General features: G+C 75.4%; 36 protein-coding genes. 24 read left to right on the top strand and 12 right to left on the bottom strand.

What is annotated here, in order from left to right:
- Positions 1-221 precede the first annotated feature (221 nt).
- Positions 222-2,039 carry an AMP-dependent synthetase/ligase gene (locus GYH36_RS12325; RefSeq protein ID WP_162289985.1) on the bottom strand — a complete coding sequence of 606 codons (1,818 nt, stop codon included), beginning with the start codon at positions 2,037-2,039 and terminating at the stop codon, positions 222-224.
- A 106-nt stretch (positions 2,040-2,145) separates the two neighbouring features.
- Between GYH36_RS12325 and GYH36_RS12320 the strand changes: the two genes are divergently transcribed.
- Together GYH36_RS12320 and GYH36_RS12315 are read left to right on the top strand one after the other, a co-directional pair.
- Positions 2,146-2,490, top strand: coding sequence for a chorismate mutase (locus tag GYH36_RS12320; protein WP_024840476.1), 345 nt, complete (start codon positions 2,146-2,148; stop codon positions 2,488-2,490).
- A gap of 187 nt (positions 2,491-2,677) precedes the next feature.
- Positions 2,678-3,877: a baeRF2 domain-containing protein gene (locus GYH36_RS12315; protein ID WP_155100251.1), complete on the top strand. Its 1,200-nt coding sequence runs from the start codon at positions 2,678-2,680 to the stop codon at positions 3,875-3,877.
- Positions 3,878-3,943: 66 nt separating this feature from the next.
- On the opposite strand, the gene valS is transcribed toward GYH36_RS12315, so the two are convergent.
- Positions 3,944-6,751, bottom strand: a complete 2,808-nt coding sequence (gene valS, locus GYH36_RS12310; RefSeq protein ID WP_162289984.1) for a valine--tRNA ligase — start codon at positions 6,749-6,751, stop codon at positions 3,944-3,946.
- 106 nt (positions 6,752-6,857) lie between these two features.
- Positions 6,858-9,959 carry a M66 family metalloprotease gene (locus GYH36_RS12305; RefSeq protein ID WP_162289983.1) on the bottom strand — a complete coding sequence of 1,034 codons (3,102 nt, stop codon included), beginning with the start codon at positions 9,957-9,959 and terminating at the stop codon, positions 6,858-6,860.
- A 171-nt stretch (positions 9,960-10,130) separates the two neighbouring features.
- Here GYH36_RS12305 and GYH36_RS12300 point away from each other — a divergent pair, with 171 nt between their 5' ends.
- The 3 genes from GYH36_RS12300 (at position 10,131) to GYH36_RS12290 (ending at position 12,640) form a co-directional block, all read left to right on the top strand.
- Positions 10,131-11,135 carry a TIGR03557 family F420-dependent LLM class oxidoreductase gene (locus GYH36_RS12300; RefSeq protein WP_024840480.1) on the top strand — a complete coding sequence of 335 codons (1,005 nt, stop codon included), beginning with the start codon at positions 10,131-10,133 and terminating at the stop codon, positions 11,133-11,135.
- Positions 11,132-12,058: a coenzyme F420-0:L-glutamate ligase gene (gene cofE, locus GYH36_RS12295; RefSeq protein WP_162289982.1), complete on the top strand. Its 927-nt coding sequence runs from the start codon at positions 11,132-11,134 to the stop codon at positions 12,056-12,058. Before GYH36_RS12300 ends, cofE begins: the two co-directional genes overlap by 4 nt.
- 72 nt (positions 12,059-12,130) lie before the next feature.
- On the top strand, positions 12,131-12,640 hold the full coding sequence (locus tag GYH36_RS12290) for a hypothetical protein (protein ID WP_312028621.1): 510 nt from the start codon (positions 12,131-12,133) through the stop codon (positions 12,638-12,640).
- On the opposite strand, the gene GYH36_RS12285 is transcribed toward GYH36_RS12290, so the two are convergent.
- From GYH36_RS12285 to GYH36_RS12270, 4 genes are all read right to left on the bottom strand, one after another.
- Positions 12,613-12,978 (bottom strand): VOC family protein, encoded by a 366-nt coding sequence (locus GYH36_RS12285; RefSeq protein WP_162289981.1) that lies wholly within the window; start codon positions 12,976-12,978, stop codon positions 12,613-12,615. The genes GYH36_RS12290 and GYH36_RS12285 overlap by 28 nt on opposite strands.
- Before the next feature lie 95 nt (positions 12,979-13,073).
- Positions 13,074-14,330, bottom strand: a complete 1,257-nt coding sequence (locus GYH36_RS12280) for an AI-2E family transporter (protein WP_115942342.1) — start codon at positions 14,328-14,330, stop codon at positions 13,074-13,076.
- 42 nt (positions 14,331-14,372) lie between these two features.
- On the bottom strand, positions 14,373-14,969 hold the full coding sequence (locus GYH36_RS12275) for an HhH-GPD-type base excision DNA repair protein (protein WP_024840485.1): 597 nt from the start codon (positions 14,967-14,969) through the stop codon (positions 14,373-14,375).
- Positions 14,970-14,985: 16 nt separating this feature from the next.
- Positions 14,986-15,399: a PNPOx family protein gene (locus GYH36_RS12270; protein WP_162289980.1), complete on the bottom strand. Its 414-nt coding sequence runs from the start codon at positions 15,397-15,399 to the stop codon at positions 14,986-14,988.
- A gap of 50 nt (positions 15,400-15,449) precedes the next feature.
- Here GYH36_RS12270 and GYH36_RS12265 point away from each other — a divergent pair, with 50 nt between their 5' ends.
- Positions 15,450-15,953, top strand: coding sequence for a metallophosphoesterase family protein (locus GYH36_RS12265; protein WP_115942343.1), 504 nt, complete (start codon positions 15,450-15,452; stop codon positions 15,951-15,953).
- Positions 15,954-15,959: 6 nt separating this feature from the next.
- Here GYH36_RS12265 and GYH36_RS12260 read toward each other — a convergent pair whose 3' ends face one another.
- Positions 15,960-16,907 (bottom strand): AraC family transcriptional regulator, encoded by a 948-nt coding sequence (locus GYH36_RS12260; RefSeq protein ID WP_115943604.1) that lies wholly within the window; start codon positions 16,905-16,907, stop codon positions 15,960-15,962.
- 138 nt (positions 16,908-17,045) lie between these two features.
- Between GYH36_RS12260 and GYH36_RS12255 the strand changes: the two genes are divergently transcribed.
- The 4 genes from GYH36_RS12255 to GYH36_RS12240 all read left to right on the top strand — a co-directional run bounded on the left by GYH36_RS12255 (position 17,046) and on the right by GYH36_RS12240 (position 20,261).
- On the top strand, positions 17,046-17,936 hold the full coding sequence (locus tag GYH36_RS12255; protein WP_203231804.1) for a Rossmann-fold NAD(P)-binding domain-containing protein: 891 nt from the start codon (positions 17,046-17,048) through the stop codon (positions 17,934-17,936).
- Complete coding sequence (locus tag GYH36_RS12250) at positions 17,933-18,403, top strand: anthrone oxygenase family protein (RefSeq protein ID WP_162289979.1); 471 nt, start codon at positions 17,933-17,935, stop codon at positions 18,401-18,403. The genes GYH36_RS12255 and GYH36_RS12250 overlap by 4 nt, the downstream gene beginning before the upstream one ends.
- 61 nt (positions 18,404-18,464) lie before the next feature.
- The gene (locus GYH36_RS12245) at positions 18,465-18,908 is read left to right on the top strand and encodes a CoA-binding protein (protein ID WP_162289978.1); all 444 of its coding nucleotides are present in this window, start codon (positions 18,465-18,467) and stop codon (positions 18,906-18,908) included.
- 54 nt (positions 18,909-18,962) lie between these two features.
- A complete protein-coding gene (locus GYH36_RS12240; RefSeq protein WP_162289977.1) occupies positions 18,963-20,261 on the top strand; it encodes a hypothetical protein in 1,299 nt (432 codons plus the stop codon).
- On the opposite strand, the gene GYH36_RS12235 is transcribed toward GYH36_RS12240, so the two are convergent.
- The 3 genes from GYH36_RS12235 to GYH36_RS12225 are packed head-to-tail and all read right to left on the bottom strand — an operon-like array spanning position 20,253 to position 23,259.
- The gene (locus GYH36_RS12235) at positions 20,253-21,071 is read right to left on the bottom strand and encodes a putative F420-0 ABC transporter ATP-binding protein (protein WP_162289988.1); all 819 of its coding nucleotides are present in this window, start codon (positions 21,069-21,071) and stop codon (positions 20,253-20,255) included. The two genes, GYH36_RS12240 and GYH36_RS12235, sit on opposite strands and share 9 nt — an antisense overlap.
- Before the next feature lie 56 nt (positions 21,072-21,127).
- The gene (locus GYH36_RS12230) at positions 21,128-22,213 is read right to left on the bottom strand and encodes a putative F420-0 ABC transporter permease subunit (RefSeq protein ID WP_312028620.1); all 1,086 of its coding nucleotides are present in this window, start codon (positions 22,211-22,213) and stop codon (positions 21,128-21,130) included.
- The gene (locus GYH36_RS12225; RefSeq protein ID WP_115942348.1) at positions 22,210-23,259 is read right to left on the bottom strand and encodes a putative F420-0 ABC transporter substrate-binding protein; all 1,050 of its coding nucleotides are present in this window, start codon (positions 23,257-23,259) and stop codon (positions 22,210-22,212) included. Before GYH36_RS12225 ends, GYH36_RS12230 begins: the two co-directional genes overlap by 4 nt.
- A gap of 295 nt (positions 23,260-23,554) precedes the next feature.
- Between GYH36_RS12225 and GYH36_RS12220 the strand changes: the two genes are divergently transcribed.
- Complete coding sequence (locus GYH36_RS12220) at positions 23,555-24,424, top strand: SDR family oxidoreductase (protein ID WP_081772323.1); 870 nt, start codon at positions 23,555-23,557, stop codon at positions 24,422-24,424.
- Positions 24,425-24,433: 9 nt separating this feature from the next.
- On the opposite strand, the gene GYH36_RS12215 is transcribed toward GYH36_RS12220, so the two are convergent.
- Positions 24,434-25,249: a class I SAM-dependent methyltransferase gene (locus GYH36_RS12215; protein ID WP_162289976.1), complete on the bottom strand. Its 816-nt coding sequence runs from the start codon at positions 25,247-25,249 to the stop codon at positions 24,434-24,436.
- A 145-nt stretch (positions 25,250-25,394) separates the two neighbouring features.
- Between GYH36_RS12215 and GYH36_RS12210 the strand changes: the two genes are divergently transcribed.
- From GYH36_RS12210 to GYH36_RS12150, 13 genes are all read left to right on the top strand, one after another.
- Positions 25,395-26,072 carry a winged helix-turn-helix transcriptional regulator gene (locus GYH36_RS12210; RefSeq protein WP_162289975.1) on the top strand — a complete coding sequence of 226 codons (678 nt, stop codon included), beginning with the start codon at positions 25,395-25,397 and terminating at the stop codon, positions 26,070-26,072.
- A gap of 33 nt (positions 26,073-26,105) precedes the next feature.
- Positions 26,106-27,662 carry a molybdopterin-dependent oxidoreductase gene (locus tag GYH36_RS12205; RefSeq protein ID WP_162289974.1) on the top strand — a complete coding sequence of 519 codons (1,557 nt, stop codon included), beginning with the start codon at positions 26,106-26,108 and terminating at the stop codon, positions 27,660-27,662.
- Between the two features lie 337 nt (positions 27,663-27,999).
- Entirely contained in the window at positions 28,000-28,269 is a 270-nt protein-coding gene (locus tag GYH36_RS12200; RefSeq protein ID WP_162289973.1) for a hypothetical protein, read from the top strand.
- A 244-nt stretch (positions 28,270-28,513) separates the two neighbouring features.
- On the top strand, positions 28,514-31,966 hold the full coding sequence (gene ileS / locus GYH36_RS12195) for an isoleucine--tRNA ligase (protein ID WP_162289972.1): 3,453 nt from the start codon (positions 28,514-28,516) through the stop codon (positions 31,964-31,966).
- Complete coding sequence (locus tag GYH36_RS12190; RefSeq protein WP_162289971.1) at positions 31,963-33,384, top strand: bifunctional folylpolyglutamate synthase/dihydrofolate synthase; 1,422 nt, start codon at positions 31,963-31,965, stop codon at positions 33,382-33,384. Before ileS ends, GYH36_RS12190 begins: the two co-directional genes overlap by 4 nt.
- A 126-nt stretch (positions 33,385-33,510) precedes the next feature.
- Positions 33,511-34,506, top strand: coding sequence for a dihydroxyacetone kinase subunit DhaK (gene dhaK / locus GYH36_RS12185; protein ID WP_162289970.1), 996 nt, complete (start codon positions 33,511-33,513; stop codon positions 34,504-34,506).
- Between the two features lie 69 nt (positions 34,507-34,575).
- Positions 34,576-35,220 carry a dihydroxyacetone kinase subunit DhaL gene (gene dhaL / locus GYH36_RS12180; RefSeq protein ID WP_162289969.1) on the top strand — a complete coding sequence of 215 codons (645 nt, stop codon included), beginning with the start codon at positions 34,576-34,578 and terminating at the stop codon, positions 35,218-35,220.
- On the top strand, positions 35,217-35,954 hold the full coding sequence (dhaM, locus tag GYH36_RS12175) for a dihydroxyacetone kinase phosphoryl donor subunit DhaM (RefSeq protein WP_312028619.1): 738 nt from the start codon (positions 35,217-35,219) through the stop codon (positions 35,952-35,954). The genes dhaL and dhaM overlap by 4 nt, the downstream gene beginning before the upstream one ends.
- 67 nt (positions 35,955-36,021) lie before the next feature.
- Positions 36,022-36,699, top strand: a complete 678-nt coding sequence (locus tag GYH36_RS12170) for a TetR/AcrR family transcriptional regulator (protein ID WP_312028618.1) — start codon at positions 36,022-36,024, stop codon at positions 36,697-36,699.
- A 105-nt stretch (positions 36,700-36,804) separates the two neighbouring features.
- Positions 36,805-38,529 carry an MDR family MFS transporter gene (locus tag GYH36_RS12165; protein ID WP_162289967.1) on the top strand — a complete coding sequence of 575 codons (1,725 nt, stop codon included), beginning with the start codon at positions 36,805-36,807 and terminating at the stop codon, positions 38,527-38,529.
- A gap of 4 nt (positions 38,530-38,533) precedes the next feature.
- Positions 38,534-39,028, top strand: coding sequence for a DUF4233 domain-containing protein (locus GYH36_RS12160; RefSeq protein ID WP_312028617.1), 495 nt, complete (start codon positions 38,534-38,536; stop codon positions 39,026-39,028).
- A 73-nt stretch (positions 39,029-39,101) separates the two neighbouring features.
- Positions 39,102-39,554 (top strand): nucleoside-diphosphate kinase, encoded by a 453-nt coding sequence (ndk, locus tag GYH36_RS12155; RefSeq protein WP_024840509.1) that lies wholly within the window; start codon positions 39,102-39,104, stop codon positions 39,552-39,554.
- 418 nt (positions 39,555-39,972) lie between these two features.
- Positions 39,973-42,465: a chromosome segregation SMC family protein gene (locus GYH36_RS12150; RefSeq protein ID WP_312028616.1), complete on the top strand. Its 2,493-nt coding sequence runs from the start codon at positions 39,973-39,975 to the stop codon at positions 42,463-42,465.
- Positions 42,466-42,485: the final 20 nt, after the last annotated feature.

Genomic DNA, 42,485 nt, shown 5'->3' with positions numbered 1-42,485 from the left:
GTGGAGCGGGTCGTGATCACGCGCGAGGTCGTGCTGGACAACGTCAACCCCACGATCGTGCCCCGCACCGGCACCCGTACCGCCCGCACCCGCACCCCCCGCGAGAAGTCCGCCTGACCCGCCCGCCCCGAGCGGGCCGGTGCGCCGAGCAGGCGGTCCTGGCTCGTCACGCGACGCGGACGGACCAGGAGCACCTGCTCGGCAGGGGACGCGACCCCGCGTCAGGCGTCGGCGCGGACCGTCGAGCCGTAGAGGGCGTCGATCGTGCCCGCGAAGTCCTGGATCACGAGCCCGCGCTTCACCTTGAGCGACGGCGTGAGGTAGCCGTTCTGCTCGGTGAAGTCCGTCGTGAGCACCGTGATCTTGCGGATCGACTCGGCGCGCGACACCGCCTCGTTGGCGTGCGCGACCGCGCGGTCGAGCGCGGCGAGCACCTGGCCGTCCTGCGCGGCGGCCTCGACGTCCATCTCCGGCAGCCCGTGCGTCGAGAGCCAGCCGGGCAGCATCTCCGCGTCGAGCGTGACGAGCGCGCCGATGAACGGGCGCTGGTCGCCCACCACGACGACCTGGCTCACGAGCGGGTGCGCGCGCAGCCGGTCCTCGAGCACGGCCGGCGCGACGTTCTTGCCGCCCGCGGTGACGATGATCTCCTTCTTGCGCCCGGTGATCCGCAGGTAGCCGTCGTCGTCGAACGCGCCGAGGTCGCCCGTGCGGAACCAGCCGTCCTGCAGTGCCTCGGCGGTGAGGTCGGGCCGGTTGCGGTAGCCGCGGAACACGTGGTCGCCCTTGACGAGCAGCTCGCCGTCGTCGTCGACGCGCAGCGCCGTGCCGGGGAACGCCGGGCCGACCGTGCCGATCTTGGTGAGGCCGGGCAGGTTCACGGCCGTCGGCGCGGTCGTCTCGGTGAGGCCGTAGCCCTCGAGGATGCGCAGGCCGACGCCGCGGTAGAAGTGGCCGAGCCGCTCGCCGAGCGGCGCGCCGCCGGAGATCGAGTACGTGAGCCGCCCGCCCATCGCGGCGCGCAGCGTCGAGTACACGAGCCGGTCCGCGACGGCGTGCTGGGCGCGCAGGCCCGCCGAGGGGCCGCGCTCGGTGTCGAGCGCGCGCGACCACGTGATCGCCACCTTGGCCGCCCAGTGGAAGATCCGGCGCTTGAGCCCGGAGCCCGTCTTCTGCTCGGCCGTGTTGTAGACCTTCTCGAACACGCGCGGCACGGCGAGCAGGAACGTCGGACGGAACGTGCCGAGGTCCGCGACGAGGTTCTTCGTGTCCCAGCTGTGCGCGAGGACGGCGTTCGACGCGACGACGACGACCTGGATGAACCGCGCGAAGACGTGCGCGAGCGGGAGGAACAGCAGCGTGCGCGCGCCGTCGGCGTCGAGGATCTCCGCGAGACCGGCGCGGCCGTTGAGCGCGAGGTGGACGAAGTTGCGGTGCGTGAGCTCGACGCCCTTGGGGCGGCCCGTCGACCCGGACGTGTAGATGATCGTCGCGAGGTCGTCCACCCGCTGCGCCGCACGGCGCCGGTCGATCTCCTCGGCGGGGACGCTGGCTCCGGCGGCGCGCAGCGCGTCGACGGCGCCGTCCTCGATGACGAGCACGTCGCCGAGCTCGGGCAGACGGTCGCGCACGGACGCGACGGCGTCGGCGTGGGCGGCCGTCTCGACGACGGCGAGGCGGACGGACGCGTCCGAGCAGATCCACTCGACCTGGTCCGGCGACGACGTCTCGTAGACGGGGACGGGCACGGCGCCCACGGCCCACGCGGCGAAGTCGAGGAGCGTCCACTCGTAGCGCGTGCGCGACATGATCGCGACGTGGTCCCCGGCCTCGACACCGCGTGCGACGAGGCCGCGCGCGACCGCGACCACGTCGTCCTCGAACTGCCGCGCGGTGAGCGGCACCCACGACCCGCCCGTGGCGTCCCGCCGCTCGACGAGCGTCGCGCCGGGGTCGCGCGCGACGCGGTCGGTGAGCAGGGTGCTGATGGTCGCCGTGGGGGAGACCTCGACGAGGCTCGGCGACACGTGTTCCGTCATGGGACTCTCCGCTGAGTGGACGGCAGGTAGGGACGGCGTGACACTTTACTCCGTACTCCGAGTATCGCGTTCCTCGCCGACCGTCCCCCGCGCCTAGGATCGGTGGGTGACGAACCAGCCGCCCGCCGTCCCCGCCGAGATCCTCACGCTGCGCGACAGCATCGACAACATCGACGCGGCGCTCATGCACCTGCTCGCCGAGCGCTTCAAGTTCACGCGCCGCGTCGGCGAGCTCAAGGCGCAGGGCGGCCTGCCGCCGGCCGACCCGGAGCGCGACCGCCAGCAGATCGCCCGCCTCACGGGCATCGCCGAGGCCGCCGGCCTCGACCCCGAGTTCGCCGAGCAGTTCCGCGCGTTCATCGTCCGCGAGGTCATCCGCCACCACGAGCGCATCGCCGCGGAGCACGCCGCCACGGGCGAGGGCGCGCCCGTGCTCGACACCTACTCCTGACGCCCCCAGCCTCGCCCGCGGGGTCGACCCGTGCCCCTGGCCCCGCGCCCGCCGCGGGTGCCCGACGCGCGGTGGCGACGGGCGTCGATGTGACGGACCCTGGAGAGGACCCAGGGCGGGCCCGGCGCCGGTGCGACCGGCGCGCCGTGCGGCCCGCTCACGCCGACGGACGTCATGAGGTGTTCGCATGAAGATCGATTGGCTCAAGCCCCTCCTCGGCCACCCGGGCCCCTTCGCGACGGTGTACATCGACGCGACGCGCGCCAACGAGGCCGGGGACCGCGAGGTCGAGAACCGCTGGAAGGGCGTGCGGCGCCAGCTGCGCCAGGACGGCGCGCCCGACGCCGTCCTCGACGACCTCGAGGAGGTGGTGCTGCGGCCGACGCGGGTCGGGGGCACCCACGGGCGCGTGCTGATCGCCGACGAGACGGGCGTGCTCGTCGACCGGGTCGTCAAGGACCCTCCGGCGCTCACCAAGGGCTCCTGGGGCCCGGTGCCCGCGCTGCTGCAGGCCGCGCGGGCCGCGGACGAGTCGGTCGACTACGTGCGGGTCGTCGTGGACCGTCAGGGCGCGGACATCACGTGGTCCGTCGCGGGCGGCCACGTGCCGTACGGCGAGCCGGAGACGGTCGAGGGCGGCCACGACGTGATCAACAAGGTCCGGACGGGCGGGCTCTCGCACAAGCGGATCGAGTCCCGCGCGGAGGACTCGTGGGAGCGCAACGCCGAGGCCGTCGCCGCGGAGATCGAGCGCCAGGCCGCGGAGTACCGGCCCGAGCTCGTCATCCTCACGGGCGACGTGCGCGCGGTCCCGCTCGTGCGCGGCGCGCTCGGCCGGTCGGTCGCGGAGCTCGTGGTCGAGGTCCCGGGCGGGGGCCGCGGACCCGGCATCAACGAGGCGGCGTTCGAGGCGAACGTCGCCGACGCGCTCGACAGCTACCGCGAGCGGCGGCGCGAGAAGGTGCTCGCCGAGTTCCGCCAGGAGCAGGGCCGGGAGTCCGGCGCCGTGACGTCGGTCGAGGACACCGTCGCCGTGCTCGCACGCGGCCAGGTCAAGGAGCTCGTCCTCGCGGACGAGTACGGGCAGGGCGCGACGCTCGACGGGCGCGAGCTGTGGATCGGGCCGAGCCCCATGCACATCGCCGCCTCGAAGGAGGAGATCGAGGCGCTCGGCGTCACCGAAGGCCTCGAGAAGCTCCCCGCGACGGTCGCGCTCGTGCGCGCCGCCATCGGTCAGGACGCGGGCCTGACGTTCGCGCCCGAGGGGAGCGTCGAGCTCATCGAGGGCGTCGGCGCGACCCTGCGCTGGGCCGACGAGGGCACGCCGCGCGAGGTCGCGGCGACGATGTCCGGCGACGACTCGCGCCTGCGCGGCGAGATCATCTGACGGACCCCGCACGCGACGACGCCCTCCCGCGGCCGCAGCCGGGAGGGCGTCGTCGCACGCGCGGGCTCAGCCCTTCTTGCGGGCCTCGGGCTCGCCGAGCTCGGACGAGACGACGACGATCCCGCCCTGGACCGCGGGGTCGCCCTGACCCTCGGCGGCCGCGACGAGGTCGAGCGTGCCCGTCACGCGCCCGCCGTTGCGGACGTCGACGACCGACGCCTCGACGCCCGCGAGCGACGCGGCGGGGACGGCGACCTGTGCCGCGAGGATCGGCGTGCGCATCGACACCTTCGCCTCGGACTTGATCTTGCGCAGCGCGGCGAGCGCGTGCCCGGCGGCGGTGAGCACGGCCGGGTCGGCGTCGCGGGCGGCCGAGCGCGCGGTGTCGGGCGTGGGCCACGGCGCGCGGTGGATCGAGCCCTCCGACGCGCGCCACCACGACCACACCTCCTCCGTCGCGAACGGCACGAACGGCGCGAAGAGGCGCAGCAGCGTGTCGAGCGCGATCGCGAGCGCGACGCGCGCCGACCGGGTCTCGGGCGACACGTCGGAGGCCGAGGCGCCCGCACCGTAGGCACGGTCCTTGACGAGCTCGAGGTAGTCGTCGCAGAACGTCCAGAAGAACGTCTCCGTGACCTCGAGCGCGCGCGTGTGGTCGTACGCCTCGAACGCCTCGGTCGCCTTCTCGACGACCGACGCGAGGCCCGCGAGCATCGCGCGGTCGAGCGTCTCGGTGACGAGCGCCGGGTCGAGGACGATCTCGCCCGTCCCGGTCTCGGGGTCGACGCCGAACGACAGCGCGAACTTCGACGCGTTGAGGATCTTGATCGCGAGACGACGGCCGATCTTCATCTGGCCGACCTCGAACGCCGCGTCGGTGCCGAGGCGCGCGGACGCCGCCCAGTACCGGACCGCGTCCGAGCCGTGCTCCTCGAGCAGGCCCATCGGCGTCACGACGTTGCCCTTCGACTTCGACATCTTCTTGCGGTCGGGGTCGAGGATCCAGCCCGAGATCGCGGCGTTCGTCCACGGCAGCGAGCCGAACTCGAGGTGCGAGCGCACGACGGTCGAGAACAGCCACGTGCGGATGATGTCCTGGCCCTGCGGGCGCAGGTCCATGGGGAACACGCGCTCGAACAGGTCGGGGTCGACCTCCCATCCGCCCGCGATCTGCGGCGTGAGCGACGACGTCGCCCACGTGTCCATGATGTCGTTCTCGCCGACGAAGCCGCCCGGGACGCCGCGCTGGTCCTCCGTGTACCCGGCGGGCACGTCGGTCGACGGGTCGACCGGCAGGACGTCCTCGGACGGGACGATCGGGTGGTCGTGGTCGACCTCGCCCGACTCCAGGACCGGGTACCACAGGGGGATCGCGACGCCGAAGAACCGCTGGCGCGAGATGAGCCAGTCGCCGTTGAGGCCGCCGACCCAGTTCTCGTAGCGCACGCGCATGAAGTCGGGGTGGAACGCGAGCTCGGTGCCGCGCGCGAGCAGCTCGCCGCGCAGGTCGCGCGCGGTGCCGTCCTCGGTGGTCCAGTCGCGGCCGCCGTTGCGGATGTACCACTGGCGCGACGTGACGATCTCGAGCGGCTTGTCGCCCTTCTCGAAGAAGTTCGCCTTGCGCTGGGTCGGCACGGGCTCACCGTCGAGATCGCCCGCGTCGCGCAGCGCGTCGACGACGGCCTGGCGGGCCGAGAACGTCGTCTTGCCCGCGATCTCCGCGAACACGCCCTGGCCCGCGTGCGACGTGATCCAGTCCGGCGTCTCGCGCGTGATGCGGCCGTCGCGCGTGATGATCGAGCGCGTCGGGAGCCGGAGCTCGCGCCACCACTGCACGTCGGTCAGGTCGCCGAACGTGCAGCACATCGCGATGCCGGCGCCCTTGTCGCGCTCCGCCGCGGGGTGCGCGAGCACGGGCAGCTCGACGTCGAACAGGGGGGAGCGGACCGTGGTGCCGAACAGGTGCTGGTAGCGCTCGTCGTCCGGGTGCGCGACGAGCGCGACGCACGCCGCGAGCAGCTCGGGGCGCGTGGTCTCGATGTGGACCGGGGCGCCGTCGTCGGGCGTGCCCGGCGCGACGCGGTGGAACGCGACCTTGTGGAAGTGGCCCGGGTAGTCGCGCGCCTCGAGCTCGGCCTGCGCGACCGCCGTCTGGAACGTCACGTCCCACAGCCCCGGCGCCTCCGCCTGGTACGCCTCGCCGCGCGCGAGGTTGCGCAGGAACGCGCGCTGCGCGGCCGTGCGGGAGCGGGCGTCGATCGTCTGGTAGTGCTGCGCCCAGTCGACCGAGAGCCCGAGCCGGCGCCACAGCGCCTCGAACTGCTTCTCGTCCTCGGCCGTGAGGCGCTCGCAGAGCTCGATGAAGTTGCGGCGGCTCACGGGCACCTGGTCCGCGGCCTTGACGGACTTGCCCTCGCCGCCCTCGTGCGGGGGCTCGAAGCCCTCGACGTAGGGCAGGCTCGGGTCGCACCGCACGCCGTAGTAGTTCTGCACGCGACGCTCGGTGGGCAGCCCGTTGTCGTCCCACCCCATGGGGTAGAAGACCTCGAGGCCACGCATGCGGCGGTAGCGCGCGACGACGTCGGTGTGCGTGTAGGAGAACACGTGCCCCACGTGCAGGGAGCCCGAGACGGTGGGCGGCGGCGTGTCGATCGAGAAGACCTGCTCGCGGGTCTTCGTGCGGTCGAACGCGTACGTGCCCTGCTCGGCCCAGCGCGCGTCGTACGTCTCCTCGAGTCCGTCGAGGCTCACGCGGTCGGGTACTCCCGCGACCACCGCGCGGACGACGTCGCCGGCTACGGGGCCGGCGGGGGAGGTCGTGGCTGCAGCGGGTTCGGCCGCGCCCTGCGGCGCGTTCGTCGGGAAGTCGCTCATGGTCCCCCATCTTCCCAGATCCGCGGGGCCCGGCGGTCCGTCGCCCACGGCCCGGACGACGGGCGCGCGGCCGGCACCTCGGGTGCCGACCGCGCGCCCGGCGCGGCTACTGCGGGGGCGTCGCGCAGCGCAGGGTGGGGGCGAGCCAGTCGGCGTGGTCCCACGCGTCCCCGTCCCCGGCGTCCGAGACGTGGAGCGTGACGACGTCGACCCCCGTCACGTCGACGTCGACGTCGACCGCCGGGTCGGCGCGGCGCAGGGTCGGGCTCGTCCACAGGGTCGCGCCGTCGCCGCGCACGGAGAGCACGACGCTGGCCGCGGCCTGCGCCTCCGCGTCCACGCCCGCCTGCGCGGTCAGGCGCGAGCACGCGCCGTCGACGCGCACCTCGACGACGCTCGTCGCGTGCACGCCGAGTCCCACCGGGCTCGTCGCGGTGCCCACGGTGAGCGGCCCGCCGTCGCCCGCGGCGAGCTCGCCGTTGCTCACGTCCCGCTCGAGCGGGCCCCAGCCGTTGTCCGCGCGCTGGAGGTCGAGCGAGGAGACGCCGTACCGGTCCTGCGCGGCGAACAGGACGTGCAGCGTGTCCGCCGAGAACAGCGCCGTGCCGGCGTTGGCGCTCGTCACGAGGCCCGACCACAGCTGGTTCGTCCCGGTGGTGCGCCCGTAGAGACCCGGCGTGCCCTGCGCGCGGTAGAGGTCGAGGTACTGGCCGGACCGGGCGACGCTCGCGAGGTGGCCGTCCGCCTCGTACCGCCACGCCTGGAAGGACGCGTCCGGGTCGCACGCGAAGAGCGTGGCCGGGGTCGCGGCCCCCAGGCACAGGTCGGGCCGCGCGCCGTTGTGGATCGCGCCGCGCGCGTCGAGGAACCACGTCTGCGTGGCGCTGCCGTCGCACCCGCCCGCGGGCGCCACGACCGCGCGCGGCGCGGTCCCCGAGAGGTCGGCGGCGAGGCAGCGCCCGCCGTCGACGGTCACCGGCGCCGGGTCGGGCAGGAGCGCGGACGCCGACTCGACGAGCCCCGTGGCGCGCAGCAGGTCCGCGAGCCCGTCCTTGGCGTCCGCGTCCCCGCCGAGCAGCTCGGCGCGGTGGGCGGCGACGTACGCGTCGACGTCGGCGGCGTCGGCACGCAGCGCGAGCGCCGCGTCCGCGACGGTCCGCGCGGCCGGGCTCAGCGCGGCGAGGTCGTCGGACCACGTCTCGAGCAGCACCTGCGTGTGCGCGTCGAGCACGGGGTGCGCCGTCCCCGCGAGCGCGGACAGCGCCGCGTCGAGCTCGGGGAGCTCCACGGCGCGCAGCGCGTCGTACCCGTCCTCCTGCCCGACGACCACGGCCGGCTCGAGCGGCGGCAGGTCGGTGGGGATCGTCGTCGTCGAGCCGAGCTGCGTCGTCGTGCCGTTCGCCCGGCACAGGAGCCGGGCCTGCGAGGGCCGCTCCGACTCGGCGAGGTTGACGTTGACCTGCTTGACGCCGTCCGACGCGTCGAGCGCGACGTTCTCCACGCGACCCCCGACGTACGTCACCTCGGCCCAGCACTGGCGTGCGGCGCCGATGCTCGTCGTGTCCGGCGCAGGGAGGGTGAAGACGTTCCCGTAGTTCGAGCGGAACGCGGGGTACAGGACGGTCTGCGCGGGGTTCGCGGGGTTGTAGCCGCCGAGCAGGGTGACCACCGGGACGCCGACCGCGCGGGGCTTCGCCGCCGAGAACGCCGCGTCGCGCGCCTTCGCGTCGACCCACGACCCCGTCGCGGGGTCCCAGTCGCGGTAGCCGCTCGGGTACGACGCGTCGGGCACGACCGTGCGCAGGGACTGCTGGATGCGCACGGCGCTGTACCCCGTGTGGTGCGTGTACCGCGAGAGGTCGCTCGTGGCGCTGCCGCCGGACATCGCGTCGCGCTGGTAGTTGTACAGGCCCGCGAAGCTCTGCTGGAACATCGTGCCCGCGACGTCGACGCCCTCGGGCGTGAACGCCCGGTCGTTCCAGAGGTTCGAGCGCATGCGGTCGCGGTAGGCGATGTAGCCCCACCCGCTCTCGCTGTGGTGCGTCGCGTTGACGACGCGCGCGTCGCCGGTCCTCGAGTCGTCCACGCCGGGGTAGTGGCCGAGCCCGTAGGAGTGCCCGATCTCGTGGCTCCACTCGTTGCCCACCGAGTCGTAGAGCGTCGCCATGCCGTTGCCGCCGCTCAGGCCGTGGACCACGCGGCCGTTCGTGTACGCCCCGGCGGAGTGGTGGTAGACGCGCTGGTTGAACGTGCCGGGCTGCACCTGGTTCATGGGTGCGCTGGGGATGCCGAAGTTGGCGAGGTTCACGCCGGTCGAGAACTGGGCCTTGCCGACGTTCTCGCGCAGGTCGCCCGAGTACACGTCGCCGGTCGTGGCGCTCGTCCCGGGCGACGCGTAGACGGCCCCGGACGCGACGACGACGCGGTCGAGCCGCACGGGCTCGTAGCGCGCGACGACGAGGCGCGAGACGGGGACCGTCTGGAAGTAGTCGGCGGCCGCGCGCGCCGTGTCGTTGAGCATGACGTGCCCGTCGCCCGTCGGGGGGTCGGTGAGCATGCCGAGCTCGGTGCCGTTCACGACGAGCTCGGTGGGCGCCGCGACCTCGATCGCCGACGCGGCGAGGGTGCCGGTGCGCCCGGCGCCGTCGGTGAGCTCCAGGGAGAGGCCGGGCACGACGACGTCCCACGGGAGCTCGACGCTCCACGCGCGCGTGCTGTAGACGACGTCGGGCCTCCCCTGGGAGTCGGCGACGTCGTCGCGCGGGATCGCGGACGGCGGCGCGAGCGGGAGCGTGGCGCGCACCTGCCCGCCGACGCGCACCGTGACCGAGAGCGACGTCACCGCCGACGTCGGGGTGAGCAGGAGCAGCGCGGTGCGCTCGGCGACGAGCGTCGGCATGTCGCGCGCGGTGTTGCCGGCGGGGTCGATCGTGTGGCTCTGCGCGAGCTCGACCATGCCGCCGAGCCCGCCGGTGAGGTCGTTGCGCACGGGGCGCGCCGAGCCGTCCGCGCGGACGTCGTGGAAGCCGAGCGGCCCGACGGCGGTCGGCCCCGCGTCCGGTCCGGCGGCGGCCGCGGTGGGGGCGCCGGGCGCGGGCCCGCCCGGCGTGGCGGCGGCGCCGGTCGCCAGGGCGAGCGTGGCGGCGAGCGTCGCCGCGGTGAGGGTGGGCAGGAGACGGTGGCGCGTTCTGGCAGGGCTGCGACTCACGATGGGTCCTCTCGCCGGCAGGCCGGACGTCGATGTCCGTTCGGGGGGCGTGCCGGCGCCCGGTGGAAGAAGTTGCGCGAAACCACCGTAGAACGGTCATGTTCCTGCTGTCTACCCTCGGGTGTCGCGGGTCATGGCCCGGCCCGCCCGGGCGGGCATAGGCTCGTCGCCATGTCCTCATCCCTCACCGTCGGCTACGCCGCGATGCTCGAGCAGTTCCACCCGACCGAGGCCGTCGAGCTCTCCGCCTTCGCGGAGGAGCACGGGTTCTCCGGGACGATGGCCGCCGACCACTTCCAGCCGTGGGTCCCCGCGCAGGGCCAGTCGTCGTTCGTGTGGAACGTGCTCACCGCCCTCGGCGAGCGCACGCGCGGCGACCTCGGGCCGGGGGTCACCGCGCCGACGTTCCGCTGGCACCCCGCGATGGTCGCCCAGGCGTCCGCGACGCTCGCCGCGATGTACCCGGGCCGGCACTGGCTCGGGCTCGGCTCCGGCGAGGCGCTCAACGAGCACGTCGTCGCGGGCTACTGGCCCGAGGCGCCCGAGCGCATCAACCGCATGTTCGAGGCGATCGACGTCATCAAGAAGCTCTTCCAGTCCGGGCTCGACAACAAGGACGTCAAGCACTCCGGGCAGTTCTACAAGATGGAGTCCACGCGCCTGTGGACCATGCCCGAGGTCCCGCCCGAGATCCTCGTCGCGACCGCGGGCCCGGTCACCGCGAAGCGCGCGGGCCGGCACGCCGACGGCCTCATCACCGTCGGCGCGCCGCTCGAGAAGATCTCGATGCTCTTCGGCAAGTTCGACGACGGCGTGCGCGAGTCCGGCCGCGACCCAGAGTCGATGCCCAAGGTGCTCCAGCTCCACCTCTCCTGGGCCGCGACCGACGAGGAGGCGCTCGCGAACGCGATGACCGAGTGGCCCAACGGCGGGATGAAATTCCCCAAGGCGGACATCCGCTCGCCCCACGACTTCGAGCAGATGGCCAAGCTCGTGCGCCCGGAGGACTTCGAGGGCCGCATGGTGATCTCCGCCGACCCGGACGAGCACCGCGCGTACATCCAGAAGTTCGTCGACCTCGGGTTCGACCGCATCTACCTGCACAACGTCGGCCGCAACCAGCGCGAGTGGATCGAGGTCTTCGGCCGCGAGGTGCTCCCGAAGCTCGCGCGATGAGCGAGCACGACGCCGCACCCGGCGGGCCCGACGACGGCGCGGGCCCCAGCCGGTCCGCGCGGCTCACGGTGTGGGCGCCCGAGGGCCTCGGCGAGGTCCGGCCGGGCGACGACCTCGCGGCGCTCGTGGGCGACCTGCTGGCGGGGGAGGCGCTCGCGGACGGTGACGTCGTCGTCGTGACGAGCAAGATCGTCTCGAAGGCCGAGGGCCGCGTCGTCGCCGCGGTGGACCGCGAGCAGGCGATCACGGACGAGACGGTGCGCGTCGTCGCGACGCGCGAACGTCCCGGCCAGCCGCCGCTGCGGATCGTCGAGAACCGTCTCGGCCTCGTGATGGCCGCGGCGGGCGTCGACGCGTCGAACACCCCGGAGGGCACGGTCCTGCTGCTCCCGCTCGACCCGGACGCCTCGGCGCGCGCCCTGCGGGCCGCGCTGCGCGCCCGGTTCGGCCTCGACCGGCTCGGCGTCGTCGTCACGGACACCGCGGGGCGCGCGTGGCGCGACGGCCTCGTCGACGTCGCGGTCGGCGCGGCCGGGATCGTCGTCGCGGACGACCTGCGCGGCGGCGTCGACACGCACGGCCGCCCCCTGTCCGTGACGGTCACGGCCGTCGCGGACGAGGTGGCCGCGGCGAGCGAGCTCGTGCGCGGCAAGGCCACGGGCCGCGCCGTCGCCGTGGTGCGCGGCCTCGACCGGTACGTGGGCGACGACGACGGCCCCGGCGCGCGCGTCCTGGTCCGGTCCTCGACGGACGACCTGTTCCGCGAGGGCAGCGCCGAGGCGTACGCGCGCGGGTACGCCGCGGCGCGGCGCGAGCACGGGAGCGCCGCGGCGAGCGAGGCCGCGTACGCCGACGGCTACCGCGAGGGCTTCGGCGAGGGGTTCCGCGAGGGGTCGGGCCACGAGCCCCTCCCCGGCGACTGAGCGCCGCGACGGGCGACACGTCGGGCCGCAATGTCGTCGCCCCCGGCCCGGTCGTCTCGCTAGCCTGCCGGGATGCTGCCCGCCGACTGGATCCCGCACCGCCGCCCCGACGACCGCGAGCACGTGGGCTGGATCCGTCCCGAGGGCGACGACTGGGTCGCGGTCTCGCTGCTCGGGCGTGAGCTCACCGGGCCGGTCGACTGGCTCGCGGCCGAGGAGGCCCTCGACGCGACGAGCCTCGCGTGGCTCGCCGACGTCTGGGTGCTCGAGCGCGACGGCGAGCCGCCCCTGCGTGTGCGGCTCGTCGAGGTCACGCCCGACGGCGTGGTCGTGCAGACGGACGACTTCGGCGCGATCGACGTCCCCGTCGAGCGCGTGGACCTGCCGTGGCCGCCGCCGCCCGCGCTGCGCCCGCGCCGCCCCGACGACCCGGACGGCCGCGTCCTGCGCGGCTGGGGCGGGGCGGCGACGGCTGAGCGACCGTGCCGGGATCCGGGCGTGGGTCGCCGGGCGCTCGGCGTCGGGCGTCGGGTCGGCGACGGGCCGTGCGTCGGTCAGCCGGCCCCGGTCGTGCCCTCGTAGAGGCCGATCTGGTTCCCGTCGGCGTCCTCGAACGCCGCCCACCACGACGTCGGGCTGATCTCGGACTTCTCGGTGACCACGCGCCCGCCGAGCTCGCGCACCGTCGCGAGCGTCTCCTCGATCGAGTCGACCTCGACGTAGCTCCGCGGGGTGGTGAAGTCGTCGGAGCGCGGTGCGAGGCCGCCGCCGCTGATCTTGTTCGGCGCCTGCCACATGGGGTAGCCCTCGAACCCCGGCATCTCGGCGATCTGCCAGCCGAACACCGCGCCGTAGAACTCCGTTGCCCGTGCGGTGTCGCTCACCGGGATGTCGATGTGCGTGATGTCTCCGTGCGCCATGGTCCCTCCCCGTGCCGGTGACGGGCGGACACCCGCCGTCAGCCAGCCTAGGCAGCGTCTCCGTACGGCGCACGACCCGGGCCCGGTGCGGTCCGTCAGGGCTGGTCGGGGGAGCGCGCGTCGTCGAGCGCGCGACCCTCGACCTCCACCTGAGGGTCAGGGACGCGCGCCTCGTGCGCGGGCCGAGCCGGTGTGGCGTCGTCGGCCGAGGTCGCGTCCGCCGTGACCACGTCCGCCGCGATCGCGCCCGCAGTCCCGTCGTCCGTCCCGACGTCCGCCCCGTCCTGCGCGCGGCCGGGGCCGGTCGCCGTGACGTCGTCGCCCGAGAGCCAGCGCAGCCACCCCGACCCCGGGTCCGGCTCGAGCACGAGCGCCCGCACGAACAGCGTGAGCGGGATCGCGAGGATCGCCCCGAGCGGCCCGATGACGAACGTCCAGAACACGACGGAGACGAAGCTCAGGGTGAGGCTGAGGTTCACCGCGTCGGCGACGAACTTCGGCTGCACGAGCACCTGGAGCACGACGTTGACGACGCAGTAGACCGCGACCACCGCGAGCGACAGCTGCCAGCCCCCCACGACGAACGCCATGACCGCGGGCGGGACGAGCCCGAGCACGAACCCGATGTTCGGGACGAAGTTCGTGACGAACGCGAGGATCGCCCACACCGTGGGCGCCGGGACCGACAGGGCCCACAGCGCGATGCCGTCGATCACGGCGACGAGCGCGCCGAACGACGCGTTGACGACGAAGTAGCGCCGCACGCCGCCGCTGAACCGCGTGGCGCGCTCGATCGTCGCGGCGCGCTCGACCCCGAAGACGGCGGGCGCCGTCGCGTACCGCGCCGCGTCGGCGGCCATGAAGATCGCGTAGGCGAGCACGAAGAAGAACGCGGTCGCGATGCCGAGCGCCATGCCCGAGACGTTCCCGGCGAGGCTGAGGACCCGTGCCGGGTCGAGCCACGCCGTGGCGGCCTCGACGACGTCGGCGTCGATGCCCACCGCGGCGAGCTGGTCGACGAGGGACTCGACGGAGCGCATCAGGGCGGGCAGGTACTCGCGCACGAGCTCGGTGAAGCGGAAGCCCGCGAACACGAGCATGGCGACGAGCGCGGCCAGGATGAGGTAGGCCACGACGACGACCGCCGTGGTCGCCGCCCACCGGGGCCAGCCGCGGCGCTCGAGCGGGACGCGTACCGGGTGGCAGATGATGACGATGACCGCTGCGAGAAACATCGGCGCGAGCACCTCGCGCGCCGTGTGGACGCCGGCGAGCACGACGACGCCGGCCGCGAGGGCCAGGAGCGTGCGGGTCGAGGGTGGCAGCGCCGTGGCGCGGGACGTCGTGGTCACGCGCCGACGATAGCGGCCGGGCCGCCCGGTCGCGGCGGCGTGTCAGCCCTTCACGGCCTTCGCCGCCGCCTTCTGCGCCTTCTTGAACGCGCGCACCTCGGCGAGCGACTCGGGGCTCGTGACGTCGGCGATGGACCGGCGCGACCCCTCGTCGCCGTAGTTCCCCGCCGCCTCGCGCCACCCGGCGGGCTGCACGCCGCGCTGCTTGCCGAGCAGGGCGAGGAAGATCTTCGCCTTCTGCTCGCCGAACCCGGGCAGCGCGCGCAGGCGCGCGAGGACCTCGGCCCCGGTCGGGGCGGACCCGTCGGCTCCCGGGGCGGTCCAGATCCGGGTCGCGTCGCCGTCGTACTCGTCGACGACGACGCGCGCGAGCTCCTGCACCCGGCCCGCCATGGAGCGCCCGTAGCGGTGGATCGCGGGCGGGGTCGTGGCGAGCGTGACGAACGCGTCCGGGTCCGCGTCCGCGATCGCCCGCGGGTCGATCGAGCCGAGGCGGTCGCGGATCTTGCGGGGGCCGGCGAACGCGTGCTCCATGGGGTACTGCTGGTCGAGCAGCATGCCCACGAGGAGGGCGAACGCGTCGTCGCTGAGCAGCGCGTCCGCGTCGGGGTCGCCGGTGATCCAGAGCTGGTCGGTCATGCCCCCATCATGGCAGTCAGCCGCCGGACGGCCGGCGCAGCCGTCCGGTCCGGAACTCGTCGACGCCGGCGCGCCGCAGGACCGCGCGCGTCCAGCCGGGCAGGAGCCGCAGTCCGTCGGCTCCCGTGACCCGGCGCAGGTCGTCGACGGCGTACTCGGTGCCGCGGCGCTCGAGGACGAACTCCCCGGCCGCCTCGACGTTGCGGACCCAGTCCACGTCGGGGCCGTACGTGAGGGCGAACACGACGCGCACGGGCCCGGTGGGGTCGTCGCGGTACGCGAACGCGAAGACCGGGGTGCGGTACTCGCGCCCGCTGCGCCGCCCGACGTGGCGGACGACGGCCATCGGCCCGACGCCCGTCGCGACGCGAAGCATCACGGGGTTGAGGAAGCGCCTGTTGCTGCGGGTCACCCAGCGCGGGATCGGCATGGGCCCATCGTCACCCGGCGCGCCCCGGGACCGCGACCTATGGTGGCGGCGTGCCCACCCGCCTGCTCCTGCTCAGCGACACGCACGTCCCGGTGCGGGCCCGGGTGCTGCCCGACCAGGTGTGGCGCGCGGTCGACGCCGCGGACGTCGTCGTGCACGCGGGCGACTGGGTGAGCGCCGACCTGCTCGACGCGATCGAGTCGCGTGCGGCGCGCCTCGTGGGGGTCGCGGGCAACAACGACGGCCCCGACCTGCACGCGCGCCTGCCCGAGGTCGCGCGCACCACGGTCGAGGGGCTGCGGCTCGCCGTCGTGCACGAGACGGGCGCGAAGCAGGGGCGCGAGCGTCGCGCCGACGCCGCGTTCCCCGACGTGGACGTGCTCGTGTTCGGGCACAGCCACATCCCGTGGGACACGACGTCGCCGGGCGGGCTGCGACTGCTCAACCCCGGCTCGCCCACGGACCGTCGCCGCCAGCCGGTCGGCACGTTCCTCACGGCCGTCGCGGACGACGGCGCGCTCCGGGACGTCGAGCTCGTCCCCGTCGAGCGCTGAGCGGGCTCAGGCCGCCCCGGCGCGGGCGCGGTGCGCCGCCGGGCTCACGCCGCGCACGCGCTTGAACGCCGCGCTCAGCGCGAACGGCGTCGCGTACCCGACGGCGCGCGCGACCGACGCGAGCGTCGCGTCCGGCTGCAGGAGCAGGTCGGCGGCGAGGTCGAGGCGCCACCCCGTGAGGTAGGCCATGGGCGGCTCGCCCACGAGGGCCGTGAACCGGCGCGAGAACGCCGCTCGCGACAGCCCGACCTCGCGCGCGAGCGCGTCCACGGTCCACGCGCGCGCCGGGTCGTGGTGGATGAGCCGCAGCGCGGCGCCCACCACCGGGTCGGCGTCCGCGCGGTACCAGCCGGGCGCGTCGTCGCGCGAGAGCCACGTGCGCAGGCACGAGATGAGGAGCAGGTCGAGCAGCCGGTCGAGCACCGCCTCCTGCCCCGGGAGGTCCTGCACGACCTCCCGCGCGAGCATCTCCACGAGCCCCGCGTCCACGTCGCCACGGCGCAGGACGACGCGCTGGGGGAGCACGCGCAGGACCCGGCGCCCGACCTCCCCGTCCATCGGGTACGTCCCCGTGACGATCACGGTCTCGCCGTCCGGGTCGTTGCCCCACGACCGGACGCCGAGCGTGGTCATGGGGGAGGGGCCGCCGTCGACGGCGCGGCACATGTCCGGCTCCGGGCCGACGACGACCTGCGGGGCGGTCGTCGGCGCGTCGGCGACGACGTAGTGGTCCGGGCCGCGCAGCAGCACGACGTCGCCCGCGGCGACGTGCTCGCCGGCGTCGGTCGTGTCGCCGACGACCGGCCCGACCCAGCCGGACCCCCGCAGGACGGGCACGATCGTCAGCGGCGCCTCGTCCTCGATGCGCATGCCCCAGGGCGCGCGCAGGTGGCTCCGCAGGAGGAAGGCGCCGCGGGCGCGCGGCCCGTCGAGCAGCCCGGCGACGACGTCCATGCCCCGAGCGTACGGCCGGACGGCCCGCTGGTCGAGACGATCACGCATGCTCGTGAGCGTCTGGGCCATGTTGCGTCTCACCCGCGCTCGGTTGACTGGTCTCGTCCGCACCGAACCTCGTGAGCAAGGAGACCTGCCATGACCGCCACCACCCCGACCACCGACGCCGCCCCGCACGAGGCGGGCGCCCCCACGCCGGGGACGGTGCTCGTCCTCGGCGCGACCGGCAAGACCGGCCGCCGCGTCGCCGCGCGGCTCGACGCGCTCGGCGTCCCCGTGCGGCGCGCGTCGCGCGGCGGCGAGGTCCGGTTCGCCTGGGAGGACGACGCCACGTGGGCACCCGCCCTGGCCGGCGCCACCGCGGCGTACGTCGCGTACGCGCCCGACCTCGCCGTCCCGGGCGCGCCCGAGACCGTCGCCCGGTTCGCGGCCCGCGCGCGGGAGGCCGGCGTGCGCCGCCTCGTGCTCCTGTCGGGCCGCGGCGAGGAGGAGGCGCAGCGCGCCGAGGCGCTCGTCGCCGACGCCTTCCCCGGCCGCACCGTCGTGCGGAGCGCGTTCTTCGCCCAGAACTTCAGCGAGAGCTTCCTGCTCGGCCCCGTGCTCGACGGCGTGCTCGCGCTCCCGGTCGACCGCGTCGCCGAGCCGTTCGTCGACGTCGAGGACGTCGCCGAGGTCGCGGTCGCGGCCCTCACCGGGGACGCGCTCGCCGGTCGCGTCCTCGAGCTCACCGGGCCCCGCGCGCTGACGTTCGACGAGGCGGTCTCCGAGATCGTCGCGGTGAGCGGGCGCGACGTGCGGTTCGTGCCCGTCACCGCCGACGACTTCGTCGCCGGCCTGCGCGACCTCGCTCTGCCCGAGGACCTCGTGGCGCTCATGCACTACCTCTTCACGGAGGTGCTCGACGGCCGCGGGACGCCGGTCGCGGACGGGGTCCGCGAGGCGCTCGGACGCGCGCCGCGCGACTTCCGCGAGTTCGCGGCGCGCGAGGCGGCCGTGTGGGGCCCCGGCGCGACCGCCGACGCGTCGTGACCGCCTTCGCCGCGCTCGCCGTCGCGGGCGCCGTCGCCACCGGCCTCGCGGGCGGCGTGCTCTTCGCGTTCTCGACGTTCGTCCTGGGCGGGCTGCGCCGCCTGGCGCCCGGCGAGGCGGGCGCGGCGATGGCGGCCATCAACCGGGACGCGCTGCGACCGCCGCTGATGCTCCTGCTCGCGGCGAGCGTGCTCCTGCCGGTGGTGGCCGCCGTCGTCGGGCTGGTGACGGGCGCGGACGGGTCGGGGTGGGCGCTCGCGGGCGCGGTCGTCGCGGTCGCCGGGATCCTCGGCGTGACGGGCGTCGGCAACGTCCCCCTCAACGAGCGGCTCGAGGCCGCCGCCGCACGTGGCGGGGACCTCGCGGACGCGTGGACGGCGTTCTGGCCGCGCTGGCTCGCGTGGAACCACGTGCGCACGGTCGCCGGTGCGGCGTCCGCCGCGCTCCTCGCGCTCGCGCTCGTGTGACCGCGCGTCCCGCCGGGCCCCGGGGCGGAATACCCGCGCCCGGGGCCCGGTTGCGCTGGGCATGAGCGACGTCGCAGCCGGCGAGCCGGCCACCGAGCAGGAGACCGTCCGGCGGGTCCTGCAGGACACCGAGACGTGGGCCGTCGTCGGCCTGTCGAACAACACCGCGCGCGCCGCGTACGGCGTGGCGCGCGTGCTCCAGCAGCACGGCAAGCGCGTCGTCCCCGTGCACCCGTCGGCCGAGACGGTCCACGGCGAGCAGGGCTACGCGACACTCGCCGACGTCCCGTTCCCCGTCGACGTCGTCGACGTGTTCGTGCGCTCGGAGCTCGCGGGCGACGTCGCGGACCAGGCCGTCGCGATCGGCGCCAGGGCCGTGTGGTTCCAGCTCGACGTGATCGACGAGGACGCGGCCCGTCGCGTGCGCGACGCGGGGCTCGACATGGTCATGGACCGCTGCCCGGCGATCGAGCTGCCGCGGGTCGCGGCCCGCGGGGAGGTCTGAGCCGGTCGTCCCGCCGCCGGGTGGGCGGGACGAGTCCCTTGTAGGTTGTCGAGCATGCTCCGGGCCTCGGCGGTCGTGCTCGCGGCGGTGCTCCCGCTCTCGTGGGGGCTGCCGCCCGCGCTGCGCCTCGCCTGGACCGCCGCCGTCGTCGGCGCGCTCCTCGGCCTCCTCCTCACCGGCCGGGCCCGGCTGGGCCCGGGCTCCGGGGTGTGGCTCGCCGCCACGTACCTCGCGGGGGTCGCGACGGTCGTCAGCGCGGCGCACGCCGTCGACCGCGCGACGCACGTCCAGAACGGCGTGCTGCTCGTGGCGGTGTGGGGCCTCGCACCGCCCGTCCTCCGCTGGGCCGCCGGGTCCCGACCCGACCTGCTCCGCGCCGCGGCGACCGGCCTCGTGCTCGGCCAGACCGCGTCGTCGCTCGTCGCCGTGGCCCAGTCGGTCACCGGCGGCGCCGTGCTCGGGTCCGCCGCGGAGCTGGGCCGGGCGCCCGGGCTCGCGGGCCACTCCAACGTGCTCGGGCTCCTCGCCGCGGTCGCGATCGTGCTGTGCCTGGGCGACCTCCGGACCGCCAGGACGGTGCGACGGCGGGCCGCGCTCGCGCTGCTCGTGGCGGTGAACGCGGGCGGTCTGCTCGCGTCCGCGAGCATGACGGCGCTCGCGGCCCTGGCCCTCGGGTCGCTCGTGCTCGCCGTCGCGCTGCGGGTCCGTCTGCGCTGGGTCGTCCTCGCGGTCGCGTCGCTCGCCGCGCTCGTCACGGCGCTCGCGTCCCTCGCGCCCGGCGCGGGCTCGTTCCGGACCCCCGCGGAGCGGCTGCTCCAGGTGACCGGGCAGACGGACCAGATCTCGACCATGGCCACGCGGCTCGAGACGGTGCAGGCGGCGTGGGAGGGGATCCGCCGCGACGCGCTCGTCGGGGTCGGTCTCGACGACGCCTCGGGCGTGACGAGCATCGTCCTCGACGGCGAGACGCTCACCCACGACCTCCCGCTGCGCGCGTGGTACCAGGGCGGGCTCGCGCTCGTCCTCGCCGTGGTGCTCGTCTACCTCCACGTCGCGCGCGGCCTCGTCCTCGCGATGCGTCGGGGCGTCGCGGCGACGGAGGCCGCGGTCCTCGGCGTCATGCTGTCGTTCGCGCTGACGAGCGCCACCCTCCAGCAGCCCTACTTCTGGCTCGTCGCGACGGCCGCGAGCGCGTCGCTCAGCGCGAGCCGGGCGCGGCTCCGGGCGCGCGACGAGCCGCGGGGCGCCGCGCGTCCCGCCGTGCGGACCGCACCGGCCGTCGGCGCGCCGGCGCCGGGCGCCCTGCGCCCGCCCGTCCTCGTGGGCGCGGACCCGTCCGCACGATCAGTCTGACGAGTCGAACACGAGGACGGGACGGCCCGTGCGGGGGTGCGTGAGCACCTCGCACCGCACCCCGTAGACCGGGTCGAGCACGTCGGGGACGAGCACGTCGTGCACGTCGCCCGCGGCGACGACCCGGCCGTCCGCGATCACCACGACGTGGTCGCACGTCTGCGCCGCGAGGTTGAGGTCGTGCAGCGCGGCGAGCACGGTCACGCCGTCGCCCGCGAGATCGCGCAGGACGCGCATCGTGTCGAGCTGCGCGGCGATGTCGAGGTGGTTGGTCGGCTCGTCGAGGAGGAGCAGCGCGGGCTCCTGCGCGAGCGCCCGGGCGAGGTGCACGCGCTGGCGCTCGCCGCCCGAGAGTGTCGCGACCTCACGCCCCGCGAACGCGGACATCCCGACGCGCGCGAGGGCCGCGGCCGCGACGTCCCGGTCGGCCGCGGAGTCGCCCGCGAGGAGCGAGCGGTGCGGGATGCGGCCGAGGAGCACGGCGTCGAGCACCGTGAGCGGCAGGTCGGTCGTCGCGTCCTGCTCCACGAGCGCGAGGACGCGCGCACGACGGCGTCGCGGGAGGGCGAGCAGGTCGGCGTCGGCGAAGCGGACGTGGGCGGCGTCGCGCCCGGGCGCCGGGTCCGGGACGCGCACGCCCGCGAGCACGCGCAGGAGCGTGGACTTGCCGGAGCCGTTCGGGCCGAGCAGCCCGCTCACCGCACCCGGGGGAGCGGTGCAGTCGACGCCGTCGAGGACGAGGCGCCCGTCGACGGACCACGAGACGCGCGCGGCGTCGAGCCCGTCCGTCGCGCGCGGCGCGCCCGGCACCGCGGCGTCGCGGCGGTCCTCGGCACCGGTCGCGACCGGTGCGGTGCGGGTCTCCGTCACGTGGTCCTCCTCCCGCGCCACAGCAGCAGCGCGAACACGGGGGCGCCGATCGCGGCGGTCACGATCCCCACCGGCAGCTCGCGCGGCGCGAAGACGGTCCGCGCGAGCGTGTCCGCCCACACGAGGAACGTCGCCCCGAGCAGCGCCGAGAGCGGGAGCAGCAGGCGGTGCCGCGCGCCCGTGAGGAGCCGCACCGCGTGCGGCAGGATCAGCCCGACGAACCCGATCGACCCGGACTGCGACACGAGGGCCCCGGTGAGCAGCGCGACGCCCACGAGCAGCGTCCAGCGCACGCGCACGACGTCGATCCCGAGCGCCGATGCCGCGGTGTCGCCGAACGTGAAGGCGTCGAGCACGGAGCCGGTCGACGCGAGCAGCGTGCCGAGCACGAGCGTCGCGCCGCCCGCGATCGCGACGGACGTCCACGTGGCCCCCGCGACCGATCCCATGAGCCACGACAGGATCTCGCGGTAGGAGTCGCCCGTCGCGGACCAGAAGATGACGAAGCTCGTCGCGGCCGCGGCGAGCTGGCTCACCGCGAGTCCTGCCAGGACCGTGCGCGTCGGCGTGAGCGCGCCCAGCGCGCCCGCGAGGCCGAGCGCCGCGACGAGCGCGAGCACCGCGCCGCCGAACGCCGCGACGGGGAGCAGGACCGCCCAGCCCGCGACGAGCACGAGCACCGCGCCGAGCGACGCGCCCGACGACAGCCCGAGCAGGTACGGGTCCGCGAGCGGGTTGCGCGTGAGCGACTGCATGACGACGCCGCACACCGCGAGCCCGGCACCCACGGCGGCGGCCGTGAGCACGCGCGGCAGGCGCAGCTGCCACACCATGCCGTCCTGGAGGGCGCCGAGCGGCTCGAGGCCGAGCAGCCCCCCGAGGCCGAGGTGGGTCGCGACCGAGCGCCACACGTCCCCGACGGCGAGGTCCGCGGGGCCGACGGTCACGGTGACGAGGACGGTCGCGACGAGCGCCGCGACGCCCGCCGGGACCCACCATCCCGCGCCGCGGCGCGCGCCGGACGCCGCGGGGCCGTCGGGGCGGACCGGCGCGGGGGCGGGGCGGGCGCGCAGCGTCGTCACAGGTCGAGCGCCTCCAGCTGCGCCGCGAGGTCGACGACCGCGTCGACGGTGCGCACGCCCGCCTCGGTCGCCGGGAACGGGATCGTCAGGTAGCGACCCTCGCGCACCGCGGTCATCTCGGCCGTGGCCGGGTTGGACTCGAGGCGCTCGATCTTGGCGTCGGCGGTGTTCCACGCCGCGTCGACGAGCACGAGGACGTCCGGGTCGGCGGCGATCGCCTCCTCCCACGCGTACGACGTCCAGGTGTCGTGCACGTCGCCCGCGACGTTCTCGAGCCCGACGGCGTCGAGGATCATCTGCGGCGCACCGATGCCCGCGCCGACGTACGGGATGTCGTCGCCCGACGAGTACCACAGGGCGGTCAGCCCGCGCTCGTCCCGGACGACGCCGTCGAGCGTCGCGCGCTGCTCGGCGACGAGGGCGGCGGCCGCGTCCTGCGCGTCGAAGATCGTGCCGACCTCGGTGATCTCGGCGAACACGTGCTCGAACGTCAGCGGGTCCGGCATGTGCTCCGGCGCCTTGCACGCCGCGGGGGAGACGTAGGTCGCGACGCCGAGCCGCGCGAGCGTGTCGCGGTCGCCCGCGCCGTCCGCGGTGAGGTTGGACTCCCAGCCGGCGTAGACGAGGTCGGGCTCGGCGTCGAGCACCGCCTCCGCGCCCGGCACCTTGTCGGACATCGGCTCCGCGACGGCGGGGACGTCGGCCGCGGCGTCGGCAAGGGCCGCGGGCACGGGGCCGTCGGGGAACGCGGTCGCGACGATCCGGTCGCCGAGCCCGAGCGCGAGGAGCATCTCCGTGGTGCTCGACTTGATCGTCACGACGCGCTCGGGCGCGGCGTCGAACGTCACCTCGACGCCGCAGTCCTCGACCGTCAGCGGGTAGGTCGTGCGCGCGGGGACCGTGGCCGACGCCGGGTCGTCGCCGCCCGGGCTCGAGGTGCCGCCGGGCGCGGTGCCGGACGAGCACGCGGCGAGCGCGAGCGCGAGGGCGGCGGGGAGGGCGAGGAGGCCGTGGGGACGGCGGGGAGCGGTACGAGCAGAGGGCACGGGTGGGCATCTCCGGGTCGGGCGCGCCGGCGGCCCGGACGGGCACGCCGCCGCGACGGTGCGTTCTCGACGCCGGCCGCCTCGGCGGCCGGGACCGACGCGTCATCTCGCGTCGCACGGACCCACGGCACAGATCCGGTGCCGCCCCGACGGGCCAGTGCGCGGCCCGTGATCCGCCGACCAGCCTAGTACGCCGGGCCGCGCGGGCGGGAGGCGGGCGCTCCCGGTGCGCGGACGTCCCAGCGGGTGGGACGCGCGGCGCCGCCCGCGCCCCCGGGGTGGCACAGTGGCGCTCGTGAGCGACCAGCACCCGACCCCCGGCACCCATCCCGTCGACCCGGCGCCTCGCGCCGCCACCAGCACCGGGACCGAGCCCCTGCGCGCCGTGGTGACCGGCGCGTCCTCGGGCATCGGCGAGGCGTGCGTGCGGTTCCTGCGCGCCCGCGGCTGGGACGTCGTCGCGTTCGCGCGGCGCGCGGACCGCCTCGCCGAGGTCGCGGAGCGCACGGGCGCGCACCCCGTGGTCGGGGACGTGACGTCGGACGACGACGTCGCGCGGCTCGTCGCCGAGGCCGGTGCACGCGGCCCGGTGCACGCGCTGCTCAACATCGCCGGGTTCGGCCTCGGCGTCGACCACGTGGACGAGGCGAGGATCGACGAGTGGCGCGCGATGTACGAGACGAACGTGCTCGGCACCGTCCGCGCGACGAAGGCGTTCCTGCCGCTGCTGCGCGCGTCGCGCCGGGGCGACGTCGTGCTCATGACGTCCACCGCGGGCCACGACACGTACGTCGGCGGCTCCGGCTACGTCGCGTCCAAGCACGCGCTGCTCGGCGTCGCCAAGACGCTGCGCCTGGAGCTCGTGGGCGAGCCGATCCGCGTCATCGAGATCGCGCCGGGCCTCGTGCGCACGCCCGAGTTCTCGCTCAACCGGTACCACGGCGACCAGGCGGGCGCGGACGCCGTGTACGAGGGGGTCGTGGACCCGCTGACGGCCGACGACGTCGCGGACGTCGTGACGTTCGCGGTGACGCGCCCGCACCACGTCAACATCGACTCGCTGATCCTGCGCCCCGTCGCGCAGGCCTCCACGTACTCGCTGTGGCGCGCCCCGCTCGTGCCGAAGGGCGTCCCGGCGCCCGCCGAGGGGCACCGGGACGCCTGAGCCCGCGCCTCAGGCGCGCGTCGCCGTGAGGACGAGGTACTCCCAGCCCATCGCGCCGCCGTCGAGGTGACGGTCGGCGAGGTCGCGCAGCGCCTGGTCGAGCCGCGCGAGCCGCTCCGGGTCGTCGGCGAGGCTGCGCCGCACGGCGATCGTGGGGCCGTAGCGGTCCGCGAACCACGCGCGGAACGCCTCGCCGTCGGCGAAGTGCGTCACGGGCAGGACCCGGGTCTCGGCACGCACGTCGCGCACGCGGTCCCCGAGCAGCGCGCGCACGTGCGACTCGTCGCCCCACAGCGGCGGCGGCTGCGCGCCGAGAGGCGGCGCGGGCGCGAACGGCTTCATGGTCGCGAACATCTGCCCGATGAACCCCGACGGCGTCCAGCTCGCGAGGCCGAGCGTCCCGCCCGGGCGCAGCACGCGCACGAGCTCGTCCGCCGTGTCCTGGTGGTGCGGCGCGAACATCGCCCCGATGCACGACAGCACGACGTCGAACGTCGCGTCCGCGTACGGCAGCGCCTCCGCGTCCGCCTGCTCCCACGCCAGGTCGAGACCGTCCCGTGCCGCGGCGCGCCGCCCGGAGTCGAGCAGCTCGGGCGTGAGGTCCGAGGCGACGACGTCGGCGCCGCGCCGCGCGGCGGCGACCGCCGCGTTGCCCGTGCCGGCCGCCACGTCGAGCACGCGCTGCCCCGGGCGCACGCCCGCCGCGTCGACGAGCACCTCCCCGAGGTCGTGCACGAGCTCGCTCGCCACGGCCGGGTAGTCGCCCGACGCCCACATCGCGCGGTGCCTGGCCTTGAGGTCCGAGAGGACCACCGTGTCCGTCATGTGCTTCTCCTGCTGGTCCGGCCCGCGTCGGCGGGCCTGCGGTGGGTCACGTCACCCCAGGCTCGCCCTCCCTCCAGATGGCATCCAGTTCCGGATCTGTAGCGGCATCCGGCGGGTGCGCGCCGGAGGAGTCGAGGAGGCGGCGATGACGACGTACGGCCAGTTCTGCCCCGTGGCCAAGGCGATGGACGTGCTCGACGAGCGCTGGACGCTGCTCGTCGTGCGCGAGCTGCTCGCGGGCAGCACGCACTTCAACGAGCTGCGCCGCGGCAACCCGCGGATGTCGCCCGCCCTGCTCGCCAAGCGCCTGCGCACGCTCGAGCGCGCGGGCGTCGTGCGCCGCACGGAGGACGCCGGGCGCCCGACCTACCGGCTCACGCGGGCGGGCGAGGCGCTGCGCCCCGTCGTCGACGCGCTCGGCGCGTGGGGCGTGCGGTGGATCTCCGAGCTCGGGGACGAGGACCTCGACCCGCACCTGCTGTTCTGGGACGTGCGCCGGACGGTGCCCGTCGCCGCGTGGCCGCCCGGCCCCACGGCCGTCGAGTTCCACCTCGACGACGTCGGGCGCGACGTGGCGCGCTGGTGGCTCGTGGTGCGTTCCGGCGACGCCGACCTCTGCGACGTCGACCCGGGGATCGAGCCGGCGGTCGTCGTGCGGTCCGGCCTGCGCGCCCTCACGCGCGTGTGGCGGGGCGACGTGTCCTGGGACGGGGCGCTGCGCGCGGGCGACGTCGAGCTCGTCGGTCCCGCCGCCGTGCGGCGCGAGGTGCCGCGCTGGATCGGGCAGTCCGACCTGGCGAGCGTCCCGCGACCCGCCGCGTGACACGGCGCGCCCCGCGCGTGCGAGGCTGAGGGCATGACCGTCCCCGCCCGCCGTGCCGCGGCGCTCTCCGCGCTCGCGGGCGTCGTCTGCGCGGCCGTGGGGTTCGCGGTCGCCGAGCTCGTCGCGGCCCTCGTCGGTCCCGGGTCGAGCCCGCTGTTCGCCGCCGGCGCCGGCGTGGTCGACGCGGTCCCGGGCCCGGTCAAGGACTGGGCCGTCGCGACGTTCGGCACGGCGGACAAGGCCGTCCTGCTCGGCGGCATGGCCGTCGTGCTCGCCGCCGGGGCGGCGCTCGCGGGGTGGCTCGAGCTGCGCCGCCGGCCCCTCGGTGCGGTCCTGCTGGGCGTCGTCGGCGCCGTGGGTGCCGTCGTCGCCGCGACCCGGCCCGCGGCGAGCGTCGCGTGGGCGCTGCCCTCGCTCGTCGGGGTCGGGGTCGGGGTCCTGCTGCTCCGCTCGGCCCTCGCCCCGCTGCGCGGGCCGGACGTCCCCGCGCGCGCGTCCGGGGCGGGCGAGCGCGCCCCGATGGACCGCCGCCGGTTCCTGCTCGTCACCGGCCTGGCGGCCGCGGCGGGCGTCGTCGCGCTCGCGACGTCCCGCGCGGTGTCGGCCGGGTCGCGCGCCGTCACGGCCGCGCGCGAGGCGCTGCGCCTGCCGGCCCCGGCGACCCCGGCCCCGGCCGTGCCCGCCGGGGCGGACCTGCGCGTGCCCGGGCTCGCGCCGTACGTGACGCCCAACGCCGACTTCTACCGGATCGACACCGCGCTGCGCGTGCCCCAGGTCGACCCCGCGACGTGGACGCTGCGCGTGACGGGCCTCGTCGACGAGCCGTTCGAGATCGGGATCGACGAGCTGCTCGCGCTCCCGCTCGTCGAGCACGACGTGACGCTCACGTGCGTGTCGAACGAGGTCGGCGGCGACCTCGTGGGCAACGCGCGGTGGCTCGGGTACCCGGTCCGCGAGCTGCTCGCCCGCGCCGGCGTGCGCGACGGTGCGGACATGGTGCTGTCCACGAGCGCCGACGGGTGGACCGCGAGCACGCCGCTCGACGTGCTCACGGACCCGGACCGCGCGTGCCTGCTCGCCGTCGGCATGAACGGCGAGCCGCTCCCGCCCGCGCACGGGTTCCCCGCCCGCCTCGTCGTCCCGGGCCTGTACGGGTACGTGTCCGCGACCAAGTGGGTCACCGAGCTCAAGGTCACGACGTTCGCCGACGACGTCGCGTACTGGTCGACGCGCGGCTGGTCGGAGCGCGGCCCGATCAAGCTCGCGTCGCGCGTCGACACGCCGCGCGCGGGCGCGGGCGTGCCGTCCGGGCCGGTCACCGTCGCCGGCGTCGCCTGGGCGCAGCACACCGGGATCTCCGCGGTCGAGGTGCGCGTGGACGACGGCGCGTGGCGCGCCGCGACGCTCGCCGAGACCGTCGGGCCCGACACGTGGCGGCAGTGGTCGTACGCGTGGGACGCGACGCCGGGGGAGCACCGCCTGACGGTCCGCGCGACGGACGCCGACGGGCGCACGCAGACCTCCGACGTCGCCCCGCCCGCCCCGGACGGCGCGTCGGGGTGGCACGAGGTCACCGTCCGCGTGACGTGAGGCGCGACGGGGGCCGCCGGAGCGTCCCGGGTCGTGGGACCGGGCTTGTCCGGCCCCGGGGCGCGCTGGCACGATGTGCGCGTGACCCCCGCGCGCCCCACGAGCAGCACGCTCGTCCTCGCGCGCCCGCGGGTCCTCGCCGTCTCCTGTTGTTGAGGGCTCGCGGCGCCCTGCGCAGCCTCGACCTGGTGTCCGCGAGCAGCCTCTCGTCCCTCCCTCCCGGGGTAAGGGGCGCGACGGTCGCCGGTCCCGTGCCACGGGCTCCTCGATGAGTCCCGCGTCGCGACCGGGTCTGCACCCACGGACGCCCGCCGAGCACAGGACGCGAGACACCTCCATGTACGTACCCCCGCACTTCCCCCGCTACCGCCCCGCGACGCCCGCCCCGGCGCGCACGGCGGCGCCCGCCGCGGCGCCGTCGGCCGACGCGCCCGCGCGCCCCGGCCCGGGCGCGCCGCCGCTCACCGTCGAGTGGCTCGTCGCGATCGACATCGACGCGTTCACCGCGCGGCGCCGGGCGGCCGCTACCATGGACGCACAGGCGTCGACCCGGCCATCACCGGCGAGCCTCCGGAAGAACGGGACCTGCGCCGTCGGGCACGCCTGATCGTGTGGCGGCGGGGTCCTCACTAGAACCGGACGGGTGGGCCCGTCACAGCCTTCGACGAGCGGTCGGCGACCGCCCGCGGCGACCGACGGCGTCGGGCACCGCGAGGACGCCGGCAAGCGAGGTGGTACCGCGGCGAGCCCGCCCCTGGGTGGGGGAGTCGTCCTCGCAGGAGAGCACGACCGACCCGTACCACCACGGCGGACGACCCCGCCGACCGCGACCCACCGGAGTCCTCGAGACCATGGCCTACCCGCTGCACCGCGACCCCTCGTCCGCGACCACCGACACGCACCCGGGTGCGTCGTTCGGCGTCCCCGCCTCCCCGGACCTGCCCGCGATCGAGCGCGAGGTGCTCGCGTACTGGGACGCGGACGACACGTTCCGCGCCTCGGTCGAGCGCAACCCGGCCGGCGAGAACGGCAGCAACGAGTTCGTCTTCTACGACGGCCCGCCGTTCGCCAACGGCCTGCCCCACTACGGGCACCTGCTCACCGGCTACGCGAAGGACGTGGTGCCGCGCTACCAGACGATGCGCGGCAAGCACGTCGAGCGTCGCTTCGGGTGGGACACGCACGGCCTGCCGGCGGAGCTCGAGGCGATGGACCAGCTCGGGATCAAGACCAAGGAGGAGATCCTCGAGCTCGGCATCGAGCGCTTCAACGACGCGTGCCGCGCGTCGGTGCTCAAGTACACGAGCGAGTGGCGCGACTACGTGACGCGTCAGGCGCGCTGGGTCGACTTCGAGAACGACTACAAGACGCTCGACCCGACGTTCATGGAGTCGGTCCTGTGGGCGTTCAAGCAGCTCTACGACAAGGGCCTGGTCTACGAGGGCTTCCGCGTGCTGCCCTACTGCTGGAACGACCAGACGCCGCTGTCCAACCACGAGCTGCGCATGGACGAGGACGTCTACCAGGTCCGTCAGGACCCGGCGGTCACCGTGGGCCTGCGGCTCGAGACCGGCGAGCTCGCGCTCGTCTGGACGACGACGCCGTGGACCCTGCCGTCCAACCTGTTCGTCATGGTCGGCCCCGACGTCGAGTACGTCGTCGTCGAGTCGTCGTTCACGGGGGTGCGGGAGCGCTACGTCATCGCGGCCGAGCGGCTCGGGGCGTACGCGCGCGAGCTCGCCGACGAGGGCGTCGAGGACGTGACGACGCAGGTCGTCGAGCGGCTCACGGGCGCCGACCTCGTCGGGCGCTCGTACACGCCGCCGTTCTCGTACTTCGCCGGGCACCCGGGCGCGCACCGCGTGGTCGAGGCCGACTTCGTCACGACGACCGACGGCACGGGGCTCGTGCACAACGCCGGCGCGTTCGGCGAGGAGGACAAGGTCGTCTCGGACCGCGAGGGCGTGGAGCCGGTGCTGCCGGTCGCGTCCGACGGGAAGTTCACGTTCCCGGTCGTCGACTACGAGAGCCTGCAGGTCTTCGACGCGAACCCGCTCATCATCGACCACCTCAAGGCCCGCACGCGCCGCGACGCCGCCGCCGCGCTCGGCGAGGACGCCGGCGAGCTCGCGCTCGGCGCGACGACGCCGGGCACGGTGCTGCTGCGCCGCGAGTCGTACGCGCACTCCTACCCGCACTGCTGGCGCTGCCGGCAGCCGCTCATCTACATGGGCGTGTCGTCGTGGTTCGTCGCGGTGTCGAAGTTCCGGGACCGCATGGTCGAGCTCAACGAGCAGATCGCGTGGACGCCCGACCACATCCAGCACGGCCAGTTCGGCAAGTGGCTCGAGAACGCGCGCGACTGGTCGATCACGCGCAACCGGTTCTGGGGCAGCCCGGTGCCGGTGTGGCGCTCCGACGACCCGCAGTACCCGCGCGTCGACGTGTACGGCTCGTTCGCCGAGCTCGAGCGCGACTTCGGCGCGCTCCCGCGCAACGAGAAGGGCGAGCCGGACCTGCACCGCCCGTTCGTCGACCGCCTCACGCGGCCGAACCCGGACGACCCGACGGGCCGCTCGACCATGCGCCGCGTCGAGGACGTCATGGACGTGTGGTTCGACTCGGGGTCGATGCCCTACGCGCAGGTGCACCACCCGTTCGAGAACGCGGACTGGTTCGAGCACCACAACCCGGGCGACTTCATCGTCGAGTACATCGGCCAGACGCGCGGGTGGTTCTACACGCTGCACGTGCTCGCGACCGCGCTGTTCGACCGCCCGGCGTTCCGCTCGGCCGTGTCGCACGGCATCGTGCTCGGCTCCGACGGCCGCAAGATGAGCAAGTCGCTGCGCAACTACCCGGACGTCAACGAGGTCTTCGACCGCGACGGCTCCGACGCGATGCGCTGGTTCCTCATGAGCTCGCCCATCCTGCGCGGCGGCAACCTCGTCGTCACCGAGGACGGGATCCGCGACGCCGTGCGCCAGGTGCTGCTGCCGCTGTGGAGCACGTACTACTTCTTCACGCTGTACGCCAACACCTCGAAGGCGCAGGCCCGGTCCGGGGCCGCGGCGTCCGACGGCGGCGGGTACGTCGCGCAGAAGGTCGCGCCCGAGCGCGTGCCCGGGCTGCCCGCGCTCGACCGCTACCTGCTCGCGCGCACGCACGACCTCGTCGTGCGTGTGACGGCGCAGCTCGACGCGTACGACATCGCGGGCGCGTGCGAGAGCGTGCGCGAGCACCTCGACGTCCTGACGAACTGGTACGTGCGCACGCAGCGCGAGCGGTTCTGGTCGGAGGACGCGGACGCGTTCGACACGCTCTACACCGCGCTCGAGACCCTCACGCGCGTCATGGCGCCGCTCGCGCCCCTGCTCGCGGAGGAGGTGTGGCGCGGCCTGACGGGCGGGCGCTCCGTGCACCTCACCGACTGGCCGGCGGCGACCGAGGAGGTCGGGGAGCGGCTCGTCGGCGAGGACGGCTCGTACGCGACCGCCGTGCGGCACGTCCCGGAGGCGTCCCTCGTGGCCGACGACGCGCTCGTCGCGGCGATGGACGAGGTCCGGGCCGTCGCGTCGGCCGCGCTCGGCCTGCGCAAGGCGAACCAGCTCCGCGTGCGTCAGCCGCTCGCGCGGCTCACGGTCGTGGTCGACGACCCGGCGGCCCTCGCGCCGTACGCCGACCTGCTCGCGCGCGAGCTCAACGTCAAGGCCGTCGACCTCCTGCCCACGGACTCCGACGCCGCGGACCGGTTCGGCATCACGCAGCGCCTCGCCGTCAACGCGCGCGCCGCGGGCCCGCGCCTCGGCCGGGGCGTCCAGGCCGTCATCAAGGCGTCGAAGGCCGGTGCGTGGCGCGTCGACGACGCCGGGGAGGTCGTCGTGACGACGGACGACGGTGACGTCGCGCTCCTGCCTGCCGAGTACGAGCTGACGACGGTCGTCGCGCCGACGGTCGGCGGCGAGGACGGGCCGGACGTCGCGGCCGCGGTCCTCGCCGGCGGCGGGTTCGTCGTGCTCGACCTCGCGCTCGACGACGCGCTGCTCGCCGAGGGCTACGCGCGCGACGTCGTGCGCGACGTGCAGGACGCGCGCAAGGCGGCCGGTCTCGACGTGGCGGACCGCATCCGCCTGCGGCTCGCCGTGCCGGCCGACCGGCTCGCCGCGGTCGAGGAGCACCGCGCGCTCGTCGCGCGCGAGACGCTCGCGACCGAGGTCGTCGTCGAGACGTCGCCGACCGCGGAGCGGTCGGTGCACGTCGAGAAGGTCGAGGGCACCGTGCCAGACACGGCGGTGGTCCTGTGAGCGCGCGCCGCCAGGACGCCGGCGCCGCGCGCCGGCAGAGCGCGAAGGAGGCCCGCGCGGCGGCCGAGGAGGCCGCCGCGCAGGAGGACCTCTCGCGCGTCTACGCGCACATCCTGTCGCGCGCTCCCGAGCACGACTTCGACCCGACGATCGACCGCGTCCGGCGTCTGTTCGAGCTGCTCGGCGACCCGCAGCACGCGTTCCGGACGATCCACCTCACGGGCACGAACGGCAAGACGAGCACGGCGCGCGTGGCCGAGCGCCTCGTGCGCGAGCACGGCCTGCGGACCGGGCTCTTCACGAGCCCGCACCTGACGAGCGTCACCGAGCGCATCGCCGTGGACGGCGAGCCGCTCTCGGCGCGCCGGTTCGTCGAGGTGTGGGAGGACGTCTACCCGTACGTCCAGGTCGTCGACGCCGAGCTCGCCGAGGCCGGGCAGTCGCAGCTGAGCTTCTTCGAGGTGCTCACGGGCGTCGCGTTCGCGGCGTTCGCCGACACTCCCGTCGACGTCGCGATCGTCGAGGTCGGGATGGGCGGCGAGTGGGACTCGACGAACGTGGTCGACGCCGAGGTCGCGGTCGTGACCCCCGTGGCGCTCGACCACGAGCGCTGGCTCGGGAGCACGCTCGAGGAGATCGCGACCGTCAAGGCCGGGATCGTCAAGGCGGGCGCGACCGTGCTCTCCGCCGCGCAGCGCCCCGAGGTCGAGGAGGTGCTGCGCGCCCGCGCCGAGAGCGTCGGGGCGCGCCTCCTGCGCGAGGGCGTGGACCTCGACGTCGCGAACCGGCAGGTCGCGGTCGGCGGCCAGCTGCTCGACCTGCGCACGCCCGCGGCCCTCTACACCGAGGTGTTCCTCCCGCTGCACGGCGAGCACCAGGCGCACAACGCGCTCCTCGGGCTCGCCGCCGTCGAGGCGTTCCTCGGGGGCCGCGCGCTCGACGGCGCGCTCGTCGAGGCCGCCTTCGCGGACGTCACGTCGCCGGGGCGGCTCGAGGTCGTGCGGTCCAGCCCGACCGTCCTCGTCGACGCGGCGCACAACGCTGCGGGCGCCGAGGCGCTCGCGGAGGCCCTCGGCGAGGCGTTCGACCTGCGCCACCTCGTCGGCGTCGTCGCGATCATGGCGGACAAGGACGCCGAGCCCCTGCTCGCGGCCCTCGAGCCCGTGCTCGCGGAGGTCGTCGTGACGCGCAACAGCTCCGAGCGCTCGGCCGACCCGACCGACCTCGCCGAGCTCGCCGCCGACGTGTTCGGCGAGGACCGCGTGCACAGCGCCGAGCGGCTCGACGAGGCGCTCCAGGTGGCGGTGGACCTCGCGGAGCGCGACGACCCGGTCGGCGTCGGCACGGGCTCGGGCGTGCTCGTCACGGGCTCGGTCGTCACCGTGGCCGACGTGCGCGTCCTGCTCGGCCGCGGCTGAGCAGGACGCCGCGCGGTCCGCGGCGACCGGGTGTTTGATGGTGCCGACGACGGCGACGGGCACGCCGGGCGGGGGTCGTCAGCGACCGGGGTGCCCCGGGCGCACGGACCGATGGAGGGATGACCGGTGAAGAAGCTGCTCAACGATCCCCAGGACGCGGTGACGGAGTCCCTCGAGGGCTTCGGCCAGGCGCACGCCGACCTCGTGCAGGTGCACACCGCGCCGCCGTACGTCTCGCGCGCCGGTGGCGCGGTCCCCGGGAAGGTGGGCCTCGTCTCCGGCGGCGGCTCGGGCCACGAGCCGCTGCACGCGGGCTTCGTCGGCCCCGGGATGCTCGACGCCGCGGTGCCGGGCGCCGTGTTCACGTCGCCGACGCCGGACCAGATCGTCCCGGCGATCCTCGGCGCCGACTCGGGCGCGGGCGTGCTCGCGATCGTGAAGAACTACACGGGCGACGTGCTCAACTTCGAGACCGCGGTCGAGCTCGTCGAGGCCGAGGGCACGCAGGTCTCGAGCATCCTCGTCAACGACGACGTCGCGGTCGAGGACTCGCTGTACACGGCGGGCCGGCGCGGCGTCGCGGGCACGGTCGCGGTCGAGAAGATCGCGGGTGCCGCCGCGGAGCGCGGCGACGACCTCGGGACCGTCACCGAGATCGCGGGCCGCGTCGTGGTGAACGTGCGCTCCATGGGCGTCGCGCTCACGGCGTGCACCGTGCCCCACGTCGGGAAGCCGAGCTTCGACCTCGGCGACGACGAGGTGGAGATCGGGATCGGCATCCACGGCGAGCCGGGTCGTCACCGCATCCCGCTCGCCCCCGCCGACGAGATCACGCAGCGGCTCGTCGACCCGGTCGCGGACGACCTGGGCCTCGCCGAGGGCGAGGACGTGTTGCTGTTCGTTAACGGAATGGGCGGTACGCCGCTGTCCGAGCTCTACGTCGTCTATCGTCAGGCGAGGAGGCTGCTCGAGGGGCGCGGCGTACGGGTGACGCGCTCGCTCGTCGGCAACTACGTCACGTCGCTGGAGATGCAGGGTGCGTCGGTCACCGTGCTGCGCCTGGACGACGAGCTCACGGCCCTGTGGGACGCTCCCGTCCACACGGCTGCGCTGCGCTGGTGAACGGGTGCCCTTTCGTGCAGTCTCCGAGAGCCGGCGGACCGCCGGCTCGACGGCGATGAGAGGTGGGGCATGACGCTGGACGTGGCCTGGGCGGACCGATGGACCCGGCTGAGCGCGGAGCGCATCACGGCGGCGCGCGACGAGCTGACCGAGCTGGACCGGCAGATCGGGGACGGTGACCACGGGGAGAACCTCGACCGCGGGTTCCGCGCGGTGGTCGCCAAGCTCGACGGGTCGGCCTCGGGGGAGCAGCCGCCCGCCCAGATCGGCGACGTGCTCAAGCTGGTCGCCACGACGCTCATGTCGTCCGTGGGCGGGGCCTCGGGGCCGCTGTACGGGACCGCGTACCTGCGCGCCGCGAAGGTGAGCGGCCTGGCCGAGCTCGACGCGCAGGGCGTCGTCGCGCTCTTGGAGGGCGCGCTCGAGGGCATCACCGCGCGCGGCAAGGCGCAGGTCGGCGAGAAGACGATGGTCGACGCGTGGCAGCCCGCGGTGGACGCGGCCGAGGCCGCGGCGAACGGGGGCGCGTCCCCGGCCGACGTCCTCGCCGCGGCCGCGGACGCCGCGCGCGCGGGCGCCGGGGCGACGGTCCCGCTCGTCGCGACGAAGGGTCGCGCGAGCTATCTCGGCGAGCGCAGCGCGGGCCACCAGGACCCGGGGGCGACGTCGACGGCGATCCTGCTCGAGGCCGCGCGCGACGCGGCCACGGCGTGAGCGCCGGGCCGGTCGGGGCGCGGGCGCGCGTCGCGCTCGTCCTCGTCTCGCACTCGCAGCGGCTCGCGCAGGGGGCCGTCGAGCTCTCCGCCCAGATGGCGCCCGGCGTGCTGCTGCTCGCCGCGGGCGGGACGGACGACGGCGGGCTCGGCACGAGCTACGACCGCGTCTCCGCGGCGATCGAGGAGGCGCTCCAGGCGGCCGACGGCGCGGTCGTCCTCGCGGACCTCGGCTCCGCCGTGATGACCGTCGAGTCGGTCCTCGACATGGAGGACGGGTTCGACGGCCGGGTGCGGCTCGCGGACGCCCCGTTCGTCGAGGGCGCCGTCGCGGCCGCCGTGACGGCGCACGGCGGGGGAGACGTCGCCGAGGTCCTCGCGTCGGCCGAGCACGCGGGCGGCACGTTCGCGGTCGGGGCCGAGACGCCCGGGGCGGCCGAGGGGCCGGGCACGACCGACGGCGAGCCCGCGGCCGACGGCGGCACGTGCGCGGTCGTCACGCTGCGCAATCCGCTCGGCCTGCACGCCCGGCCGGCGGCGGTGCTCGCCCGCCTCGTCGCGGGGTTCGACGCCTCCGTGGCGATCAACGGCGTCAACGGCGCGAGCGTGCTGGAGCTCATGAAGCTCGGCGCCGCGGGCGGCCAGGAGCTCACGGTGACCGGGGAGGGTCCGGAGGCGGCCGACGCGGTCCGGGCCGTGGTCGAGGCCGTCGAGGGCGGGTTCGGCGAGGTGTGACGCGTGTGGCGGTCGCCACGTCGCAGTGCAGTTGATGCAAAATTGCAGCGCGTGCAAATATTGGCGCGTGCCCGCCTCCTCCCTCGACGACCCCGGCGCGCCCGCCCGCGACGAGCGCCCCCCGCGCGCGCCCGTCGGCCTGCGCGAGCGCAAGAAGCGCGTGCGCCGCGACGCGCTCGTCGACGCCGCCCAGCGCCTCGTCCTCGAGCGCGGCCTCGACGCCGTGACCGTCGAGGACGTGTGCGCCGCCGTGGGCGTGTCACCCCGGACGTTCTTCAACTACTTCTCGTCCAAGGACGACGCCGTGCTCGGCCTCGAGGACTTCTCCGTCAGCCCGGAGGTCGTCGCGACCTTCGTGACGGGCGGCCCCACCGGCGTCCTCCTCGACGACCTCGAGCTCGTGGTCGCCGACGTCCTCGCGCACCAGGTCGTCGCCCCCGAGCGCATGGCGCGCGGGCTCGAGATCGTCCAGCGCGAGCCGCACCTCGTCGCGCGGCACCTCGCCTGGGTCGAGGCCCACCACGCCGAGCTCGTCGAGATGTTCGACGCGCGCCGGGCCGCCCGGCCGTTCGTCCCCGACCCCGAGCTGCTCGCGCTCGTCGTCATGAGCCTGCTGCGCGCGACGACGCTCGCCTGGCAGCAGCACGACGGCGACGGCGACCCGGCCGACCACCTGCCCGGCGTCGTCGACCAGCTCCGCGCCCTGCTCCAGGACACGCGCGCCCCCGACCCCGCGGCCCGCTGACCGCGACCTCGCGGCTCCGCGAGACCACCACCGCCCCACCTGCTCCCCACCCGACGACGGGCCGCGCCCGTCGGCGCGCGCCCGTCCCGACCGAACCGGACCCCCATGGCCTCCACCACCGCAGCACCCCCCGACGGCGGCACGCCGCTCGTCGTGCTCACCCCGCGCACCGTCTGGGTGATCTTCGGCGCGCTCCTCGCGTCGATGTTCCTGTCCTCGCTCGACCAGTCGATCGTCGGCACCGCGATGCCGACCATCGTCGGCGAGCTCCACGGCGTCGAGCACCAGGGGTGGGTCATCACCGCCTACATCCTGGCCATCGCGATCGTCATGCCCCTGTACGGCAAGTTCGGCGACCTCTGGGGCCGGCGCTGGCCGTTCCTCGTCGCGATCGGGCTCTTCACCGTCGCGTCCGCCGGCGCCGGGTTCGCGCAGTCGTTCCCCGAGCTCGTCGCGTGGCGCGGCGTGCAGGGCCTCGGCGGCGGCGGGCTCATGATCCTGTCGCAGGCGATCATCGCCGACATCGTCCCTGCCAAGGACCGCGGCAAGTACATGGGCCCGATGGGCGCGCTGTTCGGCATCGCGGCCGTCATCGGCCCCCTCCTCGGCGGCTGGTTCACCGAGGGCCCCGGCTGGCGCTGGGCGTTCTGGATCAACGTCCCGATCGGCGTGGCCGCGTTCGCCGTCGCGTGGGTCGCGCTCCGCCTCCCGACCCACCGGGCCGGCCGCAGGATCGACGTCGCAGGGATCGTCCTCATGGTCGTCGCCACGTCCGGCATCGTGCTCGTCACGAGCTGGGAGTCGCTCACCGGCTCGCGCGGCTACGACTGGTCCGACCCGTGGCTCCTCGCGCTCGTCACCGCGGTCGTCGTCTCGGTCGCCCTCTTCGTCGTCGTGGAGAACCGCGCCGAGGAGCCGCTCCTGCCGCTGCACCTGTTCAAGAACCGCACCTTCACCATCGCCACGCTCATCGGGCTCGTGCTCGGCATGGGCATGTTCTCCGCGCTCGCGTTCCTGCCGACGTTCCTCCAGATGTCGACCGGCGCCGGCGTGACCGAGTCCGGGTTCCTGCTCCTGCCCATGATGGCGGGCGTCATGCTCACCGCGATCGGCTCCGGCATCGCGATCACGAAGACCGGTCGCTACAAGGTCTTCCCGGTCGTCGGGCTCGCGATCACCGCCGCCGGGATGGTGTGGCTCACGCGCATCACCGGCGACATGTCCATGTGGCTGTTCGGCGCCATGATCTTCGTCCTCGGCGCCGGCATGGGCCTCGTCATGCAGACGATCGTCCTCGCCGTGCAGAACGCCGTCGACCCGCACGAGCTCGGCACCGCGACGAGCGCGAACAACTTCTTCCGCGAGATCGGCGCCGCCGTCGGCACCGCCCTGTTCAGCACGATCTTCACGTCCCGCCTCGCGGACAACCTCGACGGCGTCTTCGCCGGGCTGCCCGCCGGGTCCGCCCCGGCCGGCGCCGAGGGCTCCTCCCTCACGCCCGAGGTCGTGGAGCAGCTCCCCGAGCCGCTCCACACCGGGGTCGTCGACGCGTTCGCCGACGCGCTCGCCCCCGCGTTCTGGTACCTCCTGCCCCTCGTCCTCGTCGGGTTCGTCCTCGCGCTCTTCCTGCGCGAGGTGAAGCTCTCCGACGTCGCCGGGATGGTCGCGCGCGGCGAGGCCGTCGCGGACCACGGCGACCTCGTCGAGGACGCCCCCGCACCGGCCGCCGACGGCGCCGGGTCCCCCGACGCCGTCGTCGTCACGGCGAGCGGTGCCGGGACCGGCGACCACCCGGGGGACCGGGAGCGCGACGGCGCGCCGGTATCCTGACCGGGTGAGCACCCCGCCGTCGCAGCCCGCCGCGCAGCCGTCCCGCTACGGCCGCGCGGCGGGCCCGGTGCGCCCGTCGCCGGGCGACCGCATCAAGCCCAAGAAGCCCGCGAAGGTCCAGTTCGCCTCGACCACGCTCCTGCTCGAGGCGTTCCTCGTCGTGTTCGCCACGCTCGTCGCCTACGGCCTGAGGAACGTCCCGTACTCGCGCGGCCCCCTCGAGCTGCCGAACGCCGCGTCCATCTGGCTCGTCGGCGGCGTGCTCGCCGTCGTGCTCCTCGTGCTGTCGCGCACGGTCGGCACGCCCGGGGGCTACGTCGCCGGGTCCGTCGTCCAGGTGCCCGTCCTCGCCTTCGGGCTCGTCGTGCCCATGATGTTCGTCGTCGGCGGCCTGTTCGTCGTCCTCTGGGTCGTCTCGCTGCGCCTCGGCGGCCGCATCGACCGCGAGCGCGCTGCCTACGACGCCTCGCACCCCGAGACCGCGCCCAACGCCGACTGACGCCGCACCGGCACCCGGACGGGCGCGGACGCCCCGCACCGCGCACCGCGCGCGGCCGGTAGGCTCGGCGACCATGACCGACGTCGCACCCGCACTGACCGAGACCATCGAGCGCACCCTCATCCTCGTCAAGCCCGACGGCGTCCGCCGCGGCCTGTCCGGCGAGATCCTGCGGCGCGTCGAGGCCAAGGGCTACACGCTCGTCGCCGTGCGCCTGCTCGACGCGACCCCCGAGCTGCTCGCCGCCCACTACGCCGAGCACGAGGGCAAGCCGTTCTTCCAGCCGCTCGTCGACTTCATGCTCTCCGGCAAGATCCTCGCGGTCGTCGCCGAGGGCCAGGGCGTCATCCCCGGCTTCCGCGCGCTCGCCGGCGCGACGAACCCCACCGAGGCGCTCCCCGGCACGATCCGCGGCGACCTCGGCCGCGACTGGGGCCTCAAGGTCCAGCAGAACCTCGTGCACGGCTCGGACTCGCCCGAGTCCGCCGCGCGCGAGATCGCGCTCTGGTTCCCCGAGCTCGGCTGACACGTTCTCGCCGGCGCCCCGTCCCGGTCTCCCGGGGCGGGGCGTTCGCTCGCCTGCTGGCCGGTTGGCGTGCGTGCGTGCGTGGGCGTGCGTCCGCCGGTGCCTGCGCGAGGGGGCGGGGCGGGTCTTCCATCCGCCGCTCGTCCCTCGCGGCTCCCGCCAGACCCGCCACGACCCGCCCCGCCCCTCGCTCCGGCACCGGCTCTGTGGTCGTCCCACCGCCCAGGGTCCGTCCCTCCCGCACCGGCTCGGTGGTCGTGCCTCGTCGCAGGTCTCGCCATCGGATCCCTGCGCTCGGGAACCAGCTCAGCGGTCGTGTCGCCGCCGACTCTTCGGCTCCTCGGGCGTCGATCGACGCCCGGGCCGCGCGGGGCGGAGATCCGCGGGTTCGTCGGGGGCCGCCACTAGGCTCGGGTCCGTGCACCTCAAGACCCTGACGCTGCGCGGCTTCAAGTCGTTCGCGTCCGCGACGACGCTGAGCTTCGAGCCCGGCGTGACGTGCGTCGTCGGCCCGAACGGGTCGGGCAAGTCCAACGTCGTCGACGCGCTCGCGTGGGTCATGGGGGAGCAGGGCGCGAAGACGCTGCGCGGCGGCAAGATGGAGGACGTCATCTTCGCCGGGACGGCGGGCCGGCCCCCGCTCGGGCGGGCCGAGGTGTCCCTGACGATCGACAACACCGACGGCGCGCTGCCGATCGACTACACCGAGGTGACGATCTCCCGCACGCTGTTCCGCAGCGGCGGGTCGGAGTACGCGATCAACGGGAGCGCGTGCCGACTGCTCGACATCCAGGACCTCCTGTCCGACTCCGGGCTCGGTCGCGAGATGCACGTCATCGTCGGGCAGGGCCAGCTCGACGCCGTCCTGCGCGCGACGCCGGAGGACCGCCGCGGCTTCGTCGAGGAGGCCGCGGGCGTCCTCAAGCACCGCAAGCGCAAGGAGAAGGCGCTCCGCAAGCTCGACGCGATGCAGGCGAACCTCACGCGGCTCGCGGACCTCACCACGGAGATCCGGCGCCAGCTCGGCCCGCTCGGGCGGCAGGCGGAGATCGCGCGCAAGGCCGCGACCATCCAGGCCGACCTGCGCGACGCCAAGGCGCGCCTGCTCGCCGACGACCTCGCGCAGCTCACCGCGACCCTCGAGCAGGAGATCGCGGACGAGGCGGCGCTGCGCGCCCAGCAGGCCGAGGTCGAGCGCGCGCTCGCCACGGCACGCGACGGGCTCGGCCGTCTCGAGCGCGAGGCGGCCGAGGCCGCGCCCGCGCTCGGCGCCGCGACCGACGTCTGGTTCCGCCTCTCGTCGCTGCGCGAGCGCCTGCGCGGCACGCAGACGCTCGCCGAGGAGCGCGTGCGCCTGCTCGGGCGCCCCGAGGCCGCGCCGCGCGGCCAGGACCCCGACGAGCTCGAGGCGCAGGCGGAGCGCGTGCGCGCGACCGAGGCCGAGCTCGAGGCGGAGGTCGCCCGCGCGCGCGACGCGCTCGCGGCGGCCGTCGCCGAGCGCGAGGACGTGGAGCGGTCCGCCGGGGAGGCGGAGCGCGCCGTCGCGACGCTGCTGCGCGGCGCCGCGGACCGCCGCGAGGGCCTGGCGCGGCTCGCGGGGCAGGTCGCCGCGCAGCGCACGCGCGTGGAGGCGGCGGAGGCGGAGATAGGGCGCCTGCGGGAGTCGCTCGCCGAGGCCGAGCAGCGCGGCACCCAGGCGCGCACCGAGTTCGCGGTGCTCGAGACCCAGGTGGTCGGCGCCGAGGAGGGCGAGGAGGGCCTCGACGCCGAGCACGAGGCCGCGGCCGACGAGGTCGAGCGCACGACGGCCGCCGTGAAGGCGCTCGAGGACGAGGCCGCCGCGGCCGACCAGGAGCGTGCCACGTGGAGCGCGCGCACCGAGGCGCTCGAGCTGAGCCTCGACCGCAAGGACGGCGCGGGCGCGCTGCTCGCGGCCGACGGCGTCGGGGTCCTGGGGTCGCTCGCGGCGCTGCTCGGCGTCGAGGCCGGGTACGAGGACGCGGTCGCCGCGGCGCTCGGCCCCGCGGCGGACGCCGTCGCGGTCGAGTCCGTCGACGCCGCGGTCGACGCGCTGCGCTACCTGCGCACCGAGGACGCCGGACGCGCGGGGCTCGTCGTCGCGGGCGACGCGGCGGGCGAGGACGGCACGCCCGCGGGCGTGACGCTGCCCGACGGCGCGCGCTGGGCCGTCGAGGTCGTCACGGCGTCCGGCGGGACGGGCCGCGCGGTGCGGTCCCTGCTCGCGGGGGTGGCCGTCGTCGACGACCTCGCGGACGCGCGGGCCCTCGTCGCGCGCCACCCGGAGGTCGCCGTCGTGACGCGCGGCGGGGACCTCCTCGCCGCGACGCGCGCCTGGGGCGGGTCGGCGTCGGCGCCCAGCGTGCTCCACCTGCAGTCCGCGCTCGACGAGGCGCGCACCGCCCACGACGACGCCGCCGCCCGCGCCGAGCGTGCGCGGTTCGCTCTCGTGGGCGCGCGCGAGGCCGAGCAGGCGGCGCGCGCCCGGTACGACGACACGCTCGAGCGGCTCAACGAGTCGGACGCGCGGCTCGCCGCCGTCGCCGAGCAGCTCGGCCACCTCGGCGCGACGGCCCGCTCGGCGGCCGCCGAGGCGGAGCGCGTCCGCGCGTCCCTCGCCCGCGCGTCGCAGGACCTCGACGACGCACGGGGGGCGCTCGCGGGCCTCGTGGAGCGGCTCGAGGCCGCGGAGGCCGCGCCCGAGCAGTCCGAGGAGGCGGTGGCCGAGGCGACCGCGGAGCGTGACCGACTGCTCGCGCTCGCCTCCGCGGCGCGCACGGCGGAGACCGAGGCGCGGCTGGCGCTGCGCACGAGCGAGGAGCGCTCGCGCGCGGTCGCGGGTCGCGCGCAGTCGCTCGCCCGCGCGGCCGCCGCCGAGCGCGAGGCGCGCTAGCGCGCGGCTCGCCGGGAGGC

The sequence above is a fragment of the Cellulosimicrobium composti genome (assembly GCF_010287905.1).
In the GTDB taxonomy this organism is placed as follows: domain Bacteria; phylum Actinomycetota; class Actinomycetes; order Actinomycetales; family Cellulomonadaceae; genus Cellulosimicrobium; species Cellulosimicrobium composti.
The sequence above is the reverse complement of the archived record's forward strand: the minus strand, read 5'-3'. Positions and strand labels throughout refer to the sequence as shown.

What these genes read in the sequence shown, in the direction of transcription:
- GYH36_RS12325 (WP_162289985.1), bottom strand. Translation starts at nt 2,039, where the DNA reads ATGACGGAACACGTGTCGCCGAGCCTCGTCGAGGTCTCCCCCACGGCG.
- GYH36_RS12315 (WP_155100251.1), top strand. Translation starts at nt 2,678, where the DNA reads ATGAAGATCGATTGGCTCAAGCCCCTCCTCGGCCACCCGGGCCCCTTC.
- valS (WP_162289984.1), bottom strand. Translation starts at nt 6,751, where the DNA reads ATGAGCGACTTCCCGACGAACGCGCCGCAGGGCGCGGCCGAACCCGCT.
- GYH36_RS12300 (WP_024840480.1), top strand. Translation starts at nt 10,131, where the DNA reads ATGTCCTCATCCCTCACCGTCGGCTACGCCGCGATGCTCGAGCAGTTC.
- cofE (WP_162289982.1), top strand. Translation starts at nt 11,132, where the DNA reads ATGAGCGAGCACGACGCCGCACCCGGCGGGCCCGACGACGGCGCGGGC.
- GYH36_RS12290 (WP_312028621.1), top strand. Translation starts at nt 12,131, where the DNA reads ATGCTGCCCGCCGACTGGATCCCGCACCGCCGCCCCGACGACCGCGAG.
- GYH36_RS12285 (WP_162289981.1), bottom strand. Translation starts at nt 12,978, where the DNA reads ATGGCGCACGGAGACATCACGCACATCGACATCCCGGTGAGCGACACC.
- GYH36_RS12275 (WP_024840485.1), bottom strand. Translation starts at nt 14,969, where the DNA reads ATGACCGACCAGCTCTGGATCACCGGCGACCCCGACGCGGACGCGCTG.
- GYH36_RS12270 (WP_162289980.1), bottom strand. Translation starts at nt 15,399, where the DNA reads ATGCCGATCCCGCGCTGGGTGACCCGCAGCAACAGGCGCTTCCTCAAC.
- GYH36_RS12260 (WP_115943604.1), bottom strand. Translation starts at nt 16,907, where the DNA reads ATGGACGTCGTCGCCGGGCTGCTCGACGGGCCGCGCGCCCGCGGCGCC.
- GYH36_RS12255 (WP_203231804.1), top strand. Translation starts at nt 17,046, where the DNA reads ATGACCGCCACCACCCCGACCACCGACGCCGCCCCGCACGAGGCGGGC.
- GYH36_RS12245 (WP_162289978.1), top strand. Translation starts at nt 18,465, where the DNA reads ATGAGCGACGTCGCAGCCGGCGAGCCGGCCACCGAGCAGGAGACCGTC.
- GYH36_RS12240 (WP_162289977.1), top strand. Translation starts at nt 18,963, where the DNA reads ATGCTCCGGGCCTCGGCGGTCGTGCTCGCGGCGGTGCTCCCGCTCTCG.
- GYH36_RS12215 (WP_162289976.1), bottom strand. Translation starts at nt 25,249, where the DNA reads ATGACGGACACGGTGGTCCTCTCGGACCTCAAGGCCAGGCACCGCGCG.
- GYH36_RS12210 (WP_162289975.1), top strand. Translation starts at nt 25,395, where the DNA reads ATGACGACGTACGGCCAGTTCTGCCCCGTGGCCAAGGCGATGGACGTG.
- GYH36_RS12205 (WP_162289974.1), top strand. Translation starts at nt 26,106, where the DNA reads ATGACCGTCCCCGCCCGCCGTGCCGCGGCGCTCTCCGCGCTCGCGGGC.
- GYH36_RS12200 (WP_162289973.1), top strand. Translation starts at nt 28,000, where the DNA reads ATGTACGTACCCCCGCACTTCCCCCGCTACCGCCCCGCGACGCCCGCC.
- ileS (WP_162289972.1), top strand. Translation starts at nt 28,514, where the DNA reads ATGGCCTACCCGCTGCACCGCGACCCCTCGTCCGCGACCACCGACACG.
- dhaL (WP_162289969.1), top strand. Translation starts at nt 34,576, where the DNA reads ATGACGCTGGACGTGGCCTGGGCGGACCGATGGACCCGGCTGAGCGCG.
- GYH36_RS12165 (WP_162289967.1), top strand. Translation starts at nt 36,805, where the DNA reads ATGGCCTCCACCACCGCAGCACCCCCCGACGGCGGCACGCCGCTCGTC.
- ndk (WP_024840509.1), top strand. Translation starts at nt 39,102, where the DNA reads ATGACCGACGTCGCACCCGCACTGACCGAGACCATCGAGCGCACCCTC.